Here is a 57,671-nt window from a genome sequence, read left to right as displayed (position 1 = left end):
ATGAGTTGATGGCGCAATATATCATCGGGAATGAGCATGTTGTTACAGCAAACCTTGATTTTGAAATCGGAGCCTACCGTAATATCAGGGATTATTATTCTATTCAAAATCATTTTCCTAAAAACTACGGAATAAGTCACTGGGGGCTCCCTGATGATGCACCTGCAGAAAGAAAAATGCAGGCCAGACAACTTCAGGGTTATCTGTATTTTTTCGATCAGCAGTTGGCCAATTATCTTGCACAGTTAGCTAATATTCGCAGCCTTTTTTCTTTGGATGATGAAAAGCAAACGTATTTTACGCAACTGGCAGCCGGGTTTAAAGAATCAAAAAACCTGTTTGTTGATTTTGATCCCATCACAAATTCCCTCGATAAGGTAAAGCAAAAGGTTCAGTTGGCAGCTGAACAACCAGGCTCTGCTGCCTTTTTTGAAAGAAGGAACTTGTTCCTCGACCACTTGCTATCACGTTTTGCCGAATCTTTTTTTGATTATGTAAGTGTTTTAAATTCTCTTTTTCCTGTTAATCAGCAGGAAATTGTTGATGTTAAAACTGCTTTTTTAAAACACTATCCGGAATACAGCAGCCGGCGTTTTACTGGCCCTGATTACAGCCAGCCGATGAACGGCGCCATCAGCGGCTTGCAGATGAGGCTTGAACGTTTGCTCGGCCTTAAAGAAGATATGTTCCTGGTAGAGCACACGTTGTTGTTACCCCAACAACCCATTCCACAATCTCCGCCTTTATCACCGCCACAGCCGGAAGAAGACAAGGGCTTTATGCCGGTTTGCATTGATGAAAATTGCGGGGATTGCAATTCACTTGATCCATACTCTTTCAGGCTTAGTATCGTTCTTCCGGCGTATTCGACACGCTTTTTAAATATGGATTTCAGGCGTTATTGCGAGCGTATTATCAGAATGGAAACTCCTGCCCACCTTTTTCCGAAGATTTGCTGGGTAAACAACGAGCAACTCCAACAATTTAAAACCGCTTATAGCAAATGGCTCGAAGTAAAAGCAGGTACGATTGCTGATACTGATAAAAAAATTCTGGAAGATTTTATTTCCATTCTAACTACTCTGAAGAATGTGTATCCGCCAGCCCGTCTGGAAGATTGCAAAAGCAACCAGGAACGGAAGTTTTTCTTATTGAACCAAAACGTTTTAGGAACGCTTAAAACATAAAATCATGGGCAATGTATTAACCGGCATAAGTAAAGACAATACCGGCTTTACTATTTTCGAAAACGACCAGGTACTTACTGCCGATCAGCTGAACGATTTATTTAATTACCTGGACGTACAAACCCGGCTTACCCGTACAAAAGCTATCGGTGTAGGCATAATATGCGGTCTCGAAATCGGGCTTATAGAAAATAAACGTATGGTGCTTTCTAAGGGCGCAGCTATTACTACCGACGGCGACCTGCTTCATTTGGATGCCGATCAGGAGTTTAACCAATTCAGTTTGTTTGAGGATGTAAATGCAAAATACCCATACTTCCGGGCATTGAATGAGGAACTGATCCCCCTATATGAACTTAGAAACAACGAAACGGATAATGTATCACCCGGAAATGATATTTCTGTTTTTGAAGAGATAAGCGGCACATTGCTTAAAGATTATGCGGGAATACTTTATGTGGAAGACTATCAAAACGATCCTGATGTTTGTACCGGTACCGATTGTGATAATAAAGGACGGGAAGCAGTGAAAAACCTGAAAGTTTTGCTGGTACATAAAAGCAACATGGCTATCCTGTTGCAAAGCCTTCCTGCCACCAATAAAGATTATTTTGGATTAGAAGATATTCGTATTCCCCGGGTTATCCTACGGCCTGGTATTACTACCTATGCGGGCCTTAATGCAGCTTTCAACGAGGCTTTTATAATAAAAGATGATATAAAGAGTAAGTTGCAGAAAGCATACCAGGCCTGCAAGCCGATTGTTGAAGATGAATTTGAAGGAGGCGATCCAACTTCCGAATGGAATGCCTTGCTGGATGAGCATTTTAAAATTGCTTCTTCAATTTATGCTCAGTATTTGTATAATTTTATCCGCGACCTCAGTTACGCATATAATGAATTAAGGGAAACACTTTTTTCGGAAGATACCATCTGTTGCCCCGATGTGGATATTTTCCCAAAGCATGTGTTGCTCGGGCTGGTAAAAACTGCGGCAATCCGAGATCCTGTACCGCCTTTAAGCCCTCCGGTAGCTCCCTTGTTCACTGGCATAAGAAATTTTAATTCCCGCTTAACAAGCCTTATCCGTTTTGATATTAGTTCCTTGATCAGGCGTTTTCATCCGGTTCATATTGATCCCGAGTTCCGGCATCGTTTCTATGAATCGCCCGTTTTAAATAAGAAAGACGAGGATAGCCGGCAAACTCGGTTTGGCTTTATGCGGATTCATGCAATGATCAAAAATTTTAAAGTACCTGTTGCCGAAGAGTTACAAAGTATTGATCAGGCATTAAAAATTACACCAGGCTTTAATGAAGATAAGCCCTTAGGCAGCCGGAGTCTTCCGTTTTATTACCGTTATAATGCAGATCTTCCTATCAACCTGTACTGGAATTATGAAGCCAATATCCGAAAGAAAGAAAATCAGATTTACTCGTATTCATCCGGCCGGTACGCCAGTGACCCCGCCGTGCTTACGCCCCTGCTTTTCAATATCCTGCCTTTTGATTTTTTCAGGATAGAAGGCCATATCGGATTTCAAAGGGCAGTAGTGGAGCGTACCCTTACTAATTTAATCCTCCAAAACAACCTGCCGATAAATATTCAATCGGTTCAGGTTGAACTAAAAGCTGAAACGATACCCACCAGGCCCTGGTTTTTTCCGCAGGTACATCTTTACGAGAACTTTGTACGCAATACCCTGCACGACCACATGAACCAGGTAGAGTTGTTTCATGCTAACCTGGCACAGGATGTAAGTGATGCGGACGAGGCAAAACCCGCCATTGTTGCTTCCATAAACAGTTTCGCAAATGCGAAAAACAAAGTAATGACAGATAAGCCTATCTCCGATCCGGAATTTGACGTAGCTTCCTATAAAGCGGATGTGCAAAACGTTATCACGGCCGCGTCTGATGTAAAAAAGCTAACCCAGAAGTTTACGTTTTCCAATACCGCGCCCCCGCATGATTTTATTATAAATACCGATGTTTTGCATAAAGCCGATCTGCTTGATGACCTGCTTAAACAACACATTGATCACAAAAAAGAGGGTTTAATGCTTACTAATTTTCTGTCGCAAAACCCGGGACTGGAGCATGCAGGCGGTGTTCTCCGGGGAGGTACTTTTGTACTGGTTTATACTTCGGATGACGATAAAGTGGTTGCTGATTTTATGCTTCCCTATGCAAGTATTGATAAGGATATTGTACCAAACCCACCTGTTATTAAACCCCTGCCCCTGCCCGAAAAACCTAAATTTGACCTGCCGAAGCTGTTCGAGATTGAGCCGCACTATATCAAAGAGTTTGATAAAAGGATTGCACCTTATGCAAGGGTTACAGATATAGACAGTAAAGTAGATAGTAAATTTAACGATGTTGAAGCAAAATTTGATTTGAAACTGGCGGTAAGGGATACGAAGATAGCCGATCTCGAACCTCGTTTTAATAGCTTTGACGAAAGGTTAAAGAGCAATACTACTTTGTTTGATAAAGTATTTACTGCCGGCTTAAATACCCGCCCCAATACCGGGTTGGTTGTGGGTGGGAAGGATCTCTCGGCACAGGTAAAGGACCTTCAGGCGAAGCAACGTGAGCTGGAAGCCCTTAGCCCTGAGGATCCAGGCAGGCAGGCGAAGGAAGCTGAGTTTCTAAATTCGGCAGAAGCTTTAACAAATGAATTGAACAAGCCTGAAATTACAAATGATGCTAATAATGCTATTGTTGTTAAGAGTGTCCTTTCGGATATCCATTCAGGTACTAACCTGATACGGAACGATGCCCTGAAATCAAAAGCGACTGATATCACAAACGTCGCCAATACCATTAATAAAGGCTTTGGAGTAATTCGTTGAAATGGTTAATATACTGATCAGGAAGCAATTATTCAGCGTTAAAGTATCCGGCGAGCAGCAGGCGTTTAACATCAGAGAGACCTTATCCGGGTCTGTACAAACTGCTTTTCAGGATATGTTGGAACGCCTCTTTCAATCCAGTCTTTCTTCTGATAGTTACCTTGTTTTTGAAAAGCTACAGGTAGATATGGGGCGTTTACCTGAAGAGGGTTTTGAAAAGCATTTTACTGCACTTCTTGAAACAAAACTTCTTGCAGAGCTGAAAAAGCAATTGTTTCAATCTCCGCAAATGGGTTCAGCCGAAGTTTCTGATTTTTCAATAAAAGTGAGTTCTGATATTGAGGGAGACTTTAATGCTTTATGTTGCTTTCTGGAAACAGGCCTTTATCCCTGGTGGTACCAATCTCCCGACTTAAAAATGCCACAGCAATTAATCGGAAATTTAGCAGCCCGGGATATAGAAAGGTTTATCCTGAGAATCATCTCTGTTTATAAAAACGACCCAGATCGGGCAGGCAGAATAACCGACCGGCTTTTCATTCATGTAGGTTCAAGGGCCGAAGCGTTGGTAGAGGCTTTTATTAAATTTTTTAACAGTACAGCCAAAATAAACTTGCAGAATCTGTTGAAAAACAGGGATGAGCTTATAAATAGTTGCGCTATTCCTGTTCAGGACTTTTATAAGCAGCTGTTTTATTTTTTGCTGGCCGCGGATATCGATAATGAAAAGAACCTGATGCAAAAGTTTATCCTGGAATTGCAGGAATTTAAAAATAAGTGGGGCGGAATTAAGGAAAGGAAAAGTTCACAGGAAAAAAATAGAGTAAAAAAAGAAGAACAGGGTGGATTATTGACTCGGGAAGACGTTTATATTACCAATGCTGGCTTAATATTACTGCATCCCTTTCTGCAGCCTTTGTTCCTGACCCTCGGGTTGATTGATTCCCAAAATCAGTTTAAAACTATGGGCGCAGCTAAAAAAGCGACCGTTTTGTTGTATTACCTGCAAAACGGCACATTGGAATATATAGAATGGGAAATGGCTTTTAATAAGATTATTTGTGGTTTGCAACTGGATGAAGTAATCCCTGAAAATATTATTTTATCCGGCTATGAGATGCAGGAGTGCAATACCTTGCTTCAAACCGTGGCGGATTATTGGGAAGCGTTAAAAGGAGCCAGTGTGGAAGCGCTGCAAAATACTTTTTTAATACGGCCCGGAAAAATAGTGTGGAGGGAAGGGTACTGGCTTTTGCAGGTAGAACGTACAGGTGTAGACGTTTTGCTCGAACGCCTGCCCTGGAGTTTTAATACCGTTAAACTCCCCTGGTTGGAAACATTGATCTATACAGAATGGTAGTTGCAGTAAAAAACGCCGGTAAGAGCCTGTATTCTTTGAATGCTACCGCTCTTTTAAACGAGATAGAATGGTTCAATGTACTACTGGAAACCCGGATAAAACTTCATTTCGGAGAGGAAACAGCTTACGGAAGTATCTTTGAAATCCCTCCTCCTGATATAGAAAAGAATGAGTCTGTATATGCTGAATTTATCCGTTTTTACCGGCTTTCATTTGCCGAACGGGTTGTCCTGATGCTGGCCTTGCTTCCGCATATTCATCCGCAGTTACTCGACGCATTTTTTATACGGAATACTGAAACTGAGAGAGGATTTACAGAATTTGGCGGACTAAAAGGTCTATCGCATGGCGGGTTTCTGCCTACAGGAGAAACAGCGTTGTTTTTACTTGCCGGAAACGATTTAAGTATGCGCTTCAAAGTACAGCAATTATTTGATGCCGGCCACGTGTTTAAACAGCATACAATTCTATACCTGTCGCCACCACCGGCAAACGAACCTTTCTTTTCAGGACAATTATTGATAAATGATGAGTATGTTGATTTCTTTACCGGAGGCAAGCTCAGAAAGCCAATCTTTAGTATAGATTTTCCTGCAAAAAGAATAAGTGCTTCATTAAATTGGGAAGATCTTATCCTTGATCCGCATACTGAAAGCCAATTGAATGAGATAAAAATATGGCTCGAACACGGCGGAAAGTTGCTAAATGAATGGGGGATGAAAAACCGGCTGAAGCCCGGATATAAAGCCTTGTTTTACGGGCCTCCCGGAACGGGTAAAACATTAACAGCCGGACTATTAGGAAAATTAGCTGATGTAGATGTATATCGGGTAGATTTATCGATGGTAATTTCGAAGTACATAGGCGAAACAGAGAAAAATCTCGAAAAAGTTTTTGCAAAAGCAGAAAATAAAAACTGGATCTTGTTTTTTGATGAGGCAGACGCTTTATTTGGCAAGCGCACTTCCATTGCCGATGCGCACGATAAATATGCAAACCAGGAGATCGCTTACCTGCTTCAGCGGTTGGAAGATTATAACGGGCTGGTTATACTTTCGTCCAATATGCGTAGCAATGTTGATGAAGCTTTTGGGCGAAGGCTGCAATCTGTAATTCACTTCCCTGTTCCTAAACATGCTGAGAGGCTGGCTTTATGGAAGCAATCGTTTAGTAAACAATGTGTGCTGGAAGACACTGTTGACCTGGAATGCATCGCTGGGAAATTTGAATTAGCCGGAGGTTCAATTATCAATGTGGTGCAATATGCATCTTTGATGGCTTTGCAGCGAAATGAAAATACAATCAGGAAGCAGGACATTCTGGAGGGGATAAAAAAGGAATTCAGGAAGGAAGGCAAAACTGTTTGAGCAATTACCGTAAAAGGAAAAGATGTGATGGAATCTGAAAAAGCAGGGCGGGAGCACGCAGGTAAAGTTCCGGCGGCTCAACCCTCTTCCGTAATTCAAAGAAAATGTACTGCATGCCAGGAAGAGGAAGATCATCTTCAAAGAAAATCGTCAGCTCAGGCTACCCGGCCAAGAGCAGCCACAACAGCCAGTGACGAACTAAGTAGCAGGATTGAAACGGCTAAAATTGGTGGAACTGCCTTATCCACAAGTACTCTCAGTTTTATGGAAAGCCGTTTCAATGCCGATTTCTCCGGTGTCCGCATCCATACTAATAGTGATGCTGTGCAACTATCAGAAGAATTGAATGCCCATGCTTTTACTGTTGGCAATGATATTTATTTTAATGCAGGAAACTACTCACCCGAAACTACTGAGGGGAAAAAATTGTTAGCACACGAACTGACCCATACGTTACAACAAAAAGCTGCTATCCGCCCAAAAACTATCCAACGGGCATGTCACGATAAGGATAATCCTTCCAAAACATTTAAACCATGCCCTGAAGGTGCAAAAGATGTAGGGCGCCAAGCACAAGATCAAAAGAATACGTTAGATTCAAAGGCTGAAGCCATTATAAAAACTGCCGCAGGAAAAGGTGATTCAAAAGATAAAGCCATACAGGTAGTAAATGATATTATCTGTGCTTACATGCCCGGCCAGGCTTCAAAGGTTAGAAAGATAAGCTACTTCAGTTCAGAAGATGGATTGAATACGCAAAGTGTAGGTTCGGGAACTAAGGCACAAGGCGATATCTGTGTCGGCGACAGTTTTTTAAACGGTACCAACAAGGCGAATTTTGCCAGAAGGGTTTTGCAGGTTGCCCATGAATTGGAGCATATTGAGCAATACCGGACAGGGCTTGCCGGGCACAAGAATCAGCATGAACGTGAATTTCTTGCTTTTTATCACGAAGCGCTTGCAGATGAATTTATTGGAACCAAACGCTTGCACGATTCTATGAGGCGAGCTTTAATAGACGGAGCTTTGGGGTATTATAATTGTCTTTCTGCAGAGTTGAAAAAGAAATATGGATCATACCAGCAACAGCTTTTAACAAGGAGAAAAACAGTGAACGGAACTGCCGGAAACGAATCGACAGAACCACCCAAAACCTGTAAAACGCAGTAAATGTACAAATGAAGGAAACACCTTTGCTATCTCTTACTCAACCAGTTCCTGCTACAGCTTTGGCTGGGCCGACCACACCGGACGCAACAGTTTTGAAAGAGAAAAGGATGCCTCTGTCTGGAAGCTCTTTAGCGCAAAGAAAATGTTCTCACTGTGAGGAAGAAGAAAAGACTCTTTCATCTAAACCGGTACAACGAAAATTAACTGTTGGTGCACCCGACGATGAATTTGAGAAGGAAGCAGACAGAGCAGCTGAAACAATTATGAGGATGCCGCAATCTTCCTTTTTGCAACGTAAATGTGCTGCTTGTGAAGAAGATGAAAAGGAACAGAAGGAATCTCCGGCAGATTTTATCCAAAAGAAAGAAGCAGATCGAAAGCTATCAGCTATTGGCGATACTATTCAGCGTAAAAAGTACAATGGGAAAGACGATGCCGGCTTTTATGAAATTGATGATAAAACCTGCACCTTTAATTATCATCAGGATTGGTATTTTGAGTTTGGGGATTCGTTAGAAGCTTCCAAACAGGCAGCTTATATGGCTTCTGGAAAAAGGCAGGTAGAGAACGGATGGTCAAAAAAATACCAGCTTATTGCTGATAATAAAAGCTGTGCCTGTGGTTCAAAAGGCTTCTCCGTTGATGTGAAGCTAAATACTTTAAATCAGAAACGGGAAGGAAAACACGGGTATACAATAGCTGTGGAAAAAGACAGAGAGCGCTCGGTCACTAATCCTGTAACCACTAAAATAAAAATGGCATTGGATGCTGATACCCCTAAGTATGTAGGCGGAGCCGCTAATATGGATGTTATGTCGCATGAGTTTGGCCATACCATTGATCTCTCTGATGAATATAACTGGTGGGCGGCCCTTTGGGGAGTTCAGGGAAGTGGCGATAAATCTTCTCTGATGAACAGAGGCAATGACGTAAAACCCTGGCATTACCAGCATTTTGCTGATATTCTTAACCTGGAATTGGGCAATTGTACTTATTTCCCTGAAGGAAGCGTTGAAAATTCTTCATTAAGTGAGCCGGTAGCTCAGATTGGGCTTACAACGGGTGCCTTCTTTAAAAACGCTACGCTCGACAGATCAAAAGCGGAATTTATAATCGGATTACATATTGATCGTCGGGCTGGTAATAATGCTGTGTTAGGCCTTTTTTATCCAACACTTGGTTTTGATACTTATTTGAACGTTAAAACCAATCAGCTTACTATGGGGCCAACTACGGGACTGCATTTGAGTAGAATTCAACACCCATTGTATTTAGATATGAGTACAGGATTACTGTTTACGCCAGAAAATGATAAAGAGGCTGTTAAGTTGAATATTCCTTTATCAGTTACTCTGGGCCTCAGAAGTAAAGGGTTTAATGCCGGAATTAATTATACGCCCATGTTTGATTTATTAAACAGTGGCAAGTACAGCCATATTATTGGTTTAAACTTTCAAGTGGATTTGTGAAAGATGTAATCTCTGCAGACTCAGCAACTTTTCCTGCTGCGCATAACTCAATCCCTTTATCTGTAACTCAAAGCTTTTCTTTTCCGGTTAAGAAGATTCAGCGCAAATTAACCGTTGGTGCACCCGACGATGAATTTGAAAAAGAAGCAGACAGAGCAGCTGAAACAATTATGCGGATGCCGCAACCTTCTTTTTTGCAACGTAAATGTGCTGCTTGTGAAGAAGATGAAAAATTAAACCGGAAACCTTTAACTTCTTTTGTTTCATCCAGAGTTCAGCGTAAAGAATGGATACAAAAGGAAGACGATGTTCAGCTTCCACCAGATTTAACTCCGAATTCATCTTCTCATCTGTTAAAGCCGGAAGAGCTGCGATTGACAATGCCTTCATTGTCCGGTTTTAGCTCTTCTTCTCCAGCCTTTGATTATACGCTTTCAGACCCTGCGGGTTCTATCGACTGGTTTGCTATGAACCAGCCCTTCTGGAACCGTGCTGCTGGGAATATGCCCGATAGAGACAGGCTTGCAATCGAAAAACACTGGACTTATTCTTTTAATATGTTTCGTGCTATTGGTGCTACTCCTGAAAAAGCCATCCGGTTTTCAAATATATTGGTTCCGATGGCGATTGATTCTTCACTTAAAAGGGACAATTCTACCTGGTGGGAGCGGACAGATTCAGAACTTGGAACTTCATCCAAAATTTTTAGTCCAACAATCTTCCGGTTTGATCTGGACAACCTGTTCAGAACATTTCGGCCGGCCTGGGATTCGTCAAATACCTATCGTATTCAACGAAAAACAGGAACGGAAACATGCGGTACTTTTATAAGTAATGAACTACAGAATCGGATAGAATCATGCAGAGGAAAGGGGGGTGCATTGGATGAATCCTCTAAGAGTTTTATGGAACATGCCTTTAATGCCGACTTTTCAGGCATTAATATTCATTCCGATTCAGAATCTGCCAAACTAACCCAGGAACTAAATGCGCAGGCGTTTACGGTAGGCAGTGATATTTATTTTAATGAAGGAAAATACGCTCCTGCCTCGGCGGATGGGAAGGCGCTCCTGGCCCATGAACTGACACATACCATACAGCAAAACGCTGTAATGCCGCTTCTTCAAAGGAAAACTCCCGGGAGGCATCCAGGTGACTTTGAGAAATGTATAAGCCAGAAGGATAGGGTGCTTCCGCCTGCTACCGGACTTATAGAACAAATAAATCGGGAAGTACAGTTAGATACGATGCTGGGTACAGAAAGAACGTTGCTTGAAGAACAGGTAAAGTTAGATGAAGAAGCCCGAAAATTTGTTTGTGAGGCAGGTGTTCCGGCTCTGGCAGCGCTATACGACACCCGAAATGCAGGTATAAAGCTGGAGGCAGATTGTGCCCGGAGAGCCTTAATGAATCATCCGGAACATTATTCTTTTAGTAATTTAAACAAACCAAGAGAAGAAGTTATTCCTGTAGCTTATGCTTCTTTTGCAAATTCCACTCCGCTTGTTCTTGCTGATACCGGTAAAACTGTTTCTGTTGATCCCGGCCGTCAGTTACGTATTATTTCTGAAACGCCTTCAGAGAAAGGGCTGCTTGTAAGAGTAATTTCAGGATCGCAGCATTGCATGGAAGGATATATAAAAACAAACCGGCTTGAAGAAGCAAAGGCTACAAGTTTAAAAGATACCGGAAAAGTTATCCTTGTTTTTGTACAAAATCCCGAACGTCTGGGAGAAAACCTGCTTGAAATAAAAACCGGCCTTTCTGTACGGGATACAAAATTACAGGTTGATGAAGGAAATGGAAAAAATCATTTATTTAAAATACCTCGAAATACTCATTTTACATTGGGAAGCGAAGATTTGCATACTGCTACACACTTTATGGCTCATATTCATTTTGAAACAGGACTTGAAATCTGGGGACTGATTCCAAAAAAAGATGTAACTACCGATACAAAGTTCAGAAGCTTACAACGCACATTTTTTGTAAGAGATGTAGGTTTATCGTTGGCAAATGCCCGCAAGTCAATATTTGTTGATCCTGTGAGCGGTACCTGTTCAGCAAAACATTTGCCCATTGAATTTTTTACCGGAAAGGATATTGCCAAAGGTATTTCAATTGCTGCCGCATGTGCAGGTAAACCTATTAGCGAAGTGCATATTGTTGGGCATGGTGGTGCTCATGGAATGGGCGGAACCGGAAATGCCGATGTTCAGAACGGAATTTATGTAGAACAGGTTTCGGTAAGTATGAGCAAATTAACAGCACTTACAGCTGCAGACTTTGTAAAAGCAACAAAAAATGCACTTGCCAATGATGTAAGAATTTGGCTGCATGCTTGCAGAACCGCCGAAACCCTGGACAAAAATGTTCCTGGTTTTGCTCAGCAACTGGGTAGATCCATCAGAGTTGAAGGTGAACATACTGCTTCTAAAGTAGGGGGCTTGTTGGGCCGCGGTCCGGCAAATAAAGGAATTGACCGTGTGTATCCGTTTATACTTTTCCCTTCGGGCGATAAGGAGTGGTTCCCAAAATAGAGGCAATATATCTCATTAAAAAATAAGTGTAATGCTGACTGTAGCAGAAAGCTTTCCTCCGGGAAAGCTTTCTTTTTTTGTAAAATTAAACTATAAGGCAATATTTTTATTAAGCAGGATAATTGTCATTTCATTCAGTATTAATTAAATGGAATTTTTTATTTTTAGTCGGTTTTCCCAAAAAAGCACACTGTGTGAAATTGATGAGTTAGTTTCATTGGTATTAATCTATTGTAAAAAGGGGATTTCAAAGAGAGTTTTTGGGTTTGAGAGATATTGCTTTAAAATACTACAGGATTGCTGCCTCCCTTCTTAAGGTAGGTGTTTTTTTAATTATTTTTCAGTTTATCTTTTCTTCTTATTTATATTCTCAAAACAAACCAGCAACAGAGTACCAGGTAAAATCAGCCTTCATTTTTAATTTTACACGTTTTGTTGAATGGCCTGCTAGCGCCTTTAAATCCGATGATGCTCCCTTCGTTATTGGTATTATTGGGCCAGATCCTTTTGGACCCTATATCGACGAACTGGTAAACGGAGAAAAAAAAGGGAACCATCCGATTGTAATAAAACGGGTTGCTGATATAAAAGAAGAATTGGATTGCCATATATTATTTGTTAATATCCAGAACCCTGAAAAGTTAAAAGCATATCTTGCGGCGGTGAACCAAAATAGTGTATTAACCATTAGTGATGCGCCTGGCTTTGTTAAATGGGGCGGCATCATCTCGTTCTACAAAGAAGATAGTAAAATCAGGTTACAGATAAATGCAGGTTCTGCGAAAGCCGCAAAATTAGATTTAAGCTCAAAATTACTGAGTCTCGCAAAAATATATAATTACGGAGGCTGAAAATTAGTATGAAATTTAAAGACAGACCAATACAGGGTAAGCTGATGAGCATAATAACGTTAATCTCTACAGTTGTTTTGCTGCTGATGGCTACTGCCTTTACTACCTTTCAATACTATAGTTTTCGGGAGTCGGAGAAAAATAAATTATCAAGTTTGGCGCTTGTTATTGCATCCAACAGTTCGGCTGCTCTTGCTTTTGACAGTAAGGAAGATGCCAATGAAATTCTGGATGCACTCAAAGCTGATAAACACATTGTGGTTGCTTGCTTATACAATAACCAGGGAGAGGTTTTTGCCGTTTACCCGGCAACACTAAATAAAGAAGAACTGCCTCAGAAGCCTCCAAAAAGTGGAATGGATTTTAAGCAGGCATTTCTTGAAGGTTACCAGCCGGTGGTACAGAAGAATCTTCACCTGGGAACATTATACATTAAATCTGACCTGGAAAACATTTATGTTCAGATGAAGAGCAACACTATTATTGCCTTTTTCCTTATTGCAGTAGCTTTGCTTATTACCTATATTTTGTCAAAAGTTCTTCAAAAAACGATCTCTCACCCTATTATAGCGCTTGAGAGAACGGCTAAAATAATTTCAGAAGGAAAAGATTATTCAGTTAGGGCTGATAAGAACGGAAATGATGAATTAGGATCACTTACCGACGCATTTAACCAGATGCTTTCTCAAATAGAGATTCAAAATTCAGAAATAAAAAAGGCAAATGAAGAGAGTACCAAGCTTGCAGCTATTGTCGCCTCATCTGCCGATGCCATATTAAGTTGCTCGCTTGATTTAATTATTACCAGCTGCAACGCATCAACCGAACGGATAGTTGAATTTTCTTGTGAAGAGCTGATTGGCCGGCCCGCTTCTCTGCTAATCCATCCCGATCATCAGAACAGAATAGTTGAAATTATATCGCAGTTAAAAAGCGGAAACAACATAGATTCTTTCGAGACTCAGTTTGTAACCAAAACAGGAAAGGTGCTTGATGTCTCACTTACTATTTCACCTGTAAATAGCAGCGAAAATGACCTGACCGGATTGTCTCTTACAGCCCGCGACATTACTTTGCAGAAGGAAAGTGAACGCAAAATAGTTGAAAATGAAGAGCAATTGCGATTAGCTGTAGAAGCTGCAGAATTAGCTACGTATGACTGGGATCTGAAAAAGGAAACTTTACATGGTGACAAAAGGTTTAGCGAATTAGTAGGCTTGCAACAGGATGATTATAATAGCGATAAGGGGATTTTTTTTAAAAGCATCCATGAGGAGGATAGGGAAAGGGTAAACCAGCTTGTTAAGTCGGCATTGAACAAAAGTTTTAGTGGCGGCACTTTTGATGTAGAATACCGGATAGTAAAAGAGAATAAAAAATTGAAATGGGTTAGAGCAAAGGGAAAAGTTTTTTTTGATCAGGATGAAAAACCAGTTCGCTTTATTGGCACCGTATTGGATATTACCAATAAAAAACAGGAAGAAATAAGGAAGAATGACTTTATAGCCATCATCAGCCATGAATTAAAAACTCCGCTTACTACTATCCGGTCTTATGTTCAGTTACTGCTTTCTAAAGCGAAGAAAGAAGGAGATGCGTTTACCATAAACTCGCTTACACGAACAGAAAGTCAGGCAAAAAAGATGACTTCGATGATAAAGGACTTTTTGAGCCTGGCAAGAATTGAAGAAGGAAAGCTGCAACTATCAATGGAAGCTGTGGATCTGGCTCCGCTGCTTGAGGAAATTTATCATGAAGCTTATTTGCTTAACTCGCAGCACGTAATAGAGCTAAAAGACTGTGTAGATTTAAAAGTTTGGGCAGACCGGGATAAACTCGGCCAGGTTCTGATCAATCTGATCAGTAATGCCATTAAATATTCTCCTCATGGCAGTACAATTACTATCGGGTGCGAAAAGCAGGGTGATGAGAAAGTTAAGATTTATGTAAAGGACGAAGGTATCGGAATCAGCCAGCAAGATCAGGAAAAGTTATTTAACCGCTTTTACAGGGTAGATAACGAACGGGTAAAAACAGTTTCGGGCTTTGGAATCGGCTTGTATATTGTTTCTGAAATCCTGCTTTATCATAATAGCAAAATTATGGTTGAAAGCATGGAGGGAAAAGGTTCTACTTTTTATTTTAGTTTAAATACGCATGCTTAACTCTTTTATTGCCTGATTATAAGCGCCAGCTTATTTTTCCGTAAACACCTCTTTGTACCTCAAATTGATCTGTCTCTGCATGCCTTTTATCCAAAAGATTTTGTCCGTTTAAGGAAATCTCCAGCTGTTTCTTAAATTGCCAGGCAATACGGCTGTCTAGTGTAAAATAATCAGGAACACGTTTGGCATATAAGCTGGCAGGCAAACTGCTGATATATCTTACAGTTAAATCAAGCTGGAGATTCCTTGAAATATCCAGCATGGAGTGAAGCTGTGCCTGATGTACCGCATCTCTTCCTAAATTTATCAGGTTGGCAGGGTCAGTTACGTTGGTAGGTTTGTTTCTGAGCTTTTTATAAAAATAAGTATAACCACCGCTTAGCCTCCAGTTATTGAAAGGTATAAAATTACCTGAGAACTCCGTTCCGTATGAATGTCCTTCAGCTCCGTTTTGTATTTGATAAGTAAGTGTTCCAGGCAAAGCTTCCACGCTGTAAAGATCATAATACTGATTATAGAAAGTAGCTAATGATAAAGAGATTTTTGAAGATGGCTGCACACGATAGCCAGCCTCGTAAGCAAGTACTTTTTCTGATTGAAAATTAGGGCCACCTGCTACACTGGGCGAAGTTGGAGGGACATCATAAACAGGTATGCGATAATCTACATCAATACGGCTTGGGGCACGTACTGCCCGCGATACTGCTGCCCATAAGAAATGATGCCTGAACGGCAAGAATGACAGCCTTGCAGTCGGTTGTACCTCGAAACCGGTAAATGTATTGTGCTGAAGTTTTGTTCCCACGGTTAGCTGCAGGCGTCCGGGTAATAAACTTATTTCATCCTGAATGAAACTGCTATATAAATTCATTTTCCGGCTTGCCGGTATAAAACCCACAAAATCGGTATAGTTTTTCGTGTCGTCATTCATATGCCGGTATCCCGCTCCCCAGATAATAGCGTGTGCTTTTCCTAAAGGGAAGCGATGCTGAAAATCTAAATCATAGGTATAGAGTTCATCGTTTATGTTACTTGTTATTTCCTTTCGCCAAGTGCGGTCGGCATAAGCCTGTATAATGAGATCAGATTTTTCAGAGAAAGTATGTTTCCAGGTTCCCATTGCATTCTGTCCGTCAATAGACGACTGCTTTGAATTGGAAGGATCGGCGCCTGAATAAAAATTACTCCGAATAGATAAGGTATTTTGCAGAGACGGATCCCAGTCTAAATTAAACCCCGTCTGCGAAAAACGCCACTTATCCGTATTGTTATTTCCATCGGGAAGGTACGTGTGGTTTCTGTCTGCATGCTGCGCATAAACGCGGTAAGACAATTCAGGATTGATTCTCCCGCCGTAACGTGCTTCTACGATATCTTTCAGCTCTGAACCTAACCCGGCAGACAAATAAAGCCCTTGTGTTTGTTTAGAGTTTTTGGTGATAATATTAATCACACCGTTAACTGCGTTTGCTCCCCAAAGTGTTCCGCCGGGGCCGCTGATAACTTCTATCCGGTCAACATCCTCCAGAAGTACCTGCTGCGCATCCCAGAAAACACCGGCAAACAGTGGGGAATACACAGTTCTCCCATCAATCATAACAAGAAGTTTATTTGAATATGTAGAATTAAACCCTCTTGCACTAATTATCCAATGACGGGAATTGACTTGAGTGACCTGTAAGTTGGAGGCCAGGCGCAGTGCTTCCGGCACGCTTGTAGCTGCCGAGCGGTGAATATCTTGTTGGGTGATTACCTGGATAGCAGAAGCCACTTCTGTAAGCTTTTCAGGTACTTTGGATACCGAAGTAACTTCAATATTCATTAACTCCTCAATAGACAGGTTCTTTAAATTCTGGGCAGCAATTAATGTATCTTGTGAGTATGTTTTACCGGGCAGAATAATGAAAACAACTAATAAGAAAGCAGCAAAAGAGAATTCCCTGAAAGGAAATTTGCACTGATTTTTAATAAATGGTGTCAATTTCAATTGGTTAAAAGCGTGTAAATATAGGCCCTTGTCACTAAATAGTAAAAAATCTTTAGTCTTTAGTGCTGTCGGGTGATGATAAGTACGTGAAAAAGCCAGTATTGGTTTAAAAGTTTGTTATTTATAAAGAACAGGAGAAGTTATTTTTTTAATTGCCAGAGGTTGCAATGGCTTAACTGGAAAGAATGAAAGCCTGATCAAGTAAATGCTATACCTGAAGTTGGATGTGTTGCAGAATCAGAAAGAAACTTTCATGTAGAGGATAGCCATCAGCCTGCCGGTACTTGTTAGGCTGATGGTTATGGTATTGAAATTTACTTTGTTCCCGCCCGGTAATTGCCCGGAGTAACGCCAAACGATCTCATCAATCTGTTCCAGGAGTTTATCTGTGCTACGGCAAGGCTGAGAAGAGCTATTTCCTGTTTGGAGAAATGTTGCAGAAGGTCTTCATGAATGTTATGGCTGAATTCTTCTTCCGGCATGTGTGTTAATTTTTCGGCAAAAGCCAATACAGCCTGTTCTTTTGGCGTATAATACGGCGTTTCTCTCCAGGCCGATACGGAAATCAGGCGTAAGGCAGTTTCTCCAGCCTGTATTCCTTCTTTGTAATGCATATCAAGGCAATAAGCACAGCTATTAATTTGAGAAACACGCATTCGCATCAGTTCCAGTAAGCGATGATCCAACCCGGAAGCGCCGATATAGTCCTCCACTTGTTTCATGGTTTGATATAAACCTGCTGGCAATTCGTTAAAAGAGATTTTTTCCATAATTATTTTTAATTTTTAGAAAGACAAACAATGCCCTGAATGCGTGACAGTTTTATGATTTTTATTAAATAACTTTCAGCTTTTCCGGATTCCTTATAAAATAGATCTGTTTTATATGTTCGCTTTCTAATGAAAAAATTTGGCAGTTAGTGAGTACATTGTCTTCATAATATAACAGGGCAGGCTGATGGTTGATGATACCCTGTACGATGTGACGGTTCCGGTAAAACTTTTGGTAAATACCCAGCAAATAAGCTGAAGCATGTTTCTTCCCATAAACCGGTTTTAATCCGGCAGAAACTTTTCCTCCTCCATCCGAATAAACTATAATCTCTTCCTTAAGCAACTCTTCCAGCCGGGCGGTATCTCCCCGTCGAATTACTTCGAGGTAGGTGTTAAGGTAATCTGCTGAACTGTTTCCTTTAGTAACAGCGCCATCTCCTTCTATGTTCTTTTTTGCACGCTTTAACAGTTGTCTTGAGTAATCGGGTTTAATTTCAAGTACTTCAGCAATTTCTGTATGTTCATAATCAAAAGCTTCTTTCAAAATAAAAACGGCCCGTTGCCTCGCATTCAGTTTTTCAAGTAGCACCATAAGCGAATATTCTAAAACTTCTTTCCCCTTAATTAAAGCATCTGCCGTTTCGGTAGCAACCGGTTCGGGGAGCCATTCGCCAGGATAGCCGGCCTGCAGCTTTTTATTCTTGTTCTTTTTGTTAATAGACAGATTTATTACAGTGCGGATAAGGTACGATCGTGTATCTCTTATTTTAGCATTATCCATAAACATGATCTTCAGAAAGGCATCCTGAACAATGTCTTTTGCATCGTCAACAGAGCCTAAAATAGCATAAGCATAGGCAGTAAGTAACGAACGGTTATCTTCAAATAAATCAAATTTTTGCAATTTGCCTTCGCTTTCAGGAAGTTTATTTTCTTCCGGAGTAAACATAAATCGTTGTAGTTATAAAGTTTAAAGAAGAATTGTTAATTATACTATTTTCCTTGTTTTCTGAATCTCAGACAGTAAAACTAACGTATAATGACCGAATCCGAAAGACATGATGACTAATTCAGAACCGTCAAATTCAGAAACTTTTATTTGCCCCGTGCTTAGTGGGACTGCCGGAAATCAGTTTGATGCTATTTCGCGATTGGCATCTTATATCTGCAATACACCCGAAGCGTTAATAACATTGCTTAATAACGAACGGAAAACAATAAAATACAAATCAGATTTGGGGGTAAGTGAAACGCCGCTCAATTTATCGTTTTGTCAGTACACACTGCAAAACGGCCTGTTGTTTGAAATTGAAGATAGCTGGAAAGATGAAAGGGTATCATCTTTTCCTATAACCAAAGGGGATAAAGCAATCCGGTATTATGCCGGAGTGCCACTTATAAATCCGCATGGTGAACGTGTAGGGGCACTGTGCGTAATAGATTACCAGCCCAACCGCTTAAATAAACAGCAAAAAGAAGCTTTACAGATACTGGCCTGTCAGGTAGTCTCCCATCTTGAAATGGAGCGGAAGAATGCAGAATTGCAGGACCTGCTAACCAAAGCGCAGAAATTTCATGGATTGTTTAACAATTCAAACGAAATTCACTGTATTACCGACAGTGAGGGGCATATTGAGTTTGTAAATGATTCTATTTACGAACTTTTAGGATTTACATCCGAAGAAATAATAGGTAAAAACATATGGGAATTTAGTGTCGCAGGAGAACGCGAACGGTTAATGCCGGCCATTTATGAGGCTATATCCAAAGGAGAAGACCGTTTTGCAATTGAAACAAGGATTTTAAAAAAAGACGGGACATTAAGATGGTTTGAGTGGGCTGATGTAATAAAAGAGGGTTACTGGCTTGTTAACGGGCGGGATATTACAGCAAGGAAAGAGGCTGAAATGCAGTTGCAAACGCTTTCTATGGCAATAGAAAAGTCTGCTGCCGGGATTCTTACCCGCAATGCAAATAATGAAATAAGCTGGATGAACACAGCCTGCGAGAAAATATTGGGCTACCAACTGGAAGAGCTGAAGGGTAAACAATTTGGGAATCTCCTGATAGGGGAAGAAACAGATAAAAAAGTACTTGCGTACGCTAACCAGGCAATAGCAGAGCGAAAATCGTACGAAGTAGAAATTAAATTATACAACAAAAGCAGAAATCCAGTTTGGCTTTTTATTTCTACGAACCCCTTGTTCAATTCTCAGGGTGAGTTAGAAAGCCAGATAAGTGTTGTATTCGATATCAGTGAGCGGAAAAGGGCCGAAGAACAATTAATAAAAACCCGCGAAGATGCCATACAGCTAAGTAAGGCGAAAGAAGGGTTTCTTTCAGTAATGAGTCATGAAATGCGTACTCCGTTAAACGCGGTAATTTGCGTTACGCGACTTCTGAAAGAAGAAAATCCACTGGAAAGGCAGAAAGAGCATTTGAACATTCTGGATTTTTCTGCGCAAAACCTGCTTACGCTTATTAACGACGTACTTGACTTTACCAAAATTGAAACCGGTAATTTGCAGCTTGAAGCTGTTCCGGTAAATATTTCTGATCTGGTATCTAAAACAATCGAATCGCTTAAGTTTAGAACGGGTGAAAAAGATTTACGACTAAGTTATCATATAGATCCTAAAATTCCATCTTATATAACCGGCGATAGCATCCGTTTGTACCAGATCTTTATGAACCTTCTGGGTAACGCTGTTAAATTTACCAATGAAGGTGAGGTTTTACTGAGCCTGCAGTTAGTTAAGGAGGAGCGGGATAGAGTTTCTATCCTTTTTAAGGTATCCGATACAGGAATTGGCATTGCTGCAAACAAACTTCAACTCATTTTTGATGCTTACACCCAAGCTGATTCCGATACATCCAGAAAATATGGAGGAACGGGATTGGGTTTGGCGATCACCAAGAAACTAATTGAGCTATACCATTCACAAATTAATGTAGAGAGCGAACTGGGCAAAGGGACCACCTTCTCTTTCACTATCTCTTTTAAAAAGGTGGGCGAAGCAGAAAGTGTACTAAACCCTGTGGAAGAGCTGGAAGAAGATCTGGATGCGTACGTACTGGTGGTAGACGATAACAGTATTAACCGTTTGCTTGCAGGTAAAGTATTGAAGAAGTGGAATGTGCAGGCAGATTTCGCAGAAAACGGGCGGGAGGCCATAGAGAAGATCAGGGAAAACCGTTATGATATTGTTCTAATGGATATTCATATGCCGGAAATGGATGGAGACGAGGCAGTAAAAATTATCAGGGAACTGCCGGAAGAGAGATTTAAAGAGCTGCCTGTTATTGCGTTAACAGGCAGTGCAATAAAAGAAGATCAGGATAAGTTTTTGAAAATGGGTATGAATGATTTTGTACTTAAACCTTTCGATACAAAAATATTGTACAAAAAGCTGAAATATTTTACAAGGATGAAACCTGAACTAAATGTTTAGTAAATTAATTGACATTTTTAAAGAACAGGATTAATTTTATGTAGCCAGGCAGAAATGAGTAATAAACCTTTAAAGATCGTACTTCTGTATCTTTCCATAAGTGTGGCATGGATTGTACTGAGCGATCGTTTAGTCAATTTGATCTCATCCTTTACTGCTATTCAGCTGTCTGTACTTCAAACAAGTAAAGGAGTCTTTTTTGTATTAATTACAGGTTTGTTACTTTATTTTAACATAAAAAAGCATCAGAAATCGCTTCTAAATTCAGAAAAACAATATAAGAGCCTTTTTTATGCTAATCCAAATCCTATCTGGATCTACGATGTAGAAACGCTGCGCTTCCTGGCTGTTAACGATGCGGCCATTCGTAAGTATGGTTACTCAAGGCAGGAATTTCATCAACTTACCATACAGGATATCCGGCCGCAGGAAGATCATGAAAAAGTACAGAAATCAGCAAAGAATTTACCAGATGAGTTTCATGCCTCCGGCTATTGGCAGCACATAAAGAAAAACGGTAAGCTGTTCACAGTGTCTGTTAAATCGCATAAAATTAAGTTTAACGACCGTGATTGCGCCATGGTTATGGCTCTCGACGTAACGGCACGGCTAAATCAGGAAGAAAAACTAAAAAGTCTATACACCATTGAGAAAGAGTTACGGGAAGAGCTGGAGAAAAACATTGGATTGATACAACAGTCGCTGGAAGATAAACAACGGCTCGCAGAGGTTGTAGACCGTGTACATAACATGGTAGTTATAACAGACAAATGCGGAGTTATAACTTGGGTGAACCAGGCTTTTATAAACTTTACAGGATATGCACTGGAAGAAGTTAAAGGAAAAAGTAGTCATTTTCTTCATGGTACTAACACAGATCCAGCCACTCAGGTACAGATAATGGAGTCTCTTCAGAAAAATGAGTTCCGGAGTTTTGAAATAGTGAACTATACCAAAAATGGCGAAGAATATTGGGTGGAGCTTACTATTTCGGCAATACATAACCAGGAAAATGAGGTAGAGCGGTATATCTCCGTTCAGAATATCATTACCGAACGGAAAGAAAGGGAAGAAATGATAAAAGCGCAGAACCAGGCACTGCGTAAAATGGCCTGGACGAATTCGCATGCTTTAAGAAAACCGGTTGCATCTATACTCAGCCTCGTAGGTTTATGTAAGGATTCGCAACATATAGAAGAGATTAAAGAAATGCATTCGCTGATAGAGGTTTGTACTGCTGACCTAGACGAAGTGATAAAAGAGATCAGCAGGGAAATTAACAGATGTGAAGCGAAAGATCATTATTCCTGATACATACAGCATTTGAAGCAGTTATAATTTCCTATTTTCTTCGAGTTAAAACCAACAGGGTAAAAAAGTCGTAGTATCTTTGTTACGAAGTGTTTTATTGTTAATCTTTACAGGATTTATATTTCCTGCTTTGCCCAATGGAATCTAAGCCTCTTAATAAAAATTCCGCCGAACCTGATTTTGATATTTTATTTTACAGGTGTCCGCAGCCCATGTGGATTTATGAAATTGGAACAATCAGGTTTCTGGAAGTAAACGATGCTGCAATAGAAAAGTACAAGTTCTCTAAGGATGAATTTCTTAATATGACCTTAAAGGACATCCGGCCTCCTGAAGATCTGGAACAATTGGGACGTTGGCTTCATAATCTTCCCGATCAGGAAACAAATAAGATAGAATCAGCTCATGTTTTAAAAACCGGAGAGGTTATATATGTTGAAATTGTTTCCTATCCAATCAATTTCAAGGGTTTAAAATCTCGTTTGGTTCATGCACATGATATTACCGATAAGGTAAACCAGCATAAATTGATTAAAACAATTACAGACAATACAACGGCCGCATTGTTTATGATAAACACATCGGGTGTTTGTACATTCATGAATCCTGTTGGCCAGCGAATGTTTGGATATAGTTTTGAAGAGATCAGTTTGCAGCCCTTACATTACCTTATTCATCATCATCATGCAGATGGTTCTCCATATCTTATAGACGATTGCCCGGTACTACATGCATTAGTAGCTAATGAGCCTATAGGTACATACGAAGATGTATTTTTTCGGAAAGACGGAACAGCTTTTCCTGCTTTATGTACAGCAAGCCCTATTTACGAAAATGGTAAGCCAATTTCTACGGTAGTGGAAATACGGGATATCACCATGCAGAAACAACTGGAGGCTGCTCAGGTAGAAGCAGCAAAAGCAATGCAGGAATCTCTTGAAAAGCGAGAGGAGTTTATGAGTATTGCCAGCCATGAACTAAAAACGCCAATAACCAGCATGAAGGGATATTTGCAATTGATGGAAAAGCTGGCTGAAAAGGAGAGCAATCCCTTATTTAAAAATTTCATTCCAAAAGCCAATCGCCAGGTTGATAAATTAACGGGCCTGGTAAGCGAACTGCTTGATATTTCTAAAATAGATTCGGGCAAAATGATTTATAATTTTAATGAATTTAAAGTTTCCGATCTGCTTGAAGACTGTATCACCTTTGCCCGGAATACAAGTGCTGCACACCAGGTTTCTGTATCAGGAGATCCTGTTACCACGATACATGGTGATAAGAACCGACTGGAACAGGTAGTTTGTAATCTGCTTTCCAATGCTATAAAATATTCTCCCGACGCACCTGATATAAGCATCCGGTATGCTGCTGATACTACGCTATTCTCTTTAGAAATTACCGATTCCGGCCCTGGCATTCCCGATGAAAAGCTGTCTTTAATTTTCGAGAGGTTCTATCGTGGCGAAGAAAACTCGTTCAGGTCCTCCGGCCTTGGCCTGGGCTTATTTATATCAGCCGAGATTATTAAACGGCACGGAGGAAACATCGGAGCCAGAAGCCAAGTTGGAAAAGGTTCTACTTTTTGGTTCAATATCCCGGTAAGGCAACGAGGAGATTAATGTGGTAGTAGTTTTGTTCTTAAACGAAAAAGCGATTAGTTTAAGGGGTATTGCTTTTAAAAATTAGTGGTACGGAGACTTAACCGTACCACTAAAACGTCATTTTACTTTGTTTGCGGCATCTCAAAAATGCTTTCGTCCACTTCCGGGTTTACTTCTATTTTTGTTACTTTAATTGCCATTGGCCCTGCGCCGGGTATTTCCTGCTTAACGGTATATGGAAAAGAATAGCCTTCCGGCGTTTTCTTGTAATCGGAAAATAACGAAACGATATCAAGCTGCTGCCCGTTAATGGTTCTTTTTGCACCTATTTTTACTGTGTTTCCTGTTTCTGCGTCTACATAATAGTTAATGGTAATTCCGTCTTTAGAGGTGATTTTCAATTTATAAGCCGGTTTGCCTGCTACAGTGTCTTTACCTGTAAGTTCAATTTTATTGCCTTTTTGAGCGTAATCAACAACAGGGCCCTGTATGTCATTAAAAAGCGCATTTTCTTTTACTTCATTCAACGGAATTTGCTGCGGATTTGTCTGTCCCATGAAAGGCATCAGCTTCCAGCCTTCTTTTTGAGTAATTACTTCTGTTCCTGTTGATCCCTGAACGGTAAAGTCTGTTCGCCTGCCAACCTCGTTAACCTGTACAATGTTTGCGGGGAATTCCATTCCCTGTACAGAAATCGTTGCTTCCATCTTCAGGCTTTTTAAGGCTTTCAGTTTTTCTTTACCGCCAAGTGCCGCAATATTTTTTCCGACAATCTGATCAACTGTCTGTGCAAAGGAACTTGTAACTGTTATAACAGTAAAGACTGCTATTAAAATTAATTTTTTCATGGTTAATGGTTTTGATTTATTTATTGGTTTTATCATTTAGCTATTGGACTTTAATTTAACGGAAATGTTACTCAAGTGGTAAGAATAGCGAATAAAAATTTAGGGAGCTGTTTATTAAACAATTAGCTGTAATCTCCATCTAGCGCAAGCGTCCGCTTGTGCTGACTTCTAATTGTTCTAAATCACTATATTTAAAGGGTGAGCAGTAAGTATAAAATCAAAGATCAGACGAAACTATACTTCGTAAGCGTTTCCGTTGTAAATTGGCTGGATGTGTTCATTCGTAATGAATATAAAGAAATATTACTTGATAGCCTGAGATATTGTCAGACTACTAAAGGACTGGAGATTTATGCATGGTGCATCATGACCAGCCATGTTCATCTTATTATCGGAACCAGTGGAAATAAAATGGAAGACATACTAAGAGACTTTAAGAGTTTTACATCAGGTAGTTTAAAAAATGCGATAAGAGAACATCCAACAGAAAGCAGAAAGGAATGGCTAATTTGGATGATGGAACGAGCAGGGAAGAAAAACAGTAATAATACGGGCTATCAGTTTTGGCAGCAGGGTAACCATCCAATAGAATTGTGGGATAATTATATGGTGGAACAGAAACTGGAATATCTGCATGCCAATCCTGTTGTTGCTGGCTTTGTAGATGTACCGGAAGCTTATCTTTATAGCAGTGCCAGAGATTATTCAGGAGGCAAAGGTCTGTTAGAAATTAAGCATATACAGTAGCACAAGCGGACGCTTGCGCTAGAAGGGAAGATGATAAAGAAGTAAAGTGGAGTTCTAAATATGATGGCAATGAATAATAATACTAGATATAGCATTTTTATGTCTTTCTGTATAGTAGCTATAGCTTATTTGTTACTATACTATTGGTTTAAGCCTTTTTACGCATTAACTGTAGGAATACCAATTATTATACTTATTAAGGATATGGTTCTTTTCCATGTTTGGACATTAAAGTATCAAAGTATTCTTGGTACATTAAATTCTGCATTGATCGGCTATTCTCTTTATTTGCTACTTATATACTTATTAAATGAGAATGTAAGAGTCTATAATGAGGTTCAGAATATTGGTATGGTATTAATATCCTTAAGCTTTTTTTGGCCGTTTATATTTGTGTTCACAGTAATTCTTAATATACATTATAGGTTTAAGAGGAAACGGACATCATAAATTATTTTCTTGTTTAAATTCCTTTATCATATTCTTTAAAGCTTGCGTAGTGCAGAAGTCCTGATAAGGAGAGGAAAATATAGCATAGAAAAAATCTAGAATAACATTGTTGGCTTTTGAATAAGTATGAATAGTAAAAGCTAATTCATTTGTTAATTGAGAAATAGAGAAAGTAGATATGCCTTTTTCTATGTGCCCTTTTAATGTTTCATATGAAAATCCCACAATGTTATTTTCTTTAAAAGTATTATTAATCCTAACTCCTGTAATTACTTTAGATGATAAGCCTTTAAGTGGGGGGAAGTAAATTTGTTGAATAATAGTGTCACCCTTTTGCATTTGTCGCTTTGATAGTGACCATTCTGCAGTGTAAACCAAAATATTGCTTGGAAATATATTGTAGGTAAAAAGGAAGTCGAACGAAAGCTCACTAAAATCCTTATTACAGGGAATTGAATAAGTAGTATTCTTTTCTTTCAAGTCAGACTTTACATAGGGAATTGGCTGCAGATTCTTAAACTTAGGTAAATAATGGGTCAGACGCTTCCGTTGATCTTGAAAAGATAGAATCATAAATGCTTTCTATAATTGAATATCCTCTACACTAAACTTACCGCCCCAAAGATCTTTTCTAAGAGCAACAGCAGCTTTGTAAAAAGTGTCTTTATCCCCCATCTAGCGCAAGCGTCCGCTTGTGCTGACTCAAACTGGCTTAAGTTTGTGCGTGTTTTTGCTTGGCTAACTTAAGGCTTTTTATAGTAAAAAGAAAGTTTGAAGATCCCATCTATCCCTTAACTAGCTTAAGTTCGTGTGTTGCTTGCTTCAGCTAACTTAAGCCTTTTTATAGTAAAAAGAAAGTTTGTAATTTCCATCTAGCCCCATCTAGCGCAAGCGGTCCGTGGTTGTTGCACAACTTCCATTTTATTCTGTGTGATTTTCCTATTAATAGGTTTTGGGAAGCTGAAGTATAATTCTAGGTAAACAACCGACTCGATAGATGAAAAAATAAGCCTGGAACTCCTTGGTTGCGCTATTTATACCTGTTTTTAGCTTGTTTATCTGATGTTTTAGTAATTTTTTTAGGTTGTAAGCTATTCCAGCAAGTATCACACACTTGTTGGCCAATGCAATTCCCTTGGTATATAGCTTTTTCATCCCGGTGTATTCTACCAAGGTACCGATGACAGGTTCCACAGTGCTCTTCCGTATGGTCATCATTCTCCTTCCGTTTACACTATTGATTCGCTGGTGCATGTGATCGAATAAGGGTTTGGCCAGTGCATTAGTTATCATCTTTTGTTGCGCTTTACCAAGACAAGCTGTTTTCAGCGGACAGTTTCTACAGTCGGCACGTTTGCTTAAGTATACCTTTGTGATTCCATGATGATTTCTGTACCCATTAAGCGTGAGCGGTTTCCCTTGTAAGCAGTAATAAGTGTCATTTTCTTTATCGTAAGTAAACCCATCTAGCGCAAGCGTCCCGCTTGTGCTGACTCAAACTGGGTTAAGTTTATGCGTTTTTTTGCTGGGCTAACTTAAGGCATTTTATAGTAAAAAGAAAGTTTGTAAATTGCTGTAAATAAAATAGGATTAATCTAAAATCTGTAAACTTTTTTCAGGACGATACATTGTGTAATGGGTCTTAGACTCTATCATAAGAATAAGCCTTTTTCTTGTGTGCTATGCACATTTATAAATAAATTAAAATAATATATCAGTTTATCAAACCAAAAAGATTGAGTAGGGAATATAATTCACCCTAAAATTGCGAAATAACAAGATCCGGGTCTTGCCCGGATCTCATTTACGTCTACACTACATTATAATTTGATAACCTTTGCTTCAAAAGTTCCTTCCGTAATTACTCTGACGTCCTCGCCAAGTGCCCGCTTAGCAGTAAATTCAAAAGTGCCTTTTACCATTTCATCTGTTAAGGATGTGATTTTAACAGTTCCTGTTTCGCCTAAAAAGCCTTGGTCTGGATCGGTTCCTTCCATATATGCAACCAGAGCAGCATCCGTTGCAACATCAAATTCGCCTGTTTTTACCTCGTTTAGCATGATTGAAATGCCTTCAGAACTACTAAATCTACCAATTATTTGTATGGTGTTTTCACTCTGATAAATAGTGGCAGCAGCAGGGGCGTTGCTAGCTTTTAATGTGCCGTCAATTTTGACAGACATGCCTGCTTCTGCTTTGGAAGTTTCTTTGTCTTTTTTACAGGAGCTAAATACAAAAAGGCAAAGAGTAAACATTAAGAACGCTAATTTAATTTTTCTCATTTTTATTATTTTTAATTTGTTCTTTATACGGGTATTGTGTTAATAGAGTTTATTGTTTTAGAAAGAAACTCCGCTCCATTTTTCGTATTATTATAGCCGCTTATCATCCTGTTTTAAATGTGCTCAAGCAAAACAGCAGGTAAATCTCAATTAATAAGAAACGTTCAAAAAATTACAAGCATGCTAAACACAAAAAATCTAATGCTGCCGGTATTTCTGGCATTCAATTCCCTTATTGTTCAGGCGCAAACTGTTCAGAAGGAGATACCGCAGGCCGACTGGATGGTTGCCGAAGGCTCGGGCAATACTAACTGGAGAGGATATAACGGCTTATCATCTTCGGAGTTAGGTGATAAATCCCAAACTCCCAAACCGGTGTTACTGCAAAACGGAGCCATGGCGGCAATTGCAGGAACAAAAAACGGAGCGGGAGTTATTGCCATAGACGAAAAAATGAACATCCGCTGGCAATGCAGTATTTTCGGTTATCCCTTAACCTTAGGAAAATTGCATGGAAATTTACTGGCCATTTCAGCGAGCGATGTGGCAAAACTGACCGGAATCTATTCCAATACCTTAACGGCCAGTCTCATTGATCCCGAAACGGGGAAAGTGATTCTTCAGAAAACAATTTATTCCGGAAGCGAAGATATTACCGAACAGCCCTTATTCTTTTTCTCAGCTGATGGTTCCTTTTTTAAAATGGCGATACGGGTAAGCCATATGAAACGAAAGGCCAACCTGAACCTGATGGACAAACTGATGCAGCAGTTTGGCGAAACGGAAAGCTTCAGCCTGTTTGAGCTGGATGAGAAGCTGGAAAAGAAAAATAGTATAAACCTGGATTTGGAGCCGGGAGGTTTTGGCGGAGCTCTGTGTAACAGCAAAGGAGAAGTATTTATAAAAACAATTCCCTCGCAAAATACTATCCAGGTTGCCAGGTATGTTCCCGGCAGTCCTAAAGCCGCAAAAACACTGGTGCAGACTATTGATGCACGAAAGAAAAATTTTAACAGCAAGTTCCTGGTAAGTAACAGCAATCCCTCAGTAGTGTACCTTGCTACGCTTTTCGAAGATGCGAATAAAGAAACCGCTTTTTCTGTATGCCGCTTAAATTTTACCGACGGAACACAGAAGGAACAGAAAGAAGTTTTCACAAAATCTTCGTTGAGAGATCTGGAGAAGAATTACACCGAGATAAATAAGAAAATGGACAAGCCGGATTTACAGCTTCCCGACCAGTTGAAATTGCTTGAACTGGAAGAATTGGGAGATAGGGTAGTAGTTACCATGACGCCTGCTTCCCTGGTTGCCACGCAGAATCAGGAATATCGTGAAATGGGAAGCTTACTTCTAAGCAGTTACGACACGGATCTTAACCATAAAACGCAAACTATTATCCCACGCTTTCATACCGCTCCTTTGGCTCAGGGAATTTCCTTTCACCGGGAAGGCAACATGTTAAAGTTCATTACCAACGGACAAGGCGGTTTGTCTAACAAGGCAATATACGGGCAGCTGGATCTGCAGTCGGGTAAGGTGCTCAAATTGCAGCACATAGAGAAAGATAAGATTGAAAAGGCCAATCCCGCCGATCCGAACTCGGTGTTCTGGTTTCCATCCGGTTTTGTAATCAGTTATTTGAATATGAAGAGAATGGGGACAAAAATTGTGGCAGACCTGCAGCTGGTTTCCTATTAAAAACATTAAAACGGGCAGTTCTTATCTCAAAATAGTAAGGCTGCCCGTAAGTAACTTACAGCCTTTTTTAAAGTCGATGATGTAATAATAGGTTCCTGCAGCAAGATCTTCGCCGTTTCTCTTCCCCTCAAAAGGAGTGTGGTATCCGATTGATTGAAATACGAGGCCGCCGTACCGGTCATAAATACGGATATGAATGTCGGGATAATTTTCAAGATGAGTGATTAGCCAGGTGTCGTTTCTGCCATCGGCATTTGGAGTAAAGGTATTGGGGATTTTGATGTCTGAAGAAACTTCCACTTTAACCGTAGTACGCTCACTTTCGCAGGTTCCCTCAGCATAGCTTATATAAAAATCCTTACTTGTTTCTGCCTTTACAATAAAGATCCCCTTGTCATTTTCCTCTATGAAGTTGCCATTGTTAAGGGCATCAAAAAGCCGGTATTTTCCGGCAACGGGATTGTTCACAATAATCACCGCTTCACCTGGAGCGCAAATTTGAGTGTTATTTACAGCAGGAGCCGTTAAAGGAACTTCGATATTGGAAAGAGCGAATGTTTTAAATATGGGACAACTACCTGCAGCATCGGTAACGGTTAACGTATAATTTCCGGAAGCAAGATTGCCCAGGTCCGCAGAGCTGGCAGATGTTTTAACAGTTGTTCCCTGTTCATTTGTCCAGGTATAGGTAAAGGGGCTTTTTCCTCCGGAAACTTTCAGGCCGGTAACAGAACCAGTCTGGTGGCCGCATTCATCGTTTTGCAGTTTCAGGTTATTCTCGTTAAAAGCCAGTGGAGGGAATATTTCAAAAGTTTGGCTTAGGAGTTCACAGTATGGATTAGAGGCTTTTAAATGATATTTCCCCGGACTTGCATTTATCAGATCGGCGGTAGGAGTAAGCTGGACATGGCCGTTTTCGTTGATCCATTCAAATTTGCTTGCTCCCGTAACTGCCATTCCTGTAATGGCTCCGTGATTGCCATTACAATCCAGTGGTTTAACTTTTACATCAGAGGCATCGATTAAAATACTTCCTCGATCGTTAATTTCTATTGGTGCGGAAAGGATCGCCGGACACGAACTCTGATCTTTTACTTCTAAAGTATATTTTCCGGCTTTTGCATTTAAAAGGTCTTTGCTTGTAGCTCCGCTGATAATGGTTCCCTGCTCATTTCGCCAGCGGAAGCTTAAGTTGCCGGTTCCGGAAACAAGGATATTGCTGATGGAACCGTTAGCTTGTCCGCAGGTGCTATTTACTACTTTAACAGCGGAAAGGTCAACAGCTGTGCCTGACTGGTTTTGAAAAATAACGGGTCCGTATGTTTTAGTGCAATTATCCGAACTTACATATAAAGTATACGTGCCCGGTGCGACATTTTTTAACTCTAACTCAGTTCCGACGATAGCGCCGTTTTCATTTTTCCAGGTAAAGGAAGGGTTGGGAGGAAAATTTGCGATGGCTAAATTTTTTACAGCGCCGTTATTCAGGTAGCAGGAAGGTTGTTCAATGACTACTGCCTGGCTTAAAATTGCAGGAGGAGGTATGATCTCGAATTCCGGACTTACTAACTGGCAATATGGATTAGAAGCTTTTAAATGATATTTACCAGGAGTTGCATTCGTAAGATCGGCGGTAGGAGTAAGCTGGACATGGCCGTTTTCGTTGATCCATTCAAATTTGCTTGCTCCTGTAACGGCTATTCCTGTAATTGCTCCCTGATTGCCATTACAACCCGAAGGTTTTACTTTTACATTGGTTGTGCTGATCGTAATACTTCCCAGATCAGTAATTTCAACAGGCGCAGAAAGTACAGCCGGACACGGACTCTGATCTTTCACTTCTAAACTATACTTTCCGGCTTTTACATTTAAAAGGTCTTTGGTCGTAGCACCACTGATAACTGTTCCCTGCTCATTTTTCCAGCGGAAAGTTAAAGTGCCGGTTCCACTAACCGAGATGTTGGAAACAGACCCATTCGCATTGCCGCAAGTAGCAGCCTGTATTTTAACAGTGGAAAGGTCAATAACCGGAGCGGGAATGTTTTGCAGGATAACAGAGCCATACGTTTTAGTACATCCTTTTGAGGTTGCAGATAGAGTATACTTTCCCGGACCTAAATTGTTTATATCGAGCGCGGTGCCAACCGTAGTCCCGGTCTGGTTTTTCCATTTATAGGTAGCCACTGACTGAAAATTAACCAGGGTGAGACCATGTATAAAGCCATTATTGGCAGAGCACGAAGGTTGTTTTACGTTGAGAGATTGAGCCGAGATAGAAGGATTTACATTCTGCAAAATAAAATCAGGTGAACGGATGCGGCAGCTTCCATTATAACATTTGGCATAGTAAGTACCCGGGCCCACGTTCTTAAGCTCTGCGCCTTCGCTTAGTTTTACATCACTGGAATTGTACCACTCCACCAGGAGCACGTTTCTCAGTTCATCCAGTTTGATGCTGCCATTGTTCAGGCCGCAGGTAGGATGGCTGATGGTATGATTTAAAGGATCAGGATCAACACGGGGCTGAGTGAATTCGGAGGAGTTTGCCAGTAAGGTAGCATTGGCCACAAACTTTTTAGTGGCAAAACTTCCGGTGATCTTCCATTTTCCCGTTGCATCTGCGATTATCTGCTGATAAAACTGAACGGGATTACAGATCTCGCATCCGGTATTATCTTCATAAATAGTAATAACCGCGTTAGGACTTGCAATACCTGAAAACTCGGTAGCAGAATGTACCAGGACCTGGATATCTGGAATAGAGGTGCCGTTAATTATTTTATAAGCCTGAATACTACAAGTAATGTTGTTTTTAAGAATCTGGATATTTTCGGAGTTCTCATTGAATATTCCGGTTTCGGTGGACCCCTGTGAAATGAGAACTTGATTCATTTCATCCGGTAAATTTCCGCCGATAACACCGTTTTTGGAATTTCGTATCCAAATAAAGTTTCCGTTATTATAAGATGCATTATTTTTATTGCCGGTAATTTTAAAATTATTGGAATATTCTACAAATAAAAATGAAGCAGTATTATTAGTAATAATATTGTTATTTCCAGAAGTATAAATGATGTTTTCAACAGAATTGCCTTGAATCAAATTATTATCTCCCCGCAGTTCTACAAAACGAGAGATTAAATTCTTCTCAGATGGATTATCACCGCCAATAATGGAATTAGACAGATTTAAGACAATAGCTTCGTTTTCATTACTTTCTTCCCCATTCAGTAGATAACCCAGGTAATTCGAATTGATCTTTACATTGGTGCTTGGCGTAACAATACCCTCTTGTTGGGAAAGACAGCTATTGCCATTATTGCCAAAAACATTTCCCTGATTTTCTTTTCCGATAGTTATTCGATCACATTCATTTATAAGTATTGCTGCCAGATAAGTTAGTTTTCCTGTAGGATCGAAAGGAACAGGGTTTCGAAGGTTATTGAAATTAAAGCCTGTAAAATAGAGACCCAATATTTCTACCTCTTTAGCTTGAATTAATCTAAAAGCTGCCCAATAATCACGTTGTTCTGAAAGGACATAACCAGGATCAGCTGTAATAACGATTTTTGCATCAGTTATTCCCAACTTAAAGCCCGGCTGGCTTGTTCCATCAATTATCAGGTTAGATGAAACCAGGGGTAATTCGGTAAGCAAAGTAATTGTTCTGCTGGCCTCGGTTGTTCCGGGGAGATTGAAATTAATAAAATCTTTTTCGGATGATCCGTTTGCTGCAGCTTTGGTTAAGGCATCTCTTAAAGTTCCCGGACCTGCATCCGCATTGCTGCTTACAATAAAGGTTGCTGCAGATAATGAAAGTGCTGAAAATACAAGAATGAGTAATAAGAGGGCTTTACAATAAGGGTTCATGGAGAATTAGGGGTACATTCCTGTATAATTGAGATGTAAAAGATTACAAAGAAAGATACTTTTACGAAAGTTTGGGCAGGAAGTTTTAATTCCAGGAATGTTTTTATTGCCGCTTCTGTATTTATCCCGATTGATACTTCAAATCTTAACCCGCCCCATAAAAGGATCGCTTATTCCCGGCCGCCCTGTTTCAACATGGCCTGCATAGCGTTTTTCAAATACAGAAAAGCCCTTTACCTTCACACTCAAATCGTACCAGCCAGAACTTCTTTTCAGGTTAATTACCTTGTTCGTAATCTTTCCGGCGGGAATAAGGACGGTAATGTCATCAGAGTGATAGGCATTGTCCGTTATCTCAACCTGGTAAGCCTGATTTTTACTGCGGTTGTTAAACTGTAAAATCAGGTTGGAAGTAATCTTGTCTTTACTGGCAGTTTCCTGTTCGTATCGGGCAAGCAGCAATAGTTCGGGGTCGTTGCTGTTGCCCGAGAACTCCCTGAAGAATCCATTTGCGCCATAAACCTGTAAATGATATTTGCCATCCTCAAAAGCTTCCAATGGCCATTGATAGGGAACTGTATCGCCCGCTTTAACTGCAAAGGCCCAGTTGTGCATGGTGTTTGTTAACCGCCCTTCTTCTGTTTGCAGTGTGTAGTTTACAGGGGCATATACAATAAACGCAGCTCCTGCCGATTGCTTTCCAAACAGTTCATTTCCTGACATTAGATTCATTTGCAGATTTTTCTTCTCATTATCCAGTTTTGCATCCACGTACAACTCATATGGTATTGCACAGGCATTTCGAATGCCGGGTTCCTGTGAGGGGAATAATGCTGAAGATGCGGGGTTCAGATTGATTTGTTTTATTTCGTCATCCGTAAGGACTTTGAAGTTACCTGGTAGTGCTTTAAAACGTGCTTCGTAAATATCTTCTATTACTTCATTTCTTTTGAGGAAGTCCGGATAATGAATAGGTTCGTTATTGAAAGGCCTGAAAACGGAAGTGAGGTTTCCGCATACAGTACGTCTCCAAGGTGTAATATTAGCCTCATGTACTTGTTTTCCTGTTTTTTCTGTAATGAATTTTTCCAGAAACTGCAGGCAGGAGGTATGATCAAATACTTCCGAATTAACCCATCCGCCTCTGGACCACGGTGAGGCAATTACCAAAGGCACCCGGTAGCCAAGCCCTATCGGACTCTCTCTGTGATCTTCCGGTTCATTTTCCCTTGCTTTTTCCTGTTCCATACTTACCCATTCTGCACTGGTATCAATACCGGAAGATACGGCACCGGTATATGGCCTGGACGATAGTGGAGGAACAAACGGAGGAACGTGATCAAAGTAGCCGTCGTTTTCATCGTACGTAAGAATGAAGATTGTTTTTTTCCATACTTCAGGGTTTTTAGTAAGGATATCGAGTGCTTCGGAAACATACCATGCTCCATACCAGGGAGCGCCCGGATGATCGGAAAAATTTGCGGGAGCTACCAGCCAGGAAACAGTTGGAAGCTCGTTTTTGTCTGCATCGGCTCTAAACTGATGGAAAACATCACCTTTAGGAACTTTTACCATCCGTTTTTTTTCCTGATCTTCATATGTGATAGTGCTTAGCTGATGGTAGTGCGCATCGGTTGCATTGGTTGTAAAGGCTTTTTTGTGAATGCTTTTTTCAAAGTCGGATAAACTGTTAAATTTTTCCCGCGTAAATTTTTTCCTGGCTTCGGATACCTGTTGAAATTCATTTTTCCTTTTCTCCAGTTCATCCGATACTTTTTTGTTCTCCGGTTCCAGCTTAAGCTGCTCTTCTAATTTTTTGATCTGAGATGGTAATGCTTTAATCGATCTGTCCAGATAATCAAGATAAGCCGGGTGCAAGCGAACATTATATTGTTTAAAAAACTCAAGGCTGTTATCGGTAAAGTTTGCCAGCCATGCTTCTTCTTCATCTTCAAAACCTACGGGAAGGCTTAATTCATTCTGGTAAACTTTCCAGGAAATCCCTGCCTTTTCAAGCTGTTCAGGAAATGTGGTCCAGTTAATATCTTTATAGTCAATCTCTCCATTCCATACATGTGCTTTGGAGTTTTCATCCCGGGAATTTTCACGTACGGTACCCGACCAGAAATACGAGCGGTTAGGGCTTGTTCCTGTTAATGATGAACAGAAATACTGATCGCAAACAGTAAAAGCATCTGCCAATGCGTAATAAAAAGGAATATCCTTTCGGTCGTAGTACCCTAAAGTAAGGGGCATGTGAGCATAGTCCGGGTTTCCCGCTTTTTTAGCCTCAAGCCAGGTATCAAATCTTCCATGATTGCGGGCATCAACCTGATCGCTCCATGAGTGAGGTAAAGATCCCATCCAGGTTGCGCTGGAGTTTTTAATGTCTAAACGGAACGGTGCAAATGTTTCGCCTGCTTTATTGGTTTGCAGCCACACCTTGTTTTTATTGGGCAGTTTTATAGCACGCGGGTCATTAAAACCTCTTACGCCTCTTAATGTACCATAACAATGGTCAAAGGAGCGGTTTTCCTGCATTAGAAAAACAATATGCTCGGCATCAAGCCAGGTAGTTCCGGGTTCTGCTTCAATAGCCAGCGCCTTATGTATCGAGGGTGGCAGTACACCAAAAATACCGGCTGCACCTGTTAATAAAGTAGCTTTTTTTATAAATTCTCTGCGTGATTCTGTTTGACTCATGTACTTCAAAGATAGTAAAGTAGCAGACTTGCTGTTTATCCTGGAAGTAAAAATGAAGTGATTATTGAATTGATGTACGCAAATAAAAACGCCGGGATGTAAGCCCGGCGTTATAGTTATTTATCAGAAAGATCAATAGGTCTTTCGGGTTTTTTCTACATCAAAATTGCCTTTTTCATAGCTCCATCCTGTTTTTAAACCAATAACAAACAGTGCAAGGCCAATCGTTCCAAAAGCGAAAATTGTGTCGCCGATAACCCGCATCCATCTTAATGTATTCATTAAAGGCTGCTGCATAAATTCTGCCGAACGGGCATACCACATACCTTCATTTACACTTGCAATGGTTTGAAGTAGTCCGATTGGCAGCAGACTTAATATTGCCATGAGGAATAAGCCGATATTTATCGACCAGAATGAGAAGCTTATTAAACTATCTTTCCATACATTTTGACGGTAAAGGCCTTTCAATACAAACAGCATTAAGCCGATTCCAAGTATTCCGTAAACACCAAACAAGGCGGTGTGACCATGCAATGGTGTGGTATTTAGTCCCTGCATGTAGTACAAAGCAATGGGAGGGTTAATGATGAATCCAAATATTCCTGCTCCAAGGAAGTTCCAGAAAGCAACGGCAATGAGACAATAAATAGGCCATTTGTAAGCGCTCACCCAAGGTTTTACGCGGCTAATCCGGTAATTATGATACGCTTCTGTTCCAATTATTACAAGCGGTACAACTTCGAGGGCACTAAAAGTTGAGCCAAGCGCCAGAACTCCAGTCGGCGTTCCGGAAAAATATAAATGGTGAAATGTGCCTATAATACCTCCTGAAAGAAAAATGATAGTAGAAAAAAGGACATTGAGCGTTGCCGATTTTTCGTTCAGCAATTTCATGCGTACAAAAAGAAAAGCGGCAACAACAGTAGCAAATACTTCAAAAAATCCCTCCACCCAAAGGTGAACTACCCACCAGCGCCAGTATTCGGCAACGGCAAGATTAGAGCGTTTTCCCCACATCAATCCGGCTCCATAGAACATTGCAATGGCTACAGAAGATATGATGAACATGATAAGTAAATTGCGACTGTTGCCTTTTTGTATCAACGCAGGCCATAAAGCCCTTACCATAAGCCCTAACCATAAAAACAAACCAATGAACAGGAATATCTGCCAGAATCTTCCTAGGTCAACATATTCATATCCCTGATGGCCGATCCAGAAGTTTTCGGCAAAGCCAAGTTTTTGCATAATAGCCATCCATTGTCCTACCATAGATCCGGCTACAATAATCAGCAAGGCAATAAACAGGAAATTCACTCCCAGTTTCTGGTATTTGGGTTCGTACCCCGAAACAGCCGGAGCAATGTATAAGCCGGTAGCAAGCCAGGACGTTGCAATCCAGAATATGGCAAGCTGAACATGCCAGGTTCGGCTTAGCGAGTATGGCATAATCTGGTCGAGCGGAATACCATAAAATCCGCCTCCTTCTACACCAAAATGTGCTGTTACTACACCCAGTATAACCTGCAACAGGATCAACGCCGTTACAATCCAGAAATACTTAAGCGTTGCCCTCATGGACGGGGTAGAAGTGATGGACAGGAGCGGATCATCCTGAGGAATTTCATCAGATATTTCATCTTCCTGATGTTGTGCATTGTAAAAAACAAGCACTCCGATTCCGAAAAGAAGCATGATAACGCTAAAACCCGTCCACAGCATCAGGTCGCCTGTAGCTACATTGCCTATTAATTTATCAGAAGGCCAGTTATGTGTGTAGGATACATTTTCTCCCGGCCGCTCTGTTACACAGGCCCAGCTTGCCCAAAAGAAGAATGTATTTATTTGCCGTAACCGTTCCGGATCTTTTATCGTTTCTTTTGGAATAGCGTATGCATCACGCAATTTGTTGAATGCAGGATCATCACTAAAAAGAGAAGAGTAATAGTTTCTTAAATGATCAAAAGCCAGGGCACGCAGAGGTGATATCGTTAATGTTTTTGTGTCGGCATTATAAGTGTTTTTTCGCAACTCTTTCTGCAACCGGGTTTGAAGCGCCGACTGTCTTTCGGGGTTTAGCTTATCGTAACTTACACCATCTTCTTTTTCAGACCAGTAATTAAGGATAAATAGGGCTTCGCGATGTAGCCAGTCTGCTGTCCAATCGGGTGCAACGTATGCTCCGTGTCCCCACACCGAACCAACTTCCTGTCCTCCGATACTTTGCCATACATTCTGTCCGTCGCTGATATCGGTTCCTGTAAACAGGACTTTTCCGTTTTCAACTTCAACACGTTCAGGAATGGGAGGTGCCTGCTGGTAAATTTTAACGCCGTAATAGATCAGGACTGCAAAGGATAAGCCTACTACTAACGCAAAGGCGATCCACAACTTTTTGGTTCTTTTCATGTATGTGAATTTAGATGGTTACAGATTATTTTAAGCGGTTTCCCACAGAGAGTAATTCAAATTAAATTAGATTCCATTACATTACATCCCTCAATCATTATGAGCCTCCTTCAAACATGCTTATATCCACAGTTGAAACCGTTTTTGGCTAATTTTTACAATTCCTTCCTTTATCAGCTTTAACTTGTATCTGTACAGAAAGTTTTCTAAAAATCTGCATCTGATCTTTCCAACGGCGGCCTTGTTGTAATTAAAGATTTTTTGCTCTTTAATGATGATTGCAAATCTCCTTTCCTTCGGCGCAGATAATGTGATCAGAATCTGAATTATTCATGATCTTAATCACAAATTTTAAGTTCAATAGAAGATAGTTTTGTCTTAAATAAAAAATGTAACAGCAATATGGAAACTATCAGTATTCTGGATGTAACAGTTATTGAACCTCGTTTTAAACATCCTACTATCTTTCAAAAATTTGATTCTTTAGCTCCGGCAGAATCGTTCGTTATTCATAACGACCATGACCCAAAACCTTTGTATTATCAATTACTGGCAGAAAGAGGACAAACCTTTTCATGGGAATATCTGGAAAGCGGCCCGGAAATATGGAAAGTAAAAATAGCAAAACGCGGAGCAGAAGCCAGCGAAGAGACCATTGGCGAAATTGTTGCCAAAGATTATCGAAAAGCCCAGGTGTTTAAAAAGTTCGGTATTGACTTTTGCTGCGGCGGAAAGAAAACTCTCACTGAAGTTTGTGAAAAGAAAGGAATAGACGCCGATGCTGTTGAAAAAGAACTTTCATTAATTAACGGTGAAAATAAAAACAGCGAAAACGATTTTCAAAAATGGGATATTGGTTTTTTAAGCGATTATATTATCAATACGCACCATCAATATGTTAAAGAAAATACAGCTTTTATAAATGAGCTTGCGCATAAAGTGGCACGTGTGCATGGCGACCGCCACCCGGAAGCAATCAGTGTTGCAGAAGTATTTTCAAGAATAGGGCAGGACTTGACGCTGCATATGGCGAAAGAAGAAAAAATCCTCTTCCCTTTTATTAAAGAATTGGCCAATACACAAAAAAATGGTGGTATGTTACAAAAAGCAGCTTTTGGCAAGGTTTCAAACCCGATACAGTTAATGGAAATGGAGCATGAGCAGGCAGGTGAAGATTTTGAAACCATTCGTGAACTTACTGATGATTACCGTTTACCTGCAGATGCCTGCAGTTCGTACACTATTTTGTATAAAAAGCTGGAAGAATACGAAAATGACCTGAACAGGCATGTGCATTTAGAGAATAACATTTTATTTCCAAAAGCAATCCAGGTTGAGAAAGAATTAACCGGAGTTTAAAAAGTGATAGTTAAAAATTAGGTTTGCAGTATAAAAGACGGTATGTTACTTTCAAAATCATGCGAATATGCAATAAGGGCAACGGTCTACATCGCATATAAAAATCATAAGAATGAGAAAGCGGGGATAGTAGATATAGCATCGGCAATAGGTTCGCCCATGCATTTTACGGCTAAAATTCTGCAAACCTTATCACGCAAAAAAGTACTCTCCTCATCAAAAGGCCCTAATGGCGGCTTTTATATTGAAGACGACCGTTCTTTATACTTGATCGATATCATCAGGGCAGTAGATGGGAACGATTTGTTCTGTGCATGCGCAATGGGACTTAAAGATTGTTCGGATGCCGCTCCGTGTCCCATGCACGAGCAAATAAAACCCATACGTACACAGCTTTTGATAGAGTTCAGCAAAAAATCTTTAAATGAAATGGTACATGAATTTGAACAAAACAGATACTTCCTGAAATAAAAAAATTTGCACCAATAAAAGATAATTTTATCTTCTATTATTCAGTGATAACGATCAGTTTTTCTGGTAACGCTTATCACCTAATCACTAAATCAACAGAAATACTTTTACAGCATAAACTAAAAACAGATATGAAAATTCCAGTACAAATAAAGGCAGTATTATTAATAGGAGGCTTTTCTCTGCTATATGCATGTGGAAATGCCGACCAAAGCAGTACTTCTAATGAAGAAGCCACAACCACTGAATCTTCAGCAGCTACCACAGAGGCAGCAGTAGTTACAGACCCCGAAGCTAAAAGTGAAAGCAAAGGAGTAGGAAAATTTACTTCAGTTGAAATCGGGGCACTTGATAAAGGGCTTGCAGAAAAGGGTAAAACTGTATTCGAGGCAAAATGCTCATCCTGCCATAAAACAACAAATGAGAAATTGGTAGGCCCGGGTTTAAAAGATGTAACTAAAAGAAGAGAGCCCGAATGGATCATGAATATGATCACCAACCCGCAGGAAATGACGCAGAAAGATGCCGTTGCCAAAGCACTATTTGAAAAACACCTGGTGCAGATGACCTTTCAGAATGTTTCTGACGATGAAACCCGGCAAATCCTCGAATTCTTTCGTGAGAACGATAGTCAATAGAAGTTTAATTTCTAATAAATAAAAAAATGGACCTTAATTACAAAAAAACAGCATTTCTGCTTACCTCTGTTGCAGCACTTTGCTTCACAGCCTGCAAACCGGGAAAAGTAGGGCAAAATACCGACGCCGATGCCGCTAAAAAAGTATATGTGGCACCCGGAAAGTATGATGAACTTTACATGTTTGCATCCGGCGGTTTTAGCGGTCAGATAGCAGCGTACGGCCTTCCCTCCGGCCGTTTACTGAAAGTGATTCCGGTTTTTTCACAAAATCCTGAAAATGGATACGGTTATTCTGAAGAAACTAAACCCATGCTGAATACTTCACATGGCTTTGTTCCGTGGGATGACGCACACCATCCCCAGTTGTCTAAAACTAATGGTCAGGATGACGGCCGCTGGCTTTTTATAAACGGTAACAATACACCCAGAATTGCCCGGCTTAACCTTGCTACATTTAAAACGGAAGAAATAATTGAACTCCCCAATGTCGGCGGTAATCATGCTTCGCCTTTCTGTACAGAAAATACCGAGTATGTTGTAGGAAATACCCGATTCAGCATTCCGCTTGACGCTGATAAGGATGTTCCTATCGATTCTTATAAAAAGAGCTTCAAGGGAGCTGCTTCCTTTATTAAGGTAGACAAGGATAAAGGAACAATGAACCTTGCTTTTCAGCTGATTATTCCGGGCTTTAATTACGATCTGGCAAGAGCCGGAAAAGGACCGTCAAAAGACTGGATATTTTTTACCACCTATAATACAGAAGAAGCTAATACACTGCTTGAAGTAAATGCCAGTCAACGGGATAAGGATTTTATTATGGCAGTAAACTGGAAAAAAGCGGAAGCGCTTGTTGCTCAGGGTAAAGGAAAAAAAGTGCCCGCAAAATACGCACATAACGTATGGGATGAAAAAACACATTCTGCTACTTCTACTATTAAAAATGACGTGTTAATGCTTGATGTAAAAGATTATCCCGGCCTTGTTTATTACATTCCCTGTCCTAAATCTCCTCACGGAGCCGATGTAGACCCTACCGGTGAATACATAGTTGCCAGCGGAAAACTTGCAGCGGTAATTCCTGTATTTTCCTTCAAAAAAATGCTATCGGCTATAGACAATAAACAGTTTGAAGATCAGGGAACAGAAACAGGGATTCCGGTGCTAAAATACAACTCAGTACTTGAAGGCGAGGTTGAAAAACCAGGATTAGGCCCTCTGCACACTGAATTTGACGGCAAAGGATATGCCTATACCTCCATGTTTGTGTCTTCTGAAATTGTAAAATGGAAATTAAATACACGCGAGGTAATAGACCGTATTCCAACCTATTATTCAATCGGCCACTTATCAATTCCTGGCGGCGATAATAAATCTCCATACGGAAAATATGTAGTTGCCCTGAATAAAATTACAAAAGACAGGTACCTGTCAACAGGTCCTGAACTTACTCAATCTGCACAATTAATTGATATTACCGGCAATAAAATGAAGCTTTTGCTTGATTTTCCAACCATCGGCGAACCGCATTATGCGCAAACTATTCCTGCAGAGAAGGTGACAAAGAACCAGGTAAAATTTTTCAAACTGGAGGAAAATCACCATCCCTTCGCAGCCAAATCAGAGAAAGAAGCGAAAGTTGTCAGAAAAGGAAATCGTGTGGATGTGTATATGACTGCAATCCGTTCGCACCTTGCTCCGGATAATGTTGAGGGAATTAAAATGGGAGACGAAGTTTACGTGCATGTTACCAACCTCGAACAAGACTGGGATGTTCCTCATGGTTTTGCAATTAAAGGTTCAAACAATGCCGAGCTTTTAGTTATGCCCGGTGAAACAGCAACATTGAAATGGGTACCTGACAGGGAAGCAGTATTCCCTTATTACTGTACCGATTTCTGTTCAGCTCTTCACCAGGAAATGTCGGGTTATTTCAGAGTTTCTCCAGCAAATTCAAACATTGCCATTTCTTATAAACTGGGGGATAATCCATTAGCTAAAAAATAGGTTTTAGTAGTAACATAAATCAATTGATGTCATGTTTGAGCTTGTCGAAAATAGTAACGGAATAATAGAGAGCGGCCGTCGGCAAGCTCATATTGACCAGGTTTTAAACCTGAAAAGTTCCGATAAAATGAAAAGTTTTAAGATGAAGAACCGGTCCAGAGTTTTGATAGCGGTGAGCGCCTTGTTAATGATGAGTGCTTATTTCTTACCACTCTGGCAAATTGTACTCGAAGCACCTCAATATCCCGAAGGTCTGGGAATGAAGATCTGGCTTACAGGTTTAAGCGGAAATATTGACCAGATAAATGGCCTCAATCACTATATAGGCATGAAGCATATTGCCGTGGAGGACTTCTGGGAATTTAAAATTATGCCTTATGTTTTCGGATTTGTACTGGTATTCGGCTTAATTACCGCTTATCTAAACAATCGAAAGTGGTTGGCAGCGTGGATCATTTTGCTGGTTCTTTTTGCGGTTATCGGTTTCATCGACTTCTATTTATGGGAATATCAATATGGCCATAATCTTGATCCTAAAGCTGCCATTAAAGTTGCCGGTATGACTTACCAGCCACCTTTAATTGGTTATAAACAGCTTCTTAACTTTTTGGCAGGTTCACTGCCCGATATTGGGGGTATTGTAGCAGGCATTGCCGGTACATTGGCTGTCTCAGTTTTATTTTATGAACAACGAGTGGCAAATAAATTAAAATGAAACGTTTAACAATTGTTTCCGTGCTGTTTTCTCAGGTTTTACTTTTTTCCTGTTCATCGGGGCCTGAACCTATTTTATTCGGCCAGGATGCCTGTCATCACTGCAAAATGACGATTATGGATAATCATTTTGGGGCTGAAATAATTACCGCTAAAGGCAAGGTGTTTAAGTTTGATGCGGCAGAATGTATGGCCAACTTTTTACACGAAAACGGTGCTGAATTGAAAAAGTCCGGAAATACATTTTTGACAGTCGATTACGCTTCTCCCGGGGTTTTTGTCGATGCAACAAAGGCATCTTTTTTAAAGGACAAAGCCGTTCGCTCACCTATGGGCGGGAATCTGTCGTCATTTAATTCTTTACAAGCTGCAAAAGATAACCGGAAAAGTGCTGACGGAATAGTTTTAAGCTGGGAAGAATTATTAAATAACTATTAATACGTATGAAATTGCCTGTTTTATTTAGCTGTTTATTTTTCCTGTTTATTTCCGCTCAGGCACGAACAATAATTGTAGATAGTAAAGGCAAAGTTTCGTCTTTAAAGCAAGCAGTTAGACTTGCCAGTGATGGTGATACAATCCGTGTTAAAAAAGGAAAATATACATCAGTTAACACCATCGTTAATAAGAAGCTGACTCTTTTGGGCGAAGATTTCCCGGTGCTTGATGCCGGTTTTAATGAAGAAGTAATAACCATACTTGCAGACAGCGTAACCCTGGATGGCTTCCTGATACAAAATTCAAAAACAGGCGCAATGCGGGATTATGCGGGTGTACGGCTTAATAAAGTCACAAATGTTGTTATCAGAAATAATAAACTTCGCAGCAATTTTTTCGGCATTTATTTGTCCGATTCTAAAAACATCAGCATTCTGAATAACAGTATAGAGGGCACAAATGATGCACTTTCTTCAGGCAATGGCATTCATCTGTGGAAGTGTAATTACATTATCATCAAAGGAAATCATGTTTGGGGACATCGCGACGGAATTTATTTTGAGTTTGTTAAAAAGAGCTTAATTGAAAGAAATGTCAGCGAAAAAAATTACCGCTACGGGTTACATTTTATGTTTTCCGATGACGATTTGTACCGGAAAAATACATTTAAAAATAACGGATCTGGAGTAGCTGTGATGTATTCCAAGCGTATTAAAATGGTTAATAACGTGTTCCTGGAAAACTGGGGAAGCTCTATCTATGGCTTATTGCTCAAAGATATTTCACGAAGCCAGATCCGTAATAATCATTTTATCCGCAATACAACCGGTTTGTATATGGAAGGTTCAGGAAATATTACTGTTGAAAATAATGAGTTTAAAAACAACGGACTTGCGCTAAGGGTATTGGCTAATTGCGAAGAAAATACCTTTAACAGAAATAATTTCTTCGTCAATTCATTTGATGTAACCACTAACGGCTCGTTGAACCTGAATTATTTTAATAATAATTATTGGGAAAAGTACGAAGGATACGATCTTAATAAAGATGGTACAGGCGATATTCCATACCATCCTGTAAGCCTTTTTGCGCAGATAATTGAACAGATACCTCAAAGCGTAATGCTGATGCGAAGTTTTATAGTAAATCTGCTGGATAAAGTTGAAAAATCCATCCCTTCTGTAACTCCTCAGGGCGTTAGAGACGATAATCCGAAAATGAAACCATGGAAAATATAATCGAAGTCAGAAACCTACGGAAAACATTTGGCAAACTGGAAGTGCTTAAGGGCATATCCTGCTCGTTTAAAAGAAGTCAGGCAGTATGTGTTCTTGGTCCAAATGCATCAGGAAAAACTACCCTTATTAAATCAATTTTGGGTATGGTTATACCTGATGAGGGAGAGATTTTCTTTAACAGTAAACCTGTAATTAACACGTTCGATTATAAAAAGGATATTGGCTATATGCCTCAAATCGGCAATTATCCCGAAAATATGAAGATTGGGCAATTGTTTGAGATGATGATGGATATACGGGCGATGCATGCCGGCCTTGATACTGATTTGCTAAAAGCGTTTAACCTGGAAAATATGTATGGAAAAGCAATGCGCACCTTATCCGGAGGTACACGTCAGAAAGTAAGCGCAGCACTTGCATTCATGTTTAATCCGTCAGTACTTGTTTTAGATGAACCTACTGCAGGCCTTGATCCGCTTGCTGCTGAAATACTGAAGGAAAAGATCCTGGTTGAAAAAGATAAAGGGAAGCTGATTCTTGTTACCTCGCACATTATGAGTGAAGTGGAAGAGATAGCCGACCAGGTGCTGTATCTGACAGATGGAATTATTAAATTTTATAAAGCATTGGAGAGTTTAAAGGCAGAAACGGGCGAACAACGTCTTGGAAAAGCGTTAACAAAAATAATATAGAGTATGATTAAGATTGCGAAGTATATAGTTTTTGATATTTTAAGAAGCAGGATTTTACTCGCTTACACAGCGCTTCTGGCAGCTATCTGCACCGGAATATTTTTATCAGATCCGGATGTTACCAAGGGATTGGTAAGTATCACAACAATTGTCATGATCATTATTCCGTTGGTAAGTATAGTTTATGCAACCACCTACTATTTTAATGCCTATGAGTTTACCGAATTGTTGGTTTCACAGCCTCTTAGCCGGCAAACTATCCTTATGGGAAAATTTATCGGTATCAGCGGTTCTATTCTCGCTGCTTACTTGCTGGGCGTTGGTGTTCCTGTTGCTTTATTTGCATTATCTGCTACCGGACTAACGCTTATAGCTGCTGGCTCTTTAATTACGTTAACATTTATAGCACTGGCTTTTCTTGCTTCAACTTTAACCCGCGATAAAGCAAAAGGAATAGGATTGGCATTGATGATCTGGTTTTATTGTGCCATTATATTTGATGTATTGGTGCTACTCTTTCTTTTTACCTTTTCTGATTATCCGCTCGAAAAGGCCTTGATTGTTTTAACTGGTTTTAACCCCATAGATCTGGCAAGGATTTTAATTTTACTGCAACTGGATATTTCTGCCCTGATGGGATATACCGGAGCATTGTATAAGCAGTTTTTTGGAAGTGGTATAGGAATTGTTTTTTCTGTTATCATGCAATTGTTATGGGTTATCATTCCTTTGATTGCTGCTTTAAAAATTTTCAGAAAAAAAGATTTGTAATTGTTATCTCACTACGATAAAAAATATCAGATATGAAAGACATTCAATATGTAAACGCCCGTGAAGCTGTAGCCAGGGTCCAGTCAGGAAATCGTGTTTTTTTGCATGGAAGTGCTGCTACCCCAAAATATCTCATACAGGCACTTCAAAACCGGTATAATGAATTGAAAAACGTGGAACTGGTTACCATTACGTCGCTTGGTGATGTAAACTTTAATAATCCTTTATATAAAGATTCCTTCTTTGTAAACTCACTTTTTGTTTCTGCAAATACACGTAGTGTTGCCAATAGCGAGAATGGAGATTATGTTCCTGTTTTCTTAAGTCAGATTCCGCAGTTGTTCAAAACCAATATTTTGCCGATAGATGTCGCCATAATTCAGGTTTCTCCCCCGGATAATCACGGTTATTGTTCGTTAGGCACTTCAGTAGATATTGCAAGGGCTGCGGTAGATACAGCAAAATCTGTAATAGCACAGGTAAACCCTTTAATGCCGCGGACACACGGAGACGGGTTTATTCACATAAATAAAATTGATGCTTTGGTTTGGCAGAAAGCAGAACTTCCTGAAGTAGATTACAGCTCCGGATCAACAGAAACTGTTATAAAAATAGGACAAAATGTAGCGGAGCTGATTGAGGACGGAGCCACCATTCAAATGGGAATTGGAGGCATTCCAGACCAGGTATTGAAAAATCTTACCAACCATAAAAACCTGGGTTTGCATACTGAGATGTTCTCTGACGGGATAATACCGCTTATTGAAAACGGAGTGATTGATAACAGCCGGAAAAAACTGAACAGGGGCAAGTCGGTAACTTCTTTCATGGTTGGTACCCGGAAATTATATGATTTTGTAGATGATAATCATTCCGTCCGTGTCATGGATATTGCCTATGTAAACGATACCAGCATTATCAGGCAGAATCCGAAAGTTACGGCCATAAACAGCGCTATAGAAATTGATATTACCGGACAGGTATGTGCCGATTCTATCGGAACATATCAGTATTCAGGAATAGGCGGGCAGATGGACTTTGTGCGTGGGGCTTCTTTATCTGAAGGAGGTAAGCCAATTATTGCACTGCCTTCGGTTACCAATAAGGGCGTATCTCGGATAGTGCCCTTTTTGAAGCAGGGAGCAGGTGTGGTTACTACCCGGGGACACGTGCATTGGGTTGTTACCGAATACGGAAAGGTTAACCTCTTCGGCATGAACCTGCGCCAAAGGGCCGGGGCTCTAATCGGTATTGCGCATCCTGAAAAAAGAGAAGAACTGGAACAGGCTTATTTTGAACGATTTGGAATTCTTTTCCGGGAGCAGGCGCTTAGTTAATTGAGCAGAAAGTTTTCATTCTTACAAACCGTTTTAGAATAACTGAATGAGCTGTTTGTTTTTCATCGGCTCTTTTGGTTAAGCTGTCGGCATTCCTCCTCATACTGTCTATTAGATTCTTTTTTCCCAATCCGGAACAGTATCTTTAATCTGCTAACCAATATTAAAAGATGAACATGAAAAAAATCACAATCCTTGCGGCTGTTGTATTATTTTGCAGTACCGCTTTTGCACAAAAATGGACAGTTGACAAAGCTCATTCAAAGCTTGGCTTTACAGTTACCCATTTAATGCTGTCGGAAGTTGACGGCAATTTTAAAAAGTTCGATGCAAGTATTACTTCGTCAAAGGATGACTTTTCGGATGCAGTTTTTGAATTAACTGCAGACGTTAATTCAATCAATACCGAGAATGAGATGCGGGATAATGATTTAAAGAGCGATCATTTTTTTGATGCCGCAAAATATCCTCAAATCACCTTTAAAAGTAAGTCGATTACAAAGCTTGACAGTAAAAAGTATAAACTTAGTGGCGATTTAACTATGCATGGTGTAACCAAACCCGTTACCCTCGATTTAACCTTGAATGGAATCGGTAAAAATATGCGTACTCAAAAACCTTTGGCAGGATTTAAATTAACAGGAACAATAAACCGTACCGATTTTGGAATTGGGAGTATGCCGTCAGCTGTGGTTAGTGAAGAGGTAGAAATAAGAGCTGTGGGAGAATTTGGTAAAGAATAACAAAACCAATACTGGTAAAAAAGGCTTATGCTTTTCAACGTTAATCTTTTTGCCTGGCAATTGATTTTTGATACTTGAAAAAAATCTGAGATATTGGAATTAACATAATTCCAGCGCATGCAAAAGCAATAAAAGATATCCTGAGATGAAAAGCATGAGCCAGGTAGCCAATTAAAGGCGGGCCGATAAGCATTCCCACAATGCTGTAAGTAGCAATAATTGAAATAGCCATACCCGGGGAATATTTTTTAGAAGTTCCCGCTAAACTGTAAGTCATGGGTACAACCGCTGCTGTACCAAAGCCAACAAGAGAAAAACCGATCATTGCGGGCCAGAAACTAGGAAGAATTACTGCCAGTAAAATTCCGGAAACTATTAAAGAAGCACTTAAAATGTAGGTTTTCGACATTCCTATTCGTTCTATAATTCGGTCTGAACAGAACCTGGATAAAGCCATGCAAATCATAAAAATAAGGTAGCCGAATGTGAAAATCTTAGTGTTTATCACTTCCTGAAAGTAAATTCCGCTCCAGTCAAACATTCCTCCCTCACATATTGCAGCACAAAAAACAAGCATACCTAGATAAAGAATATACGGATCCGGTTTTCCCAAAACAAGCTTATTCCCGGATGGAGACCGGTCGTTTTTGAGCAGAAAGGGATAACAAATAAAGGTACAGGCTAGCGTAATAACAGATACAGTTATTAAATGCGGCACAATAGATACATTTAAAGCTACAAACAAGGTAGAAAACCCAACTCCTGCAATGCCTCCCGTGCTCCACAGTCCGTGGAAAGAGCCGATAATTTTCCGGTCGAATTGTTTTTGCAGGGTAAGCGCCTGTGTATTTACCGAAATATTGAGTATCCGCATACTTAATGCAAAGAGGCAGATAGCAGGAACAAGTGTATACGTTGAATCTGCCATACTTATCAGTGAAAGGCAAACAGCATGCAGTATAAAGGAAATAGAAAGTGGTACTCGGCTGTCATAATTTGCTACCAGCCAGCCTGAAATTGGCAAGCCAATAAGCGAACTTATGGGCATTGATAAGAGGATAGTACCCAATTCAGCCTCATTGAAGTCAAATTTTGTCTTTAAAGTGGGAATTCTGGAAGCCCAGCTCGAAAAGCAAAATCCCGAAAGAAAGAAAAATATACTGAGAAATATCCGGTGCCTGCGTTTTAAATCCATGTTTGTTAAGGGCTGCAAATATCCTGATAAAATGTAAAATATGCTTATGAAATACCAAGTTTATTCTCTTATTATAGATTTCATCTTGCTCCCAAACTTGTTACATTATTTCCTGCTGTTTTATATATTATTTTGCGCTTTTTATCGGTAGGTATTTCCGGGTAAAAACATTCGCGATTTGTTAAGATGAAAATTTATTGTCTTTTTGTTGTTTTTGTGCTGTGCTTTTCAAAGGCAGGTTATGCTCAGACTGTGCCTGTATTTATTTCGGGTACAGAAGGTCATCAGAGTTACCGCATTCCTGCAATCATTAATCTGCCCAGCGGTGATATTTTAGCTTTTGCTGAAGGAAGGGTAAACAACGCAGGCGATTTTGGAGATGTAAATATTGTGATGAAGCGGAGTACAGATAACGGGAAAACCTGGAGCGGGTTGCAAACTGTTGTCGACTACAATACTTTACAGGCCGGGAATCCGGCTCCTGTAGTGGACCTATCTGATCCGGATTATCCTAAAGGACGAATATTCCTGTTCTATAATACCGGAAATAACCACGAAAGCGAGGTTAGAAAAGGGAATGGCTTGCGTGAAGTTTGGTATAAAACTTCTGTTGATGCCGGAAAAACCTGGTCGGATGCTGTAAATATTACTTTACAGGTTCATCGTCCAAAACAACCTGCTGTAAATCCATCGTTTAATTTTACAGAAGACTGGCGATCATATGCCAATACTCCGGGCCATGCAATGCAGTTTGCAGGAGGAGTTTATAATGGCAGAATATATATCGCTGCCAATCACTCTGCCGGCGATCCGAAAAGTAATGCAGAAGATTACGTAGCGCACGGTTACTATACAGACGATCATGGTAAAACATTCAAATTAAGCGAAGATATTCCGGTTAAAGGATCAAATGAAGCTACAGCAGCGCAATTGTCCGGAAACCGGTTGATGATGAATATTCGAAACCAGAAGGGCGATATAAAAAGCCGTATAGTTGCTATAAGTGCTGACGGGGGTGAAAAGTGGGACTCGGTGTACTTTGATAAAAATTTGCCTGATCCGGTTTGTGAAGGTAGTATTTTGAACATCGGGAAAAGAAAAGGTAAGAATATACTTGCTTTCTGCAATGCAGCTGTTACCATGCGCCGCGATAATCTCACTCTCCGCATAAGTTACGACGATGGCAGAACCTGGCCTTTAAGTTATACAATTGCCAGGAGTAAAGATGGTAAACCTGATTACGCCGCTTACTCAGACCTGGTTAAAATAGGAGATGGAAGTGTAGGAGTGCTGTTCGAGAAAGAAAATTATAAACAAATAGTATTTCAGCTTGTACGCTGGAAAAAGAGCAGAAACCCGTCGCTCAGGAATCAAAGAACTAAAAATAATTATCACAAATGAAAAAAATCTCCCTGCTGGTTCTAACCAACCTGGCTTTTATCCTGTATTCTTTTACTGTAAAGGGCCAGCATGCAAATGCAGTTATTATCAGTAATTCTGACACAGAGAAGGATATCGTTCTTAAAGCAGCCCATGTGGTTCCCTCGGCACGGCAGTTAAGGTGGCAGCAATTAGAACTAACAGGTTTTCTTCACTTTGGTGTTAATACATTTACAAACAACGAATGGGGTACAGGAAAAGAAGATCCGAAAGTTTTTAATCCCACCCGGATGGATGCAAGGCAATGGGTGCGTGTATGTAAAGAGGCGGGAATTAAACAACTGATACTTACAGCCAAACATCACGATGGTTTTTGCCTTTGGCCAAGTAAATATACAGAACACTCGGTAAAGAATAGCCCCTGGAAAAACGGGCAGGGCGATGTTGTGAAAGAGGTGGCAGATGCCTGCCGTGAATTTAAAATAGGATTTGGTATTTATCTTTCTCCCTGGGATAGAAACTCTTCTTTATATGGCACAGAAGCTTATAACGATTATTTTATTCACCAGCTTACCGAATTACTTACTCAATACGGAACTATACACGAGGTTTGGTTTGATGGTGCAAACGGTGAAGGGCCAAATGGAAAAAAACAGGTTTATGATTTTGACCGTTGGTATAAACTGATTCGTAAATTACAGCCTGAGGCCACTATTGCCGTGATGGGTCCGGATGTGCGATGGGTTGGAACAGAAAGTGGTAATGGCCGGGAAACCGAGTGGAGTGTTGTTCCGGCAGATAACCTGGATCCTGCCGGAGTTGCTGCCGGTTCGCAGCAATCCATTGCTTTTAAGCCCCAGGGAGATATGATGGGTGATGATTTGGGAAGCAGGGAGAAAATAAAAAATGCAAAAGGATTGGTCTGGTATCCGGCAGAAACAGACGTTTCTATCCGCCCGGGATGGTTTTATCATCCCAATGAAGACAGTAAAGTTAAATCCGCCCGCGAATTACTGGATATTTATTACAGTTCTGTGGGTAGAAACAGTGTATTGCTTTTAAATATTCCGCCAGATAAGCAAGGTTTGATCAATGAAAGCGATATAAAAAGTTTAAAAGGATGGAAAGAATTAAGGGATCGGACATTTGCAAAAAATCTGTTAGTAAATGCTGTTGCTTTTTCAGAAAATGGACTGAATACAAAAGCTTTAACCGACGAGAATCTTAAAACATATTTCACCACCCGTGCTAAAGATACTTCAACCATTATCGAATTCAAATTAAAGAAACCAGCCATGTTTGATGTGTTCCTTTTGCAGGAAAATATTCAATCAGGACAACGTATTGAAAACTTTGCATTAGAATATCTGGAGAATGGAGAATGGAAAGAAGTAACACATGGAACAACGGTTGGCTACAAACGCCTGCTTCGCTTTGATCCTGTAACTGCCAATAAATTAAGGCTGAAAATTAATTCAAGATGGAATCCTGAAATTTCCAAGATAGGATTATATAAACAACCCGATTAATTAACTATCGATTTAACAATTAACTAACTCTAACGTTTAACAATTTACCAGCCTACTTTAACAATTAACCTAACTTTAACAATCTAACAGTTTAACAACTTAATCTAATAATTAACTAACTCTAACAATTAACCAGTTTAACCACCTGACAATCTCATACTATATCCAATGCGAAAAAAACAAGTATTATTTTTATTTATTCTGCTTTACCCGGTTCTTCTTTTTGCTCAATCAACAGTTAGTATCATTCCTAAACCGGTTCAGCTTAGATTAGGGAATGGTTACTTTACAATAGACAACCATACTACAATCCGTTTCAAGCGCTCAGAAAAGGAACTGAAGTCTGCTGCTGATTTTTTTGCTTCTTATATTAAAAACATATCCGGATACGAGCTTCCCTTGCATAAACAGAAAGAGAAATCAATTCAATTAATCATTGAGAAAATCAGTAATATAGGTGATGAAGGCTATCAGCTTTACGTTACCGCATCAGGTATTATTATTAAGGCAAATACAAAAGCAGGTATTGTTTACGGAATGCAGTCACTATTCCAGACACTGCCTCAAATTCATTCCAATGCAGCTTTACAGGTTCCGTGCATGGACATTACCGATTATCCAAGATTTAAATGGCGTGGAATGCATTTAGATGTGAGTCGCCACTTCTTCTCGCCTGAAATGGTGAAGGAGTACATAAACCTGTTGGCAAGTTATAAAATGAATACCTTTCACTGGCATTTAGTTGATGACCAGGGATGGCGCATTGAAATAAAGAAATATCCGGAACTCACAAAAACGGGAGCATGGAGGGTAAACCAAACGGATAAGGTATGGAGTGACAGGCCTCAGGCTAAACCAGAAGAAATCGCCGATTACGGTGGTTTTTATACACAGGAACAGATAAAAGAAATCATTGAATATGCAGCTCAACGAAATGTAACAATAGTTCCGGAAATTGAAATGCCGGGGCACGTAGCGTCAGCAATTTCAGCATATCCGTTTCTTAGCTGTGCACAAAAGCCTCAATTACCTTTAACAGGAGGTGATTACACCGGCATGAGTTCCAATTACTGCCCGGGCAATGAAGAGGTATTTGCATTTGTTCAAAACGTGCTTAGTGAAGTAATTGCTTTATTCCCTTCTAAATATATCCATATAGGTGGTGATGAGGTAGATAAAACATCGTGGAAAAACTGCCCTCGTTGTCAGGCCAGAATAAAGGCAGAAGGGTTAAAGGATGAGAATGAGTTGCAAAGTTATTTTATTAAAAGAATAGAGAAATACCTTATCAGTAAGGATAGAAAAATGATTGGCTGGGATGAGATACTGGAAGGTGGCCTTGCGCCGGAAGCTACGGTAATGAGTTGGCGGGGAGAAAGCGGAGGTATTGAAGCTGCAAAAATGAAACACGAAGTAATTATGACACCCGGATATCCTGTTTATTTTGACCATTACCAGGCCGGCCCGGAGGGTGAGCCATTTGCAATAGGAGGCTTTAATACTTTGAAAAAGGTGTATGATTACGAGCCCGTGCCAAAAGAATTGAACAATGGAGAAGAAAAATATGTGCTGGGTGCCCAGGCAAATGTATGGACTGAATACATAACAACCCCCGAGCATTTAGAATATATGGTTCTGCCCCGTATGCTGGCGCTTGCAGAAGTAGTATGGGCCCCGAAAGAAAACAAAGACTGGGTGGGATTTAATAAAAGGCTTCAATATCACTTTGCTGGTTTTGAGCAAAAGGGATTACGTTATAGCCCCGGTAATTTTAAGGTTGATATAACTCCTAAATCCCAAAACGGAAAATTAAATGTTACGCTTTCTACTGAATCAATAGACGGAACTATTTACTATACGCTCGATGGTACAGAACCTTCCATTAACAGTAAGCGATATGCAGGCCCGGTTAGCATAGATTCATCCGTGCTATTAAAAGCCGTTACTGTTCTAAATGGTAAAGTAATGGGGGCGAAACCGGCAGAACAGAGTTTTGTAATGCACCAGGCTATTGGCCGGAATGTAACATACAGAGATTCGGTAAGTACATATTATAGGGCAGATGGCCCTAATTCTTTAACAGATGGTGTGAGGGGAACAACAGCAGTAGGTAAATACTGGCACGGATGGTTTGCAAAAGACCTGGTAGCTACAGTTGATTTAGGTGAGGAAAAAACTATTCACAGTATGACCATAGGTTGTCTTCAAAATTATCGGGACTGGATTTTTCTTCCTCAGTATGTGAAGTTTGAGTTATCTGTTGATGGTAAAAATTACAAAGAAGTAAAAACCAGTACAAACACTATTTCTCCGGATGAAAAAAATGCACTTAAGCATGACTTTAGAGCGGAATTTTCCGGTCAAAAAGCAAAGTTTATCAGGATAACGGCTAAAAATCTAGGCCAATGTCCCAAAGGGCATAGTGGAGAAGGTCAGCCAGCCTGGTTATTTGCTGATGAAATTATTGTAGAATAAATTCACGCAGGCACAACGATGTTGCAGCTTTAAGAGTAGCTTTTATTTCAGTATCAGCACTGGTTTTTGGGAAGCCATAGACAAGCCGGCTGTAATACTTTTATGTGTTAAGGAATTAAAAAAGCTGTGTTCTTTAGGTAAGGCAATAATTAGTTGTGCCTGCTGTTCTGTAGTAAAATCTAGAATTCCTTTAATAATATCTTTATTTTCGCTGAAATAGGTTTGGTAACGGAAATCTTTCAGTTTTTGGTTTAGGAGGTTTAACTCATGTTGTAATTTTTCATCCGGATGTAAGTGTTTGCCGGTAGGATCTACATTCAGTACCAAAAAATCCGCAGGTATATTTTTGAAAATTCGAAGTAATCTTTCTTCAGAAAGATATTGGCTCGTTTTTTTAAGGTCACATGCTATAACAGCCTTTTTCACTGCTTCAAAACGGTATGCCGGTGGAATTATCAAAACGGGAATCGGGCTTGATTTGGCAATATTGATTACATTACTGCCTATATAACTTTCCTGTCCGGTTTTTACTTTGTCATCGCTTCCTATCAATATCAGGTCAGCCCTTTCCTGGTGAACTGTTTCATAAATACTTCTTATTAACTGTAGTTCACTTACTCTTATTTCAATAACAGTATCCGTGTCTGCAATTCGCTGCAATTCAGAAGCCAGCATTTTTAGTTTATTACGTTGATCTTCAATTTCCTCGTCAATCTCATCCTGGCTTAATTGAACAAAGTCGGCTGTGCAAAGCAATTGCTCGTAAACAGAAATATGATAGGATTTTAGCAGAACGATCCGGCCGATTTTAATTTCCCTGCTCAGTTCCGCAGCGTACTTTGCAGCGTTAAAAGAACTGTCAGAAAAATCAGTAGGTATTAATACGGTTTCCATCCTTTAGATATAATTTACGGTATAAAATTAGCTGTAAATAAGGGCTCTTAATTTAATAAACACATGCAGAAATAAAAGTGTTCAGGTTTTTATCTTACCTTCCAGAAAAGCCCTGTTTTTACATAAATTTGTTACTTAAAACTTGTAAAAACCAATCTTTACACTACTCTTGCAAAACTTTTCGTTTAAAGAATAAGGATTGCCGATATTTATACAATCTGTTTCAGGAGCTTTAAAAAGTCACTTTTCCTGGTAAGAATTTTAGAAAAAGGAGCATATAATGAGTAAAGACCAAAACTTACTGGAAACATTAGCTACTAATGAGTATGAGTATGGTTTCACTACCGATATAGAAATGGAAATGGCCCCCAAAGGGCTCAATGAAGATACCATCCGGTTTATTTCAAGTAAGAAAAATGAACCGGAGTGGCTTCTTGAGTGGCGGCTAAAGGCATTCAGGTATTTTCTGCAGATGGATTTACCTCAATGGCAGAATTTTAAAATGCCCGATATTGATTTTCAGGATATTTCCTATTACGCCGCACCTAAAAAGAAAGTATTAAACAGCCTGGATGAAGTGGATCCGGAACTGCTTGATACATTCAACAAATTGGGAATTCCGCTGGAGGAACAAAAAATTCTCTCGGGAGTTGCGGTAGATGCTGTTTTTGACAGCGTTTCT

40 protein-coding genes and 1 pseudogene (2 of these 41 running past the window's edge) are annotated in these 57,671 nt (G+C 40.0%); 29 read left to right on the top strand and 12 right to left on the bottom strand.

From position 1 onward, the window contains the following. The 9 genes from ACLCDL_RS05015 to ACLCDL_RS04975 form a co-directional block, all read left to right on the top strand. Positions 1 to 1,187, top strand: the 3' portion of a protein-coding gene (locus ACLCDL_RS05015; protein WP_423147179.1) for a hypothetical protein. It extends 994 nt beyond the left edge of the window; only the last 1,187 of its 2,181 coding nucleotides appear in the window; the start codon falls outside the window, past its left edge; it ends in the stop codon at positions 1,185 to 1,187. Between the two features lie 4 nt (positions 1,188 to 1,191). Next, positions 1,192 to 4,044: a hypothetical protein gene (locus ACLCDL_RS05010; RefSeq protein ID WP_423147178.1), complete on the top strand. Its 2,853-nt coding sequence runs from the start codon at positions 1,192 to 1,194 to the stop codon at positions 4,042 to 4,044. 1 nt (position 4,045) lies between these two features. Next, the gene (locus ACLCDL_RS05005; RefSeq protein ID WP_423147177.1) at positions 4,046 to 5,404 is read left to right on the top strand and encodes a contractile injection system tape measure protein; all 1,359 of its coding nucleotides are present in this window, start codon (positions 4,046 to 4,048) and stop codon (positions 5,402 to 5,404) included. Then, entirely contained in the window at positions 5,398 to 6,771 is a 1,374-nt protein-coding gene (locus ACLCDL_RS05000) for an ATP-binding protein (protein ID WP_423147176.1), read from the top strand. The genes ACLCDL_RS05005 and ACLCDL_RS05000 overlap by 7 nt, the downstream gene beginning before the upstream one ends. Positions 6,772 to 6,798: 27 nt before the next feature. Next, positions 6,799 to 7,941 carry an eCIS core domain-containing protein gene (locus ACLCDL_RS04995; protein ID WP_423147175.1) on the top strand — a complete coding sequence of 381 codons (1,143 nt, stop codon included), beginning with the start codon at positions 6,799 to 6,801 and terminating at the stop codon, positions 7,939 to 7,941. Positions 7,942 to 7,949: 8 nt separating this feature from the next. Then, the gene (locus ACLCDL_RS04990) at positions 7,950 to 9,410 is read left to right on the top strand and encodes a hypothetical protein (RefSeq protein WP_423147174.1); all 1,461 of its coding nucleotides are present in this window, start codon (positions 7,950 to 7,952) and stop codon (positions 9,408 to 9,410) included. Continuing rightward, positions 9,407 to 11,950 (top strand): eCIS core domain-containing protein, encoded by a 2,544-nt coding sequence (locus ACLCDL_RS04985; RefSeq protein ID WP_423147173.1) that lies wholly within the window; start codon positions 9,407 to 9,409, stop codon positions 11,948 to 11,950. The genes ACLCDL_RS04990 and ACLCDL_RS04985 overlap by 4 nt, the downstream gene beginning before the upstream one ends. A gap of 266 nt (positions 11,951 to 12,216) precedes the next feature. Next, entirely contained in the window at positions 12,217 to 12,801 is a 585-nt protein-coding gene (locus ACLCDL_RS04980) for a TOL_0243 family YfiR-like periplasmic protein (protein WP_423147172.1), read from the top strand. 8 nt (positions 12,802 to 12,809) lie between these two features. Continuing rightward, entirely contained in the window at positions 12,810 to 14,966 is a 2,157-nt protein-coding gene (locus ACLCDL_RS04975) for a sensor histidine kinase, YfiR-like protein-associated (RefSeq protein WP_423147171.1), read from the top strand. Between the two features lie 16 nt (positions 14,967 to 14,982). Here the strand turns inward: ACLCDL_RS04975 and ACLCDL_RS04970 are convergent, their stop codons facing one another. From ACLCDL_RS04970 to ACLCDL_RS04960, 3 genes are all read right to left on the bottom strand, one after another. After that, positions 14,983 to 16,947, bottom strand: a complete 1,965-nt coding sequence (locus tag ACLCDL_RS04970) for a TOL_0244 family TonB-dependent receptor (protein WP_423147170.1) — start codon at positions 16,945 to 16,947, stop codon at positions 14,983 to 14,985. 320 nt (positions 16,948 to 17,267) lie between these two features. Continuing rightward, a complete protein-coding gene (locus ACLCDL_RS04965; protein ID WP_423147169.1) occupies positions 17,268 to 17,723 on the bottom strand; it encodes a carboxymuconolactone decarboxylase family protein in 456 nt (151 codons plus the stop codon). A 64-nt stretch (positions 17,724 to 17,787) separates the two neighbouring features. Further along, entirely contained in the window at positions 17,788 to 18,675 is an 888-nt protein-coding gene (locus ACLCDL_RS04960; protein WP_423147168.1) for a sigma-70 family RNA polymerase sigma factor, read from the bottom strand. Between the two features lie 109 nt (positions 18,676 to 18,784). Between ACLCDL_RS04960 and ACLCDL_RS04955 the strand changes: the two genes are divergently transcribed. From ACLCDL_RS04955 to ACLCDL_RS04945, 3 genes are all read left to right on the top strand, one after another. Further along, complete coding sequence (locus ACLCDL_RS04955) at positions 18,785 to 21,178, top strand: PAS domain S-box protein (protein WP_423147167.1); 2,394 nt, start codon at positions 18,785 to 18,787, stop codon at positions 21,176 to 21,178. A gap of 54 nt (positions 21,179 to 21,232) precedes the next feature. Then, positions 21,233 to 22,489, top strand: a complete 1,257-nt coding sequence (locus ACLCDL_RS04950; protein WP_423147166.1) for a PAS domain S-box protein — start codon at positions 21,233 to 21,235, stop codon at positions 22,487 to 22,489. Between the two features lie 137 nt (positions 22,490 to 22,626). Next, positions 22,627 to 24,111: a PAS domain-containing sensor histidine kinase gene (locus ACLCDL_RS04945; RefSeq protein ID WP_423147165.1), complete on the top strand. Its 1,485-nt coding sequence runs from the start codon at positions 22,627 to 22,629 to the stop codon at positions 24,109 to 24,111. Between the two features lie 104 nt (positions 24,112 to 24,215). Here ACLCDL_RS04945 and ACLCDL_RS04940 read toward each other — a convergent pair whose 3' ends face one another. Further along, complete coding sequence (locus ACLCDL_RS04940) at positions 24,216 to 24,941, bottom strand: LolA-like protein (protein ID WP_423147164.1); 726 nt, start codon at positions 24,939 to 24,941, stop codon at positions 24,216 to 24,218. A gap of 198 nt (positions 24,942 to 25,139) precedes the next feature. Between ACLCDL_RS04940 and ACLCDL_RS04935 the strand changes: the two genes are divergently transcribed. After that, positions 25,140 to 25,688, top strand: a complete 549-nt coding sequence (locus ACLCDL_RS04935) for an REP-associated tyrosine transposase (RefSeq protein WP_423147163.1) — start codon at positions 25,140 to 25,142, stop codon at positions 25,686 to 25,688. 444 nt (positions 25,689 to 26,132) lie between these two features. Here the strand turns inward: ACLCDL_RS04935 and ACLCDL_RS04930 are convergent, their stop codons facing one another. From ACLCDL_RS04930 to ACLCDL_RS04920, 3 genes and pseudogenes are all read right to left on the bottom strand, one after another. Next, entirely contained in the window at positions 26,133 to 26,711 is a 579-nt protein-coding gene (locus ACLCDL_RS04930) for a DUF1990 family protein (protein ID WP_423147162.1), read from the bottom strand. Between the two features lie 369 nt (positions 26,712 to 27,080). Next, positions 27,081 to 27,554, bottom strand: a pseudogene (locus tag ACLCDL_RS04925) (transposase); the annotation flags it as partial. Positions 27,555 to 27,958: 404 nt separating this feature from the next. After that, the gene (locus ACLCDL_RS04920) at positions 27,959 to 28,420 is read right to left on the bottom strand and encodes a DUF6252 domain-containing protein (RefSeq protein ID WP_423147161.1); all 462 of its coding nucleotides are present in this window, start codon (positions 28,418 to 28,420) and stop codon (positions 27,959 to 27,961) included. A 180-nt stretch (positions 28,421 to 28,600) separates the two neighbouring features. On the opposite strand from ACLCDL_RS04920, the gene ACLCDL_RS04915 reads away from it, so the two are divergent. Then, positions 28,601 to 30,121, top strand: coding sequence for a hypothetical protein (locus tag ACLCDL_RS04915; RefSeq protein WP_423147160.1), 1,521 nt, complete (start codon positions 28,601 to 28,603; stop codon positions 30,119 to 30,121). Positions 30,122 to 30,142: 21 nt separating this feature from the next. Here the strand turns inward: ACLCDL_RS04915 and ACLCDL_RS04910 are convergent, their stop codons facing one another. The 3 genes from ACLCDL_RS04910 to ACLCDL_RS04900 all read right to left on the bottom strand — a co-directional run bounded on the left by ACLCDL_RS04910 (position 30,143) and on the right by ACLCDL_RS04900 (position 39,106). Continuing rightward, positions 30,143 to 33,991: a T9SS type B sorting domain-containing protein gene (locus ACLCDL_RS04910; protein ID WP_423147159.1), complete on the bottom strand. Its 3,849-nt coding sequence runs from the start codon at positions 33,989 to 33,991 to the stop codon at positions 30,143 to 30,145. Between the two features lie 138 nt (positions 33,992 to 34,129). Next, positions 34,130 to 36,694: a phosphocholine-specific phospholipase C gene (locus tag ACLCDL_RS04905; RefSeq protein ID WP_423147158.1), complete on the bottom strand. Its 2,565-nt coding sequence runs from the start codon at positions 36,692 to 36,694 to the stop codon at positions 34,130 to 34,132. A 132-nt stretch (positions 36,695 to 36,826) separates the two neighbouring features. After that, on the bottom strand, positions 36,827 to 39,106 hold the full coding sequence (locus tag ACLCDL_RS04900) for a nitric-oxide reductase large subunit (protein WP_423147157.1): 2,280 nt from the start codon (positions 39,104 to 39,106) through the stop codon (positions 36,827 to 36,829). Between the two features lie 402 nt (positions 39,107 to 39,508). On the opposite strand from ACLCDL_RS04900, the gene ric reads away from it, so the two are divergent. The 11 genes from ric to ACLCDL_RS04845 all read left to right on the top strand — a co-directional run bounded on the left by ric (position 39,509) and on the right by ACLCDL_RS04845 (position 49,516). Continuing rightward, positions 39,509 to 40,465, top strand: a complete 957-nt coding sequence (ric, locus tag ACLCDL_RS04895) for an iron-sulfur cluster repair di-iron protein (protein WP_423147156.1) — start codon at positions 39,509 to 39,511, stop codon at positions 40,463 to 40,465. Between the two features lie 42 nt (positions 40,466 to 40,507). After that, a complete protein-coding gene (locus ACLCDL_RS04890; RefSeq protein WP_423147155.1) occupies positions 40,508 to 40,936 on the top strand; it encodes an RrF2 family transcriptional regulator in 429 nt (142 codons plus the stop codon). Between the two features lie 131 nt (positions 40,937 to 41,067). Beyond that, complete coding sequence (locus ACLCDL_RS04885) at positions 41,068 to 41,574, top strand: c-type cytochrome (RefSeq protein WP_423147154.1); 507 nt, start codon at positions 41,068 to 41,070, stop codon at positions 41,572 to 41,574. Positions 41,575 to 41,600: 26 nt separating this feature from the next. After that, positions 41,601 to 43,583, top strand: coding sequence for a Sec-dependent nitrous-oxide reductase (gene nosZ / locus ACLCDL_RS04880; RefSeq protein ID WP_423147153.1), 1,983 nt, complete (start codon positions 41,601 to 41,603; stop codon positions 43,581 to 43,583). A 31-nt stretch (positions 43,584 to 43,614) separates the two neighbouring features. Further along, complete coding sequence (locus ACLCDL_RS04875; RefSeq protein ID WP_423147152.1) at positions 43,615 to 44,298, top strand: hypothetical protein; 684 nt, start codon at positions 43,615 to 43,617, stop codon at positions 44,296 to 44,298. Next, positions 44,295 to 44,735, top strand: a complete 441-nt coding sequence (locus tag ACLCDL_RS04870) for a nitrous oxide reductase accessory protein NosL (RefSeq protein ID WP_423147151.1) — start codon at positions 44,295 to 44,297, stop codon at positions 44,733 to 44,735. Before ACLCDL_RS04875 ends, ACLCDL_RS04870 begins: the two co-directional genes overlap by 4 nt. A 5-nt stretch (positions 44,736 to 44,740) precedes the next feature. Then, a complete protein-coding gene (nosD, locus tag ACLCDL_RS04865; RefSeq protein ID WP_423147150.1) occupies positions 44,741 to 45,973 on the top strand; it encodes a nitrous oxide reductase family maturation protein NosD in 1,233 nt (410 codons plus the stop codon). Next, positions 45,961 to 46,665, top strand: a complete 705-nt coding sequence (locus ACLCDL_RS04860; RefSeq protein WP_423147149.1) for an ABC transporter ATP-binding protein — start codon at positions 45,961 to 45,963, stop codon at positions 46,663 to 46,665. The genes nosD and ACLCDL_RS04860 overlap by 13 nt, the downstream gene beginning before the upstream one ends. 3 nt (positions 46,666 to 46,668) lie before the next feature. After that, complete coding sequence (locus ACLCDL_RS04855) at positions 46,669 to 47,436, top strand: ABC transporter permease subunit (RefSeq protein WP_423147148.1); 768 nt, start codon at positions 46,669 to 46,671, stop codon at positions 47,434 to 47,436. 32 nt (positions 47,437 to 47,468) lie between these two features. Then, entirely contained in the window at positions 47,469 to 48,773 is a 1,305-nt protein-coding gene (locus ACLCDL_RS04850) for an acetyl-CoA hydrolase/transferase family protein (RefSeq protein ID WP_423147147.1), read from the top strand. Positions 48,774 to 48,949: 176 nt separating this feature from the next. After that, the gene (locus ACLCDL_RS04845) at positions 48,950 to 49,516 is read left to right on the top strand and encodes a YceI family protein (protein WP_423147146.1); all 567 of its coding nucleotides are present in this window, start codon (positions 48,950 to 48,952) and stop codon (positions 49,514 to 49,516) included. A gap of 40 nt (positions 49,517 to 49,556) precedes the next feature. On the opposite strand, the gene ACLCDL_RS04840 is transcribed toward ACLCDL_RS04845, so the two are convergent. After that, positions 49,557 to 50,711, bottom strand: coding sequence for an MFS transporter (locus ACLCDL_RS04840; protein WP_423147145.1), 1,155 nt, complete (start codon positions 50,709 to 50,711; stop codon positions 49,557 to 49,559). Between the two features lie 186 nt (positions 50,712 to 50,897). On the opposite strand from ACLCDL_RS04840, the gene ACLCDL_RS04835 reads away from it, so the two are divergent. The 3 genes from ACLCDL_RS04835 (at position 50,898) to ACLCDL_RS04825 (ending at position 56,095) form a co-directional block, all read left to right on the top strand. Continuing rightward, on the top strand, positions 50,898 to 52,112 hold the full coding sequence (locus tag ACLCDL_RS04835; protein WP_423147144.1) for a sialidase family protein: 1,215 nt from the start codon (positions 50,898 to 50,900) through the stop codon (positions 52,110 to 52,112). Beyond that, a complete protein-coding gene (locus ACLCDL_RS04830; protein WP_423147143.1) occupies positions 52,109 to 53,620 on the top strand; it encodes an alpha-L-fucosidase in 1,512 nt (503 codons plus the stop codon). Before ACLCDL_RS04835 ends, ACLCDL_RS04830 begins: the two co-directional genes overlap by 4 nt. A 168-nt stretch (positions 53,621 to 53,788) precedes the next feature. Continuing rightward, on the top strand, positions 53,789 to 56,095 hold the full coding sequence (locus ACLCDL_RS04825) for a glycoside hydrolase family 20 protein (RefSeq protein WP_423147142.1): 2,307 nt from the start codon (positions 53,789 to 53,791) through the stop codon (positions 56,093 to 56,095). 42 nt (positions 56,096 to 56,137) lie between these two features. Here ACLCDL_RS04825 and ACLCDL_RS04820 read toward each other — a convergent pair whose 3' ends face one another. Beyond that, entirely contained in the window at positions 56,138 to 56,989 is an 852-nt protein-coding gene (locus ACLCDL_RS04820; protein ID WP_423147141.1) for a universal stress protein, read from the bottom strand. A 280-nt stretch (positions 56,990 to 57,269) separates the two neighbouring features. Here ACLCDL_RS04820 and sufB point away from each other — a divergent pair, with 280 nt between their 5' ends. Continuing rightward, positions 57,270 to 57,671, top strand: partial view of a Fe-S cluster assembly protein SufB gene (gene sufB, locus ACLCDL_RS04815; RefSeq protein WP_423147140.1) — the start only. 1,041 nt of this gene lie beyond the right edge of the window; the window shows 402 of its 1,443 coding nt (coding positions 1–402); its start codon is at positions 57,270 to 57,272; the stop codon falls past the right edge of the window.

The organism is Rubrilithobacter danxiaensis (assembly GCF_047272945.1).
Taxonomy (GTDB): Bacteria; Bacteroidota; Bacteroidia; order Sphingobacteriales; family Sphingobacteriaceae; genus Rubrolithibacter; species Rubrolithibacter danxiaensis.
This window is presented reverse-complemented; position numbering and strand designations above follow the sequence as displayed.

Excerpts from the sequence above, each read along its gene's own strand:
- ACLCDL_RS04950 (WP_423147166.1), top strand. The coding sequence starts at position 21,233 with ATGAGTAATAAACCTTTAAAGATCGTACTTCTGTATCTTTCCATAAGT.
- ACLCDL_RS04885 (WP_423147154.1), top strand. The coding sequence starts at position 41,068 with ATGAAAATTCCAGTACAAATAAAGGCAGTATTATTAATAGGAGGCTTT.
- ACLCDL_RS04820 (WP_423147141.1), bottom strand. The coding sequence starts at position 56,989 with ATGGAAACCGTATTAATACCTACTGATTTTTCTGACAGTTCTTTTAAC.
- ACLCDL_RS05010 (WP_423147178.1), top strand. The coding sequence starts at position 1,192 with ATGGGCAATGTATTAACCGGCATAAGTAAAGACAATACCGGCTTTACT.
- ACLCDL_RS04960 (WP_423147168.1), bottom strand. The coding sequence starts at position 18,675 with ATGTTTACTCCGGAAGAAAATAAACTTCCTGAAAGCGAAGGCAAATTG.
- ric (WP_423147156.1), top strand. The coding sequence starts at position 39,509 with ATGGAAACTATCAGTATTCTGGATGTAACAGTTATTGAACCTCGTTTT.
- ACLCDL_RS04860 (WP_423147149.1), top strand. The coding sequence starts at position 45,961 with ATGGAAAATATAATCGAAGTCAGAAACCTACGGAAAACATTTGGCAAA.
- ACLCDL_RS04920 (WP_423147161.1), bottom strand. The coding sequence starts at position 28,420 with ATGAGAAAAATTAAATTAGCGTTCTTAATGTTTACTCTTTGCCTTTTT.
- ACLCDL_RS04975 (WP_423147171.1), top strand. The coding sequence starts at position 12,810 with ATGAAATTTAAAGACAGACCAATACAGGGTAAGCTGATGAGCATAATA.
- ACLCDL_RS04825 (WP_423147142.1), top strand. The coding sequence starts at position 53,789 with ATGCGAAAAAAACAAGTATTATTTTTATTTATTCTGCTTTACCCGGTT.
- ACLCDL_RS04875 (WP_423147152.1), top strand. The coding sequence starts at position 43,615 with ATGTTTGAGCTTGTCGAAAATAGTAACGGAATAATAGAGAGCGGCCGT.
- ACLCDL_RS04910 (WP_423147159.1), bottom strand. The coding sequence starts at position 33,991 with ATGAACCCTTATTGTAAAGCCCTCTTATTACTCATTCTTGTATTTTCA.
- ACLCDL_RS04855 (WP_423147148.1), top strand. The coding sequence starts at position 46,669 with ATGATTAAGATTGCGAAGTATATAGTTTTTGATATTTTAAGAAGCAGG.
- ACLCDL_RS04965 (WP_423147169.1), bottom strand. The coding sequence starts at position 17,723 with ATGGAAAAAATCTCTTTTAACGAATTGCCAGCAGGTTTATATCAAACC.
- ACLCDL_RS04890 (WP_423147155.1), top strand. The coding sequence starts at position 40,508 with ATGTTACTTTCAAAATCATGCGAATATGCAATAAGGGCAACGGTCTAC.
- nosZ (WP_423147153.1), top strand. The coding sequence starts at position 41,601 with ATGGACCTTAATTACAAAAAAACAGCATTTCTGCTTACCTCTGTTGCA.
- nosD (WP_423147150.1), top strand. The coding sequence starts at position 44,741 with ATGAAATTGCCTGTTTTATTTAGCTGTTTATTTTTCCTGTTTATTTCC.
- ACLCDL_RS04990 (WP_423147174.1), top strand. The coding sequence starts at position 7,950 with ATGAAGGAAACACCTTTGCTATCTCTTACTCAACCAGTTCCTGCTACA.
- ACLCDL_RS04840 (WP_423147145.1), bottom strand. The coding sequence starts at position 50,711 with ATGGATTTAAAACGCAGGCACCGGATATTTCTCAGTATATTTTTCTTT.
- ACLCDL_RS04940 (WP_423147164.1), bottom strand. The coding sequence starts at position 24,941 with ATGAAAAAATTAATTTTAATAGCAGTCTTTACTGTTATAACAGTTACA.
- ACLCDL_RS04830 (WP_423147143.1), top strand. The coding sequence starts at position 52,109 with ATGAAAAAAATCTCCCTGCTGGTTCTAACCAACCTGGCTTTTATCCTG.
- ACLCDL_RS04955 (WP_423147167.1), top strand. The coding sequence starts at position 18,785 with ATGATGACTAATTCAGAACCGTCAAATTCAGAAACTTTTATTTGCCCC.
- ACLCDL_RS04835 (WP_423147144.1), top strand. The coding sequence starts at position 50,898 with ATGAAAATTTATTGTCTTTTTGTTGTTTTTGTGCTGTGCTTTTCAAAG.
- ACLCDL_RS05000 (WP_423147176.1), top strand. The coding sequence starts at position 5,398 with ATGGTAGTTGCAGTAAAAAACGCCGGTAAGAGCCTGTATTCTTTGAAT.
- ACLCDL_RS05005 (WP_423147177.1), top strand. The coding sequence starts at position 4,046 with ATGGTTAATATACTGATCAGGAAGCAATTATTCAGCGTTAAAGTATCC.
- ACLCDL_RS04915 (WP_423147160.1), top strand. The coding sequence starts at position 28,601 with ATGCTAAACACAAAAAATCTAATGCTGCCGGTATTTCTGGCATTCAAT.
- ACLCDL_RS04905 (WP_423147158.1), bottom strand. The coding sequence starts at position 36,694 with ATGAGTCAAACAGAATCACGCAGAGAATTTATAAAAAAAGCTACTTTA.
- ACLCDL_RS04995 (WP_423147175.1), top strand. The coding sequence starts at position 6,799 with ATGGAATCTGAAAAAGCAGGGCGGGAGCACGCAGGTAAAGTTCCGGCG.
- ACLCDL_RS04900 (WP_423147157.1), bottom strand. The coding sequence starts at position 39,106 with ATGAAAAGAACCAAAAAGTTGTGGATCGCCTTTGCGTTAGTAGTAGGC.
- ACLCDL_RS04850 (WP_423147147.1), top strand. The coding sequence starts at position 47,469 with ATGAAAGACATTCAATATGTAAACGCCCGTGAAGCTGTAGCCAGGGTC.
- ACLCDL_RS04845 (WP_423147146.1), top strand. The coding sequence starts at position 48,950 with ATGAAAAAAATCACAATCCTTGCGGCTGTTGTATTATTTTGCAGTACC.
- ACLCDL_RS04930 (WP_423147162.1), bottom strand. The coding sequence starts at position 26,711 with ATGATTCTATCTTTTCAAGATCAACGGAAGCGTCTGACCCATTATTTA.
- ACLCDL_RS04945 (WP_423147165.1), top strand. The coding sequence starts at position 22,627 with ATGGAATCTAAGCCTCTTAATAAAAATTCCGCCGAACCTGATTTTGAT.
- ACLCDL_RS04870 (WP_423147151.1), top strand. The coding sequence starts at position 44,295 with ATGAAACGTTTAACAATTGTTTCCGTGCTGTTTTCTCAGGTTTTACTT.